Source organism: Actinomadura kijaniata NBRC 14229 (assembly GCF_001552175.1).
GTDB classification, from domain to species: domain Bacteria; phylum Actinomycetota; class Actinomycetes; order Streptosporangiales; family Streptosporangiaceae; genus Spirillospora; species Spirillospora kijaniata.
In genome coordinates this window covers 1-55692 of the sequence record NZ_BCQR01000055.1, presented here as the reverse complement: position 1 = coordinate 55692, position 55692 = coordinate 1, and the positions used below count along the sequence as shown (strand labels likewise).

The following is a 55692-nucleotide window of genomic DNA, read 5'->3' as shown; positions in this document are numbered from 1 at the left end:
CGTTCCCTTCGGCTGCTGTTACGGATACTCGCTTCTGTTAGAAGTTATAACCGTACGGGCGAGGGAGTGTCAACAGAAACCGTGATACCTTCTCACTAATTCTTGGTGGTGTAGCTCTGGAGGAAGGCGGCGGCGCATGGCGGAGACGAACGCGCGGACCCCGCGCGAGCGCTACCGCACCCAGATCCGCGCGGAGATCAAGGAACGCGCCTGGCAGCAGATCGCCACGGCGGGGGCGTCGGCGCTCTCCCTCAACGCCATCGCCAAGCAGATGGGCATGAGCGGCCCCGCGCTCTACCGCTACTACGCCGGTCGCGACGAGCTGATCACCGAGCTGGTCGCGGACGCCTACCGCGGCCTGGCCGACACCCTGCGCTCGGCGTCGGCCGCGGGCGCCGACCTGGCCGGGCTGGCGCACGCCGTACGCGCCTGGGCCCTGGCGGACCCCCAGCGGTACTTCCTCGTCTACGGCACCCCCGTGCCCGGCTACCGGGCGCCCGACGACACCACGGCCATCTCCAGCGAGATCATGGCGGTCCTGCTCGACGCCTGCGCGGCGTCGGCCCCGGACGGCCCCGCCACGCCGTTCGACGCCCACCTGCGCGACCACCGGGACTGGGCGGGCGGCCACCCCGCCCCGCCCGCGGCCCTGCGCCGGGCCCTGGCCTTCTGGACCCGGCTGCACGGCGTCCTGTCCCTGGAGCTCGCCGGTCACTTCACCGGCATGGGGTTCGACCCCGCGCTGCTGTTCGCCTCCGAACTGGACGACCTGCTCGCGCGCTGACCGGCGGCTCAGACGTACCGGCGGTTGACGCGGATCAGCGGGTCGCGGCGGCGGGCGACGTAGTCCGCCGACAGGACCTCGGCCACGTACAGGCGGTGGTCGCCCGCGTCGATGCGCCGCCGGGTCTCGCACTCCAGGGCCGCCAGCCCGCCGTCGGGGATCAGCGCCTCCGACAGCGGGCCCCGGTGGTGCGGCTCGGAGGCCAGCAGCAGGCGCGCGCCGGGACGGCCCTCGGCGGCGAAGCGGCCCGCCAGGGCGCGCTGGCCCGCGCTGAGCACCGTCGCCGCCCAGCGGTCCCGGCGGTCCAGGACCTCGGCCAGGTAGGACCCGGCCGCGACGCCCGCCAGGACCATCGGCGGTTCGAGCGACACCGACATGAACGACGTGACGGTCGTGCCCAGGTCGTCGCGGCCGTCCCGGACGGTCAGCACCACCACGCCGGTGGCGAACCCCGCGACGGCGTCGGTGAAGTCGCCGGGGGTCAGGGGCTGCGCGTTCAGCGGATCTCCCAGTTTCCGGGCAGGGCCAGCGGACCGGCGGCGGGCAGGCCGAGGCGGGCGGCCACCCCCGACAGCGAGCCCCAGCCGTCGAAGCGGGCGGTGGCGGCGGTGCGGTCCTCGCTGGACTCGGCCGGGCGCAGCCGGTCCAGCGGGGAGGAGTGCGGGAACACCCGGACCGGCGCGTCGGCGGCGAGCCCGGCCTTCTTGCGGGCCAGCTCCAGCGCCCGGTCCAGCCCGCCCAGCTCGTCCACCAGGCCGTGCCGCCGGGCGTCCGCGCCGGTCCACACCCGGCCGCGGGCGACCTCGTCGACCTGCTCGGGGGACAGGCCGCGGCCCTCGGCGACCTTGGCGGTGAAGTCGGCGTAGATCGCGTCGAGGGAGGCGTTGACGCGCTCCCACTCCGACTCGTCGAACTCCTTGGTCATGCTCAGCATCCGGGCGTGCGCGCCCTCGGAGACGTGCCCCATCGCGATGCCGAGCCGGTCCAGCAGGCCGCTGATCACGGGCTTGCCCATGACCACGCCGATCGAGCCGGTGAGCGTGCCGGGCTGCGCGATGATGGTGTCGGCGGCCATGGCGACGTAGTAGCCGCCGGACGCGGCGACGTTGCCCATCGACACGATCACGGGCTTGCCCGCGCGGCGGGCGAGGTTCACCTCGCGCCAGATCGCGTCGGAGGCGACGGCCGAGCCGCCGGGGCTGTTGACCCGGAACACGATCGCCTTGACCGAGTCGTCCCGCACGGCCGCGCGGAACGCCGCGCCGATCGTGTCCGACCCCATCGCCGGGCCCTGGCCGGGCAGCGGGCCGCCGCGCCCGGACCGGCCGAGGCGGATCGGGCCCTGGCCGTTGATGAGCGCGACCGCGTCCTGCTTCCCGGGCTGCGGCAGCTTCCTGGCCAGGCCGTGGGAGCGGCTGTAGCGGGTGACGAACTTCAGCTGCGCGGTCGGCCCGAACCGTTCGCGCAGGTCGGCGTAGACCTCGTCGCGGTAGCCGAGCCGGTCGACCAGGCCGTTCTCCAGGGCGTCGGCGGCCAGCAGCGGGCCCCGGTCCATGAGCTCGCGGACCTTCTCGACCGACAGGCCGCGCGCGGTGGCGATCCCCTCGGTGATCTGCTCGACGTAGGAGGCGACCAGCCGCCGAGAGGACTCCTCGTGCGCGGGCGTGTAGCCCTTGCGCACGAAGGTGTTCGCCATGGTCTTGTACTCGTGGCGCTGGCCGAACTGCGGCTTGACGCCGGCCTTCTCCAGCGCCCCGGCCAGGAACGGCTCCTCCAGCGCCATGCCGGTCAGCCCGACCTCGCCGGTCGGCTGCATCCAGACCTTCTCGAACGCGGTGGCCAGGTAGTACGGCACGGTCCCGCGCCCGCTCTCGCCGAACGTCTCGGTCCAGGCCACGGTGAGCTTGCCCGCCTCGCGAACGGCGGTGACCGCGTCGCGGATCTCCTGGACCAGCGCCATCCCGACCCCGCCGGTGACCTTGACGACGACGGCGCGGACCCGGCTGTCGGCGCGGGCGCGGCGCAGCCCGTCCAGCACGTCGCGCAGGTGGGTGCGGCGCATCGCCAGCATCGCCGTGAGGGGATCGGCGGGCGGGGTCTCCACGAGCCCGTCGGTGAGGTCGAGTTCCAGCACCAGGGGCGCGGTCCGCTTCTCGCGCGCCTGCTTGATGACGTTGATGACCGAACCGGGATCCACCATGCGCCCAGCCTATGTGCTCGGCGCCGGTCCGCTCAGCGGGCGAACGCCCGGTTCGGGATCGTGCTGCCGGACGCCTGCGCGACCGGGCGGCCGTCGGCGTCGGTGATGACGGCCGTGGAGAACAGGCGGGTGCCGCCGGGGTGCACGCAGGTCCCGGTGACGGTGTAGGTCCCCCCGGCCAGGACGGCGCGCAGGTAGTCGATGTTCAGGTTGAGGGTGAGCTGCGGGACGAAGTGCTCGCCGGTGCTGGCGGAGGCGAAGCAGACGGCGTTGTCCAGGATGGTGGCGATGAAGCCGCCGTGCACGGTCCCGCCGGGGTTGCAGAGGTGCTCGCCGGGCGTCCAGGAGATCACGACGCGGCCGGGCTCGGCCGTGTCGATCCGCTGGCCGATGTAGTGGGCCACGTCGGAGACCTCGGGGAAGCGGCCGTCGCCGATGGCCTGGATCAGCTCGGCCCCCGACAGCGTGTTCCACATCTCGGCGTGTTCGGGCGGGGTCTCGACGCTCAACGGCACTCCCGGTCGTTCGATCTTCGACTGAACTCTATTCGGAGACCGGTCCGTGCCGCTGTGCCGTGCGTCACCCGGACCGGCCGAGCGTGCCGGAGGTGGTGCCGCTGAGCCCGGCGGACTCGTAGCGGAGCCTGCCGTCCACCAGCCGCAGCGTCAGGCTTCCGCCGACGCAGAAGCCGGTGGTGCCGTGGGTGTTCTTCGGCGTCTCCTGGAGCCGGAGGGTGTCGCCGTCCACGGCGGTGACCTGGAGGGTGTCGGTGCAGCCCCACGCCCGGTAGACCGACTCGCCGCGGCTCTCCCCGACCCGCAGGACGACCGTGGCGTCGGTGCTGGTGCCGTTGGGGGCGCCGAGGCCCGGCGGCTGGGCGATGGTGCCGGTCCAGGTCCCGGCGAACGCGGCCGGGACCTTCGTGCCGCCCCCGGCTCCGGGGGTGGGGTCGGGGGACGCCGTGCGGGTCGTGGTGACGTTCTCCCCGGGGCGGTCGCGCTGGTCGTTCACGGCGAACCAGATCCCGGCGGTCGCCGCGACGACCGCCAGCCCGGCCCCGGCCGCGATCAGCACGCCGCGTCCCGCGCGCCGCCGCGACGGCACGGTGGGCTCGCCCCCGACCGAGGGAAGGGCCGAGGGAACGGCCGACGGGTCCACCAGGCGCACCATCAGGTCGCGGGCGGCCGGCCGCCGCGCCGGGTCCTTGTCCAGGCACTCGGCCAGCAGCCCGTGCAGGAACGGCGGCACCCCGTCCAGATCGGGATGCTCGTGGGCGATCCGGTGCATGACGTCGGACATGCGGTCGAACCGCCCGAACGGCGGCCGTCCCGTCGCCGCGTACACCATCGTCCCCGCCCACGAGAACACGTCGGACGCGGGCGTCGGCGGACGGCCCGCCAGCGACTCGGGCGCGGAGTACGACGGCGTTCCCGCCGGCCGCGTCCGGGTGCCGGCGTCCACCGCCCGCGCGATCCCGAAGTCCACCACGCGCGGCCCGTCCGGGCCGAGCAGCACGTTGGCGGGCTTGAGGTCGCGATGGACGATGCCCGCGCCGTGGATGGCGGCCAGGGCGCTGGCGGTGTTGACGGCGAGGCGTTCCAGGTCGCCGTCCCGCAGCGGGCCCTGCTCGGCCACCCGCCGCTGGAGCGACGGCCCGTCCACGAACTCGCTGACCACGTAGGGCCGCGCCGCGTCGGCGGAGGAGTCCAGCACGGCGGCGGTGCAGAACGGCGCCACCCGCCGCGCCGCCTCCATCTCGCGCGCGAACCGCGCCCGCGCCTCCGGGTCGGCCGTCTTGAGCGTCTTGACCGCCACGCGCCGCCCGGCGGGGTCCTCTGCCAGGTAGACCACGCCCTGCCCGCCCTCACCGAGCCGGCCGGTCAACCGCCAGCGGCCGACCTCGCGCGGATCGTCGGGGCTCAGCGGCGAAACGGCCACCATCAGCGCGTCCCTTCCCACGGCGACTCGCCGTTGTCGCTCCACGGTCCCCCGGCCGCACACCACGGTACCGGGATCATCAACCCGATATCGTCGCGGTATGGCAGACGGCGACGGTTGGCGGCGCTGCGCCCTCGGGCACGTGCACTGGGGCAGGCACGGCGCGGCGGGGCTGATGGTCTTCCACCGCGACCCGGGCGACGGGCGCAAGCGGGTGCTGCTGCAACAGCGCGCCTGGTGGGGCAGCGGCGGCGGGACGTGGGGCATGTTCAGCGGCGGCATGGCCACCCGGGAGGACCCGGTCGCCACCGCGCTGCGGGAGACCGCCGAGGAGTCCACGCTCGACACCTCGCGCGTCCGGCTGTACGGGACGTGGACCGAGGACCACGGCGGGTGGGCGTTCACGACCGTGTTCGGGGAGATGGACCACCGGCCGGTGGTGGAGCCCGCCTCGCGGGAGACGCGCCGCGCCGAGTGGGTGCCGGTGGAGGAGGTGGACCGGCGCAAGCTGTTCTCGCCGTTCGCCCGCAGCTGGCCGACGCTGCGCGGCGCGCTGGCCCGCCTGGTGGTGATCGTGGACGGGGCCAACGTGGTGGGCGCCCGCGCCGACCACGGCTGGTGGAAGGACCGCGCCGGGGCCAACGCCCGCCTCCGCGACGACCTGGCCGCCCTGGCCGAGGGCGTCACCGGCCTGCCCGACGGCCTGGTCCCCTACGAGGTCGCCTATCCCGAGACCGTGCTGGTGGTGGAGGGGGCGGCCCGCCGGGTCGCCGACGAGCCCCGCGACGGGGTGCGGGTCGTGGCCGCGCCCGGCAGCGGCGACGACCTGATCGCCGACCTGGCCGCCCACACCGACCTCGACACCGTCCCGCTGGTCGTGACCGCCGACCGGGAGCTGCGGGCGCGCTGCGAGTCGGCGGGCGCGGCCGTCATCGGTCCCCGCTGGCTCCTGGAGCGCCTGCCCCGGCGGTGACCCCGGAGACGGACCCGGAGACGGACCCGGTGGCGGTCTAGCCGGCGCCCTGGACGGCGACCGTGTGCCCGGCCTCGCCGAGCGCCTTGACCGCGTCCTCCAGGGAACCCTCGGGCACCAGCACCAGGTCGGCGTGGTAGGTCGAGGTCACGAACACCGAGATGCCCGCCTCGGCGAGCGGCGCCACCACCGACGCGAGCATGCCCGGCACGTCCAGCCCGTGCGCGTCCCCGTAGAACCCGGCCCACCGCTGGAACGCGCCGAACGGCGGGGCCTGGCGCACCACCGTCAGGCCCTCGGGCGCGCGCACCAGCGCCACCCACTCGTCGTCCTCGGGGAACGTGGAGTTCGGCTGGTGCTCGACCGCGAACCGGTCGGGGACGACATGCAGGCGCAGTGACGGCATCCCGTCACTCTAATCCGGCTCGGGCGCCAGCCACACCGCGCCCAGCGGCGGGATCCGCATGCACACCGAGGCGGGCATCGCGTGGTGCGGCTCCTCGATCGCCTCGACGACCCCCATGTTGCCGACGCCGCTGCCGCCGTACTCGAACGCGTCGGTGTTGACGACCTCCCGCCAGCGGCCCGCGTGCGGCAGCCCGACCCGGTAGTCCTCGTGCGGGGAGCCGGAGAAGTTCACCACCGCCACCATCGTCGGGCGCTCCGCGCCCTCACCGGCCGGCCGGCCGTAGCGGACGTAGGACAGGGTGTTGCCGCCGGCGTCGTTGCCGTCGATCCACTGGAAGCCCTCGGGCTCGTTGTCCATCGACCACAGGGCGGGCTCGGCGCGGTAGACGGCGTTGAGGTCGCGGACCAGGCGCTGCACGCCGATGTGGAACGCGCCCTCGGTGGCGCTCTCCAGCAGCCACCAGTCCAGCGGGCGTTCCTCGGCCCACTCGGCGCCCTGCCCGAACTCCCCGCCCATGAACAGCAGCTGCTTGCCCGGATGCGACCACATGTAGGCCAGCATGCAGCGCAGCCCCGCGAACTTCTGCCAGTCGTCGCCGGGCATCTTGCCCAGCAGCGACCCCTTGAGGTGGACGACCTCGTCGTGCGACAGCGGCAGCACGTAGTTCTCGGAGAACGCGTACACCAGCGAGAAGGTGATCTCGTTGTGGTGGTAGTTCCGGAACACCGGCTCACGCGCCAGGTAGTGCAGCGTGTCGTGCATCCAGCCCATGTTCCACTTGAACCCGAAGCCGAGGCCGCCCAGGTGCGTCGGGCGGGTCACGCCGGGCCAGGCCGTGGACTCCTCGGCGATCGTCATGACGCCGGGGTCGCGCTTGTAGACGGTCGCGTTCATCTCCTGGAGGAACGAGATCGCCTCCAGGTTCTCGCGGCCGCCGTAGATGTTGGGCGTCCACTGGCCCTCCTCGCGGGAGTAGTCCAGGTACAGCATCGAGGCGACGGCGTCCACGCGCAGCCCGTCGATGTGGAACTCCTCCAGCCAGTAGCAGGCGTTGGCGACCAGGAAGTTGCGGACCTCGGCGCGGCCGAAGTTGAACACCAGCGTCCCCCAGTCGGGGTGCTCGCCGAGCCTGGGGTCCTCGTGCTCGTACAGCGCGGTCCCGTCGAACCGGGCCAGCGCCCACTCGTCCTTGGGGAAGTGCGCCGGGACCCAGTCGACGATCACGCCGATGCCCTCCTGGTGCAGCCGGTCGACCAGCAGCCGGAAGTCGTCGGGGGAGCCGAACCGGGAGGTCGGCGCGTAGTAGGAGGTCACCTGGTAGCCCCACGACGGCCCGTAGGGGTGCTCGGCGACCGGCAGGAACTCCACATGCGTGAAGCCCATGTCCTTCACGTACGCGGGCAGCTCCTCGGCCAGCTCCCGGTAGCTGAGGCCCTTGCGCCACGACCCGAGGTGCACCTCGTAGACGCTCATCGGCTCGTGGATCCACTGCCGCGCCTTGCGGCGCTCCATCCACTCGTCGTCGGCCCACTCGTAGGAGGAGGTGAACACCTTCGACGCCGTCGCCGGGGGGACCTCGGTGGCCTGCGCCATCGGGTCGGCCTTGGCCCGCCAGTGCCCGTCCGCGCCGAGGATCTCGTACTTGTAGCAGGTCCCGTCGCCCACGCCGGGCACGAACAGCTCCCACACCCCCGTCGAGCCCAGCGCCCGCATCGGGTGCGCGCGCCCGTCCCAGTGGTTGAAGTCGCCGACGACCCGCACCCCGCGCGCCGTCGGGGCCCACACCGCGAAGCTCGTCCCGGTGACCGGCCCGAACGCCGACGCGTAGGTCCGCACCCGCGCGCCCAGGGCCTTCCACAGCTCCTCGTGCCGGCCCTCGCCGATCAGGTGCATGTCGAGCTCGCCGAGCGTCGGCAGGTGCCGGTAGGGGTCGTCCTGGACCTGCTCGACCCCGTCGCCGTAGGTCACCGCCAGCCGGTAGTCGGGAACGGCCAGCGGCGCGTCGTCCTGTCCGGAACCGGACAGCGAGGCCTCCGCCGGCAGTGTCCCGGCGAACACGCCCTCGTGGACGTGCCGGAGCCGCTTGCGGTCGCCGCTGGGAAGGACCACCTCCACCCGCTGCGCCATGGGGCGCAGCGCCCGGATGGTCACGCCGTTGCGGCCCGGATGCGCGCCGAGCACCGCGTGCGGGTCGTGGTGCGCACCGCCGACGAGCTGTTCGATCTCCGCGCGGGTCACTCGTGCCATGGGCTCACGGTCTCCTCGTCCCGGAAGGCTTGGACGCCTTTACCGTGCCCGGAGATCGGCGTTCCTCACATGTCAGACCCGGACTCGTTCCCGTTCCAAGGGACGATCTTCAGAAGATCATGAGCGTGGCGGCACTCTCCGGCAGCGTCTCCGCGCCCGCCGGGAGCGCGCCGAGGCCGAACGCGCGGCGTCGGCCGCGTCGCCCGCGTTCGGGCGGGCCGGTGTCCTCCCCGCGGGAGCGCCACCGCCCGTACCGGCGCATCGCCCGGTCGGCCATGCCGTACAGGGTCGGGTTGTTCAGGACCGCGTCGCGGGCGCGGGCGACCGGCTCGTGCCGCGCCCAGTGGGCCGCGCCCGCCGCCGACCGGGTCCGCACCACGCCCTCGGCGACCGGGAACGCGTGGTTCTGCAACTCCTGCTTGTACCGCCAGCCCACCGACGGCCCCATGTCGATCTCCCGCACGCCGATCGCGGCGGCCTGCTCGGCCATGTGCAGGTGCAGGATCAGGCCGGGGGAGTACTTGGAGAACTCCGGGTCGTACACCGGGAACCAGGTCACCAGGGTGTGGTCGCTGCGCAGCCCGAAGTGGCCCGCGACCGGCCGCCCGCCCGCGTACAGCATCGACAGCGTCCCGGCGAAGCGGTCGGTGTGGGTGCGGTGCAGCCGGTCGACCAGCTCCACCACCCACGGCCGCGCGAACCGGTCGGCCCGGCCCATCGCCCGGTACTGGCCCGACTTCCACCGCCGCACCAGGGCCAGGGACTCCTCGTCGCGCACGTCGAACGCGAACGTCACCTCGCCCTCCTCCCGGCCGAGCTTCCGCTCCTTGTACCGGGTCTGCTTGACGACCTTGGAGCCCTTCTCCTTCAGCGACCCGCAGTAGCCGTCGAACCCGCCCTCCAGGCTGATCACCGCCGAGTCCAGCCGTTTGGTCACATACGGTTCGAACCACGGCTGCCCCGGCAGCACCGTGCCGAACTCCCAGGCCGCCAGCCCGCACGCGCGCAGCAGCGCCCGCGCGTCCAGCTCCAGGCCCGGAACGTGGACCAGCCCCTGCCCGAGCGACAGCCAGCCGCCGACCGCGGCGGCCGTGCGGCGGCCGTGCAGCTCGTAGGGGAAGAAACCGACCAGGTCGGGGCCGTCGTGCAGCACCGCCACCCGCGCCCCGTCGATCACCTCGTCGACCGCCCGGGCGTATCCGGCCGACATGAACGGGTTCGCCAGGCGCGGCAGGTCGTCCTGCATCTTGCGCCAGGCGGTCAGCTCGGTCTCGCCGAGGTCGCGCGGACGGACAACGGACACTCGCATCTCAGGATCTCCAAGCGCGGGGACGGTCGGCGGTCGGATCAACGGTCGGATCAACGGTCGGATCAACGGTCGTAGGTGAACGGCAGGCGGGTGATGCCGTTGTCGAAGCTGGACAGCAGGTACTCCGGCTCGCCCGTGGCACGCAGCCCCGGCAACCGCGTGAACAGCTCCCAGAACATGATCTTCAGTTCCATGCGGGCGAGGTTCGCGCCCAGGCACAGGTGCGGTCCGGGTCCGCCGAACGCCACGTGCGGGTTGGGCGAGCGCGAGATGTCGAGGGAGTCGGGGTCGTCGAACACGTCGGGGTCGCGGTTGGCCGCCAGGTAGAACAGCACCACCTTGTCCCCGGCGCGGAACGGGTGCCCGTTCAGCTCGTGGTCCTGCTTCAGCGTGCGCCGGAACTGGATGATCGGCGACACGTAGCGGACCAGCTCCTCGATCGCCGGGCCGATCCGGGCGTCGTAGTCGTCCATCAGCAGGTCCCGCTGCTCGGGATGGTCGGTGAACAGCCTCAGGCCGTGCGACAGGGTGTTGCGGGTGGTCTCGTTGCCCGCCACCAGCAGCAGGTCGAAGAACGACCCCAGCTCCGGGATCGACAGGCGCTCCCCGTCGGGATTGGCGTTGACCAGCGCCGACACCAGGTCGTCGCGGGGCTCGGCGCGGCGGGCGCGGCCCAGCCGGGCGACCAGGCGGTGCAGGTCCACGATCGCCTTGAGGTTGCCGTACAGCAGCCGCAGCGTGCGCGGGCTGGCCAGGGACCCGCGCACCCCCGAGTACTCGGTCATCGCGTCGACCCGCGACAGCACGTAGGGCCGCACCCGCTCGGGGATGCCCATCATCGCGCAGATCACCGCGAGCTGGAACGGGGCGGCGACCTGCGACACGAAGTCGCGCGGCCCCTGCTTCTCGACGTCGTCGACGATGCGGGCGGCGATGGCGCGGACCTCGTCCTCGATGGTCGCGAGCATCTTCGGGGTGAACGCCCGGAACACGATCCGCCGCAGCCGCGCGTGCTCGGGATCGTCCATGTTCACCATCGGGGTGCCGAACACCTTCGCCAGCCACGGCGGCGGCTCCGGCGACGTCGCGGCCGGTTCGCTGGAGAAGACCTTGGCGTTGCGGCTGGCCTCCACGACGTCGGCGTGCCGCACCAGCGCGTGGAAACCCTTGCCGGACCGGACGAACGGCACGCGGGGCTCGGCGAAGTACACCGGCGCGCCGCGCTCGCGCAGCCGCGCGAAGTCGGCGAGCCGCTGCTCCGGCGGCCGGTCCCAGAACGCGATGTCCACCACGTCGATGCCGGCGGGCGGAGCGGAGCCCAGGGCCATGCGTTCTCCTTCGTCTGTGGAGCGTCTGTGAGCGTCTGTGGAGCTTCTGGGGCTCGCGGGATGTCCGCGGGCCACTCGGTCAGGTGGTCAGCGGGCGGCCCAGCGGACCTCGTAGGGGCCCAGGTCGATCGGCTTGCCCTCGATCTGGGTCCGCTTGCCCTGCGGGGTCGTGTTGACCATGACCATCTGCTTGTCCTGTGCCAGTACCCGCACCGCCGGGTCGGCGGCCTTCACGTTCAGCAGCTTCGTGCCGGGCGGGAACCAGCGGGTGAAGTTCTGCAGGTTCGTCAGGTTCGGGGTGGGGGCTCCGCCCGCCTGCGGGCCCGACCACAGGCAGCCCGGGCAGTCGGCGCCGGTGGTGGTCTGCGGGCTCCAGTAGAACGCGCTGGCCGCGCCTCCCCGGATGAACTCCATCATCGCGGCGACCTGCACCGCGCCGCGGCGCTCGTCGGTCCAGTCGGACGGGACCGGCTCCACGTACCACTCGGCCCACCACACCGGCAGCTCCTCGTCGCCCAGCGCGCGCAGCCAACGGGTGACGTCGGAGAACTTCGTCAGCACCTCGAACTCGTTGGGCTGCACGTTGCGCTGCACCGGCAGCGCGTGGCCGTCGACCGCGATGAAGTCGGCGCCCTCCTTGTGCTCGTACCAGTACTTGAGGGCGTCCAGGTTCCGCTGGTCCATCGAGCCCCAGGAGCCGCGCAGCTCCGACGGCGGGCCGACGCCGGGCGCGTTGCTGTTCATGACCATGTAGGGGCCGCCGACCTTGATGTCGGAGTCCACCTTCTTCAGTTCCTTGTAGACCTCGTTGTAGAGCTTGGTGTAGCCCTCGTGGTCCCAGCGGTTGGCCTGCGGGTTCCAGAAGCCCTTGAACTCGTTCCAGACGGTGTAGTGCTTGACGTCCGGGTACCGCCTGGCGACCTCGGCGGCGAGCCGGGCGTAGTCGTCGAAGAACCTGGGCTGGATCGCCACCTCCAGCCGCGACCAGTCGGTGCCGCCCGCCGCGCCGCCCTTCATCCAGTCGGGGCCGCAGCACAGCGTCACGACCGGGGTGCCGCGGGTCTGCCGGATGGTCTCCATCCGCCGGTCCAGCGACGCCCAGTCGTACTGGCCGGGCCGCGGCTGGGGGTTGCCGACGCCCCACCCCATGATCGGGGTGACCTGCGGCATCGGCTGGCCGGACAGGGCGTCCAGGACCTTCTGCGGGCCGCGTTCGCGGTCCACGCTCTCCTGGGTGTGGGTGAACCCCCACGACGGCCAGCCCTTCGGCGCGCCCGGGGCCACCTCGCCGGCCGGGGCGGCGAGCGACCGCACGGTGCCGTCCGGCCTCCCGCCGGCCAGCCAGACGAAGATCGCGGCGGTCAGCATCCCCGTCAGGGCGGCCACCAGCGCGATGAGGAACAGCCGCCGGCGGGGACGGCCGTGCCGACCCTGACGGTTGCGGAACAGCGCCACGCGTGTGGGCTGGGTACGCTGACGGACTTCCAAGACGGGCCTCCAGAAGGGGCGGCCGTGATCTTCGCCGATGGGACGGCCGGATATCGTCGCCGGTGGAACCGGTGTATTGGTTAGAACGCCGGGAGGTGGTGGCTGGTTCGGCCGGGTGGTCGGCGGAACCGTCATAACTGCCTTACCTGTGATCTCCCTTGGCGACAACCTTCCAGCACAGGAGACGGCCTCACGCGGCGTGGCCGGAAAGGGTCAGCGCGGAGTCACTTTTCCCTTTCACTGAGGTGACATCCGCCTCACCTATCCGGTTTGACTCTTATGTCACTCCGGCGCCACAAGTCACTGACGTGTTGGTGCGTTTTGTGGTTGTTTTCCGGTGGCTGGATGTAGGTGGGAAATCGGTGGGGAAGCGGTGGGAATCGCGCGGAGCGCGGTGCCGGCGGGGTGGTCCGCCCGGTCCGCTGAGCCCGGTCCGCCCCCGTACGCGGACCGGGCCGCACGGCGCGTCCGCGTCGGTGCGCTCAGCCGTTCCCGGCGTCCCGCCCGGCCTGCTCGCGCAGCAGCTCGCGCAGACCCGGCTCGTCGTCGGCCGCGACCGTCATCGCGTAACCCGCCTGCAACTGGGCGTCGGTGAGATCGCCGCTGCGCGTGGCGTACCAGCGGCCGGCGTCGCTGCGCCACACCAGCCAACCCGGGAACTCGCTCTCGATGGCCGCCTTCAGATCCTCGAAGTCGCCCATCAAGGTCATCCTTTCGCCAAGCGGGCCTATTCGTATACACAAGTCTTACTCGGTTAAAGATGGTGTCAAGCTGTCCGTAAGCGGACCGTCTCCCGGGGGACACCCCCGGGAGACGGGAGTGACGGCCCGGGCGGAAGGGGGTGGTGCCGGTGCCGGAACGGCCGGCCTACCTGCGCATTGCCGACACCCTGCGGGAAGGGATCCGCAGCGGCGTCTATCCGCCGGGCACCCGGCTGCCGACCATGGCCGAACTGTGCACCGCGCACGGCGTCTCCGAGATCGTGATCCGGCAGGCCGTGGCGCTGCTGCGCGGCGAGGGCCTGGTCGAGACCCGGCGGGGCGGCGGAACGGTCGTCAAGGTCGTCCCGCCCGCCCGGCGGATCGCGATGGACCGGTACCGGACATTCGCCCGGCCCGCCGCGCAACCGGACACCGGAACCGGCATCGGGGCCGGCGCCGGAACCGGGACGGGTGTTCGGCCCGAGGTGCGTCCGGCCACCACGTTCACCCACGACCAGCGGATCCCCTGGTCCGAGTACCGGCTCGACAAGGAGTTCAGCCGCACCCGCGCCGGGCCGGAACTGGCCGGGCTCTTCGAGCTGCCGACCGGGACCGAACTGCTGCGCCGTCGGTTCGTGTTCTACTCGCGCGGCGAGCCCCAGCAGATCTCCGTCAACTACCTGCCGTGGGACCTGGTGGGCGACACCCCCGTCGCCGACCCCTCCCGCGAACCCTGGCCGGGCGGCACCCTCGCCCAGATCGCCTGGCTCGGCCACCCCGCCACCCGGATCGAGGAGGCCGTCAGCTCCCGCATGCCCACCCCCGAGGAGGCCGAGACCCTGCGCATGTCGGGCGGCGTCCCGGTGTTCGCCATCACCCGCCGCATGATCTCCGGCAGCCGGGTGATGGAGGTGTGCCGGGACATCGTGATCCCGGCGGATCGGGTGATCTTGGATTATGCGATCGACCTGTGAGCCGGCAGGGTTCGGGCTGCGCGGGAGGGGCGGCGAAAGCGGCTGTGGTGAGGGTTGGGGGCTTTGGCGAGCTGGGGTTATTGGGGACGTATAGGCCCCTGATATTGCTGGTGGTCTGCGTGGGGGCTGGGCGAAAGCGGGTGTCGGGGGTTCTGGTGGGTTGGGGTTGTTGGGTACGTGGAGACCCCCGATATTGCTAGTGGTCCGCGCGGGCCTGCGGCGAAAGCGGCTGTGTTGGCCTTGGGGGGACCGTCCCCCCAAACCCCCACATCGGGCCCGCGCACGCCGAAAGACTTCGCTGGCGCTCCGCTTTCGGCGTGCTGCGAACCCTGGCAAGGGGGCCTGCCCCCTTGGACCCCCGGCAGGGGCGCCGCCCCCACACCCCCGGCAGGGGCTCCGCCCCTACGACCCCGGCAGGGCTCCGCCCCGCACCCCTGGCAGGGCTCCGCCCCGCACCCCTGGCAGGGCTCCGCCCTACACCCCTGGCAGGGGCTTCGCCCCCACGCCCCGGCGTGTGCCTCCGCCCTTTACAACCCCGGCGGGTGCCTCCGCCCCCTACAACCCCGGCAGGGCTCTGCCCCACGCCCCGGCAGGGCTTCGCTCCCGCACCCCCTCGTGGGGCTTCGCCCCCATGCCTCGGCAGGGCTCCGCTCCGCACCCCGGTAGAGGGCTCCGTCCCCTGCAGCCCCTCGTGGGGCTTTGCTCCTGCGTCCTTCCGTCTTGTGGTCGGCTTTCGGGGACGCTTGGGGGTGGTCTCTCGCTCTGGCGTTCGCGCCTGGCCGTGTGGATGGGAACTCTTTTGTCCCTTGTGGCCGAGTAGGGGGTGAAACGTCGGAGACGGGAGGGGCTCGCGTGAAGAAAGCAGCCATGTTGGTGGCGGTGGTGATGGCCGTTGGAGCGTTCGGGGTGCCGTCCGTGGATGCTGGGGCCGTCGTCGCGCCGAAGGGTGGAGGGCATGGGTTTCTCAAGGGCGCGGTGGCGGTTGACGGGCCGGCGCACCGTCATCGGTACCGGTCGCTGGGCAAGGTCCGGCGTGTCGCCTCGGGGCATCGCGTCACCTTCAACGTGCTGGACCGGCGCGGTCGCGCCCCCGCCACCGCTGATGCCCCGGAGGTGTACGTCACCTCGCTGGACGGGCGTGAGTGGCTCACCGCTCCGCTGAACAACGGCACCGTGACCGGTGAACTTCCCGCGGGTGATTACGTCGTGCAGGTCTACGTGGTCACCCCGGACGACGGCGGCGTGCGTTCCACCACGCTGGTGTACCTGTCGCGCTACTCCGTGCGGCGGGACGGCGTGCTGGTCCTCGACGCCCGCGCGGCGCGGCCCGTGTCGGCGGAGGTGGCCGATCGGCCCGACGCCCGGGTGCTGACCGGCTCGGCCGCCATCGTCCAGCGGATCGGCGCCGAAACGATCAACATGGCCTCGATGGACCTCCCGAACGCCCACCTCACGCCGGTCGACGACGCGCCGGGGCTGGCCTTGCAGCTGCACGCGAAGCTGACGCGCGACGGCGCCGAGAGCGGAAGCCCCTACCTGTTCGACCTCGCCCGGCAGTTCGATGGGGTGCCAAGCGATCCGGTGCTGCGTGCGCACACGCGGGATCTCGCCGCCGTGCGGACCCGGCACACCGCCCCCGGCCCCAATTCGTGCGCGGGCGGCCACAGCGGTGTGGACTGGGGGACCGGCGTGGTCTTCCTGCCTTACGCGCCTGTGGGGAACCTGCCGGTCACCCGGACCGAGTACTTCACCCCCGGACTGAACTGGCGGTTCTCCGAGGGGGTGACGACCACCGGATGCGACTGGGAGAACCAGCCGCCGGAGGTCACCCAGCGGGCCCGGACCTTCCCCCGCCCCGGGGCGTACACCGCCACGTGGAACAACGCCCCCTTCGGCCCTGCTCCGGGCCTCTTCCGCTGGAACCCCGAGGGTGACGCGGGCAGCGAACCCGACATCCAGGTGCCGATGCTGGCGTCCTGGGGCACCCACGCCTACCTGGCGCGCTACGTGCCGTACCTGACCGGCGGGACGACCCTGTACGACGAGCGGGGCGAGGTCGTGGCGGCCACCAACCACCCCGGCGACGGCAACGTCCTCACCACGCCGCGCACCGGCAGGCACCGCCTCGTCGTGGACGCACGGCACCGCGCGCCCTGGACGGAGCTGTCCTCGTCGCAGCGGGTGACCTGGTCCTTCGACGCGCCGGGCACGGCGATGACGGCCTTCCCGCTGCCGGTGGTCCGCTACGACACCACCCTGGACGACCACAACCGCGCCCGCGCGGGCACGGTCCAGCCCGTCGCGCTCGCCGTCGAGCAGATGACCCCGGACGGTCGGGGAACCGCTCCGGCGAAGGTCGAGGCGCTCACGTTGAGCGTGTCCACCGACGACGGCGCGACGTGGAAGGACGTCGGGCTACGCCGCGACGGCGACCGCTGGCTGGCGCGGATCCCCTCGCCCGCCTCGGGCCACGTGTCGTTCCGCTCCGCGGCCCGGACCGTCGAGGGCACGAGCGTCGACCAGACCCTCGTTCACGCCTACGGCGTGCGCTGACGCGCTCCTCACTCCTTGAAGAGCCAGTCGTCGTCCTCCGCCTCCTCCTTGTGGGGGAGGCGGAGGTCCTGGCGGGTCACGTTCGCTCCGGCGGGGACCGGGCGGGGCGGGAGGGCCGCCGGTGGGGGCTGCCTCCTGCGGTGGACGCGGCCCGACAGGGCCAGCAGGGCGCTCAGCGCGCCCAGGGCGATGAGGCCGCCGTGCAGGGACCAGGTGCCGAGGATCAGCATCGTCTGGGCCGTTCCGGCGATCAGGACGATGGCGGCGGCGATCGAGACCACCAGGCGGCCCACCGGGTCCAGGCCGCGCAGCAGGGACCAGAACGCCGTTCCGGGGACGACGAGCAGCAGCAGGGCCAGCAGGAGTTTCATTTGATGACGATGAACCTCTCCACGATGACCGCCACGACGCTGAGCAGCAGGGGCGTGGCCAGCACGGTGAGCGGGCGCAGGCGGCGCAGGTCGTTGGGGGGCAGGCGCAGGCGGCGCAGTTCGCGGGCCAGCAGGACCCCCAGCAGGACCGGCAGGTAGACCATGCCCGCCGGGGTCCAGGGGGAGGAGCGCAGGCCGAGGCCGGTGGGGCCGGGGACGGGGGCGGGGGCGGGCTGCTGGACCAGGCCGTACACGGCGGCGTCGCGGTCGCCGAAGACCTTCTTGATCTTCGGGGCGGGCTGGCTCGCCGCGGCGTCCAGGGCCGCGCGCATCCTCGTGGCGTAGTCGCGGGCCAGGCTGGTGTTGAGGACCTGGGCGTCCTCGTTGCTGCGGGTGGTGATGAAGAACGCTCCCGCGCCGCCCGCCGCCTGCTGCTGCATCGCCGTCACGATCGGGGTGACGTCGCCGGGATTGGCGCGGTTGGCGAGCACCGGCGTGTACTGGAAGCGTTCCCAGTCCCGGAAGCCCCACGGCATGGTGTTGGGGTTGCCGCCGGTCGCGGCGGCGTCCTCGCCGGTCAGCCACACGACGCCGATCGGGCCCCGGTGGACGTCCAGCATCGTCTCGAACGCCCTGATGTCGCTCTCGCGGACCTGCTCGAACTTCTCGTTCCCGTACCGGACGGTCAGGAAGCCGCCGGTCAGGGCCAGGGCGAACAGCGACGCCGCCGCCACGGCCGGCACGTGCCGCCAGGGGCCGGTGCGGAGCCTGCCGAAGCGGATGCGGATCTTGGGGTCGCGGACGGCGGGCGCGTCGAACGGGGCCGGGAAGAACAGGTACGCCACCAGCAGGCACGCGGCGGGCAGCATGAAGAAGTAGATCCGCAGCGCGATCTCGCCGCCGTAGTTCTGGAGGCCGAGGGAGCTGAACGGCACCAGCATCAGCACCAGCGCCACCCGGTCGTCGATGCCCCGGGCGCGGCGGCGCAGCAGCCCCGCGACCGCCAGCGTCACGATCACCAGGGTGATCAGGATGCGCAGCTGCTGGATGTCGGCGATCTGCGGGCTGCTGTTGCTGATCCGCCCGCTGGTGCTCTGGGTCAGGTTGCCCAGCAGGTCGCCGATGCTGTCGATCAGTTCCTTCTTGCGGGAGACCCAGTAGCCCACCGTCATGAAGCTGATCCAGCCCGCGTAGACGATGCCCGCGATGAACGGCAGCCCGCGCAGGCTGCACCGCCGCGCCACCACCAGGCCCGCGCACGAGGCCGTCATCAGGAACGGCGTGAGCTGGTGCGCCGCCGTGCCGACCAGGATCAGGCCGAACAGCAGGAACAGCAGGATCGACTGCTGGCGCACCGCCACCTGCGGCGCGGGCAGCTCGCCGGGGTCCTTGACCGAGAACAGCCAGTTGTAGACCCGCCAGAAGCCGCCGGTGCGCTCGCGGGTCTCCCCGGAACGGCGCCGGCCGGGGCGTTGCAGCCGCTCGTCGTGGTGGCGGAACCAGTTGACCAGGATCGCCACGAAGAACAGGTACAGCAGGTACGCGAACGCCTGCGGCGACAGGTAGTCCTGCCCCACCCAGTTGGCCGCCAGGAACAGGAACGCCGCCAGCCACTTGGCCCGCCAGGTCGCCCGCAGCACCCGCAGGATCAGCACGTAGGGGACCAGGTACAGCAGGTTGATGACCGGCGGGGCCCAGCGCAGCAGCGGTTCCAGGTCGTTCTGGCCGACGGCCTTGGCGAGGAACGCCATGAACGCGAAGAACCCCGGCGTGGAGAACCGGGCGTCCAGCGTCCAGGACACGTCGCCGTTGCGCATCACGTACTCGATCAGCCCGGCCGTCTGCCAGGACGTCGGGAACCGCGCGATCGGCTCCAGCGCGAGCGTGACGCCGTGCAGCGAGCACAGCAGGATCAGGATCTGGAGGCTGAGCAGCAGCACGCGGGGCCGGGGCAGCGCCAGCGTCCACATGAACGCCAGCACCAGCGCCGCCGCGCCGATCAGCGTCGCCACCGGCAGGACGCTGATCAGGCCGTGCCCGGACATCGCGTCCATGTCCACGTTCCGCAGCGGCACCCAGAACAGCAGGGTGCCCAGCGTCATCAGGCCGATGATGCCGAACAGCACCGGCCGCCCCACGCGGGGGGCGGGAGGGGTGGACTCGGAGCGCCCCTCGGGGTGCCCGGCCGCACGAACCGTCACGTTCAAGAGATATCCCGCTCCCGGCTCGTCGTGGAAGGGCTGATGACGCGGCGCAGGCCCGGCAGGATCGCCAGCGCGACCGCGACGTTCACGACCACGACCGCCACGCCGATGGTGTACAGGTGCCGCTCGTCGATCAGCAGGAGGACCAGGCCGAGCATGCCCACCAGCCGGACCCCCTGGAGCAGGGCGATCAGCCGGGTGCGGTTGTGGACCCGCAGCGCGCCGATATAGAGCTCGATGACCGCCTTCGGGATGACGGCGAGGGCCAGGACCTGGAACAGCGGCGCGCCGCTGACGTAGTCGTGGCCGTAGATCCGCAGCGCGTACGGCGCGGCCACGATCGCCAGGAGGATGGCCGGGACCAGCAGGAACGCGGTGCGGCGCAGCGCCGCGCGGGTGGAGGCGGCCAGCGACTCCCGGTCGAAGGAGCCCTGGACGGTGAGCGAGTACGACAGGGTGATCGCCGCCAGGTCCAGCATCATGCCCGCGACCCAGGCGACCTGGAAGTAGCCGGTCGTCGTGGGGGACAGGTGCGCGGCGACGACGATCGGCACGAGGCTGAGCGTCGCGAACTGGAGCGCGCCGCCCAGGTAGCCGGTGCCGAAGTAGGCGGCCATCTGGCGGGGCGTGGAGCGGTGGCCCCGGCCCTCGTTGACGCGGCGGTGCTCGGGGATCAGCCGGCCGAAGATGACCGCGTTGGCCGGGACCAGCAGCACCATCACCGGCAGGTACCAGGCCAGGATGACGCCGTTGTGCGGGAACGCCGACGCCAGCGCCATCAGCAGCCCGAGCCGGACCAGTGACCAGACCGTGTTGACGGCCGGGACCCATCCGGCGTGGCGCAGCCCGGTGAAGACGGCCTCCATGGCGTTCCACAGGTTCCACGCGACCGCCATCGCCAGGAAGGCCAGGCCCGCGCCGAGCCCGTGCAGATGGTCGAAGTTGTCCCAGTGCCGCCCCCAGACCTGGACCGTCACCAGGAACGCGGTCCCGACCCCGGCGGCGGCGACCGCGCCGACGGCGTAGCACAGCAGTACCAGCCGGCGGGTGTTGCGGGCCGTCTCCGGAAGGAACCGGATCAGCAGGAAGTTGAGCATGGTGACGCCGCCGACGAACATGATCGCCTGGTTGACGGAGGACATGCGGCCGAAGTCGGCGGGGTCGCGGTAGAACAGCGGGCCCAGGCCCCAGAACGCCGCGCCCAGCAGCGTCGTCACGCCGCCGTTGAGCATGAGCGCGTAGGCGCTGCGGAACATCGGGTTGGACAGCTCGCCGCGCAGCCACTCGCGCAGGCGGGCGCTCGTCCCGGCCCGCGGCTCGGGGCGGGACGTGGCCAGGGGGCTCCGGTCAGACACGGCCCGTCGCTTTCCTGACTCCGTAGCGGGCCCGCCGCAGCACGGCGTAGCCCTTGGTGAGCGCACGGTCCCTGAGGAAGATCAGGGAGATGTTCCTCCCGTCGACGATCGTGGCGAACGTGGCGAGCGAGGTGGACATGCGGACGGTCAGCCGGGGGACCGCCAGCACGTCGTCGCGCGCGGCGCTCCCGTCGCCGAGGCGGCGGGGGTCGGCGAGGCGGTTGGCGACCGCACACGCCGTCTCATACCCCGCGGCGCGTACCGCACGCCTCACGCGCGCGCTCGAATACCCGAAGGGGTAGGCCATCGTGGTGATCGGGACGCCGGCGCGGTCCTCCAGCAGTCCCCGGTTGCGGGTCAGCTCGTCGCGGAGCGCGGCGTCGCCGAGCTGGTCGAGCTGCGGGTGGCTGTGGCTGTGCCCGCCGATCTCCACGCCGTGCGCGGCGGCCTCGCGGACCTGCGACCACGCCATCATCGTGTCCAGCGGGCGTCCCGCCGCGTCCGGCCCGGCGTCGGCGAGCCAGCCGGTGGTCACGAACACCGTGGCGGGGAACCCGTGCCGCTCCAGGACCGGCAGCGCGTGCCCGTGGAAGTCGGCGTACCCGTCGTCGAAGGTGATCACGATCGGCCGGGGGTGCCGGTGGGCCTCGCGCAGCGCCCCGAACGGGATCGGCGTGAACCCCTCCTCGGCCAGCAGCGCCATCTGGTCGGCGAACGCGCCGGGCGTCACCGCGAGGGCCGCGGTCTGCTTCGGCGGCCGCTCGCGTACCGAGTGGTACATCAGGATGGGAACGCTCACGGGTTCGTCCAGTGGCTCGTTGGTCTATGGGTTGGAACGCCGCCGGCGAGGCAAAGGTTCGGAAGCTTTACCCTCGTGACCGGCACCGGCCGCCCGCTGGACGCGCGGGCGCACCGGCGGGCCGGAGGGCCCGCCGGTGCGCCCGCACCCGGCCCGGTGCGCGTCAGGTCGTCTCCTCGCGGCCGCGGACGTCCTCGGGGCCGGCGCGGGCGACGAGGCGGCGGGAGCGGCGAGTCCGCCGCCGCGCCGCGTACTGTCCCATCGCGTAGCCCCAGGCCGTCCACGCCAGCCCGACGGTGATCGCTCCGGCCCGGCCGAGCCCGGCGCGGTCGCCCTTGACCGCGTCGGACACCCCGGCCAGGACGCCGCGCGGCAGCGTCCTGAGGGCGTGGGCGCGCTCGCTGGCCAGGCCGTCCTGGCTGCCGACGCTCTGGGTGACCAGCGCCTTCGACAGTCCTTCGGCGTAGCAGCGTTCGCGGAAGTAGGCGAAGCGGGCGCGTTCGGAGGGCACCCGGTGCCAGATGACCGCCTGGTCGTCGTAGATCAGCTCCGATCCGGGGCTGCGCTGCCGCAGCCGGATGCAGAACTCGGTCTCCTCGCAGCCCAGGGGCCGTTTGTGGAAGCTTCGCCCGATGCCGGAGCTGAAGCCTCCGGCGATCGGGAACATGTCGCGGCGGAACGAGGCGTTGCCGCCCATCACGTTGCGGACCGGCCCCGGCGTCAGCCCCCGGTAGGTGCAGCCGACCGTCCAGTCGAACTCCTCGGGGAACCAGCGCGGCCGGGTGCCGGTCGTGGCCGGGACCGGGTCGTCCACCAGCGCGCCGGAGGGCGTGGAGCCGGGCCACAGCGGCAGCGTCAGCCCGCCGACCCCGGCGACCCTCGGGTCGTCGTAGTGCTTGGCGAACGCCTCCAGCCAGCCCGGCGCGGCGACCGCGTCGTCGTCGAGGAAGGCCACCACGTCGCCGCGCGCGACCGCGACGCCGGTGTTCTTGCCGCCCGACAGGCCCCGGTCCTCGCGGTTCTCCACGACGGTGACGTCGGGCAGGGAGGCCTTCAGCCGGGCGTGCAGGGCCGGGTTGTGGTCGACCACGACGATGATCTCGAACGGGGCGTGCCGCTGGGCGCGCACCGACGCGACGGCGGCGTGCACGTCGTCCCAGCGCTTCTCGGTGTAGGCGCAGATCACGACGGAGATCGGCAGGGTGGTGCTCACGACGCCCGCCTCCTCAGCCGTGCGTAGGTCTTCAGGACGCGGTCCGCCTTCCGGTAGAGCGCCGGGTTGTCCAGCACCGCGCCGCGCGCCCGGTTGACCGGGGTGGTGCGGGCCCAGTGGAGCGCGGCGGCGGGCGTGGGCCGGGCGATCCGGCCCTCGGCGATGGGGATCTCGCGGCCCTTGAAGCCCTCCTTGAACTCCTTGCCGCCGCGGCCCATCGCGATCTCGGTGACGCCGTTGTCGGCGCAGCCCCGGGCGAGCAGCAGATGGCCGATCATGCCGGGGGAGTACTTGCCGAACCGGGTGTCGTAGGCGGGGAACCAGCCCGCCATGACCGGGCCGTTGCGCAGCCCGAAGTGGGCGGAGACCGGTTCGTCGCCCGCCCACAGCACGCTGAGCACCCCGAACCCGGTCTCGTGGAGGTGCCGCACCAGCCGTACGATCCACGGCCGGGCGAACCGGTCGGTCCGCCCGGTGCGGTTGTACTGCTCGGACTTCCAGTCCATGAGCCGCTTCAGGTCGGCGGTCTCGCGCGACTCGAACTCGTAGCGCAGCTCGCCGACGTCGCGGCCGAGCTTGCGCTCCTTGTAGCGGATGGTCTTGTGGGTCTTGGGCGCGGCCTTCCGCAGGTGCGCCTCGAACGCCTCGAACCCCTCGCCGAGCTCCATGACGGGTTCGACGCGGCGCACCGTGTGGAACGGCCTGAACACGACCTGGGACGCCAGCAGGTGGTCGAAGTCCCACACGCCGATCCGGCACGCCCGCAGCAGCGCGCGGGCGTCCAGGTCGAGGTCGGGCGGGGCGACGATCCCCTGCAGGTCGGTCAGGCCGAACCCCACGGGGTGGCCGGTGCCGAGCGGGCCGCGCTGGAAGGGGAAGAACGCGGCCACGTCCGGCCCGTCCTCGACGACGGCGACGCGCACGTCGTCGCGGAACAGCCCGACGCCGAGGGTGAACTCCGGCGCCAGGAACGGGTTCATCAGGTCGGGCCCGGTGAGCTGGAGGTCGCGCCACCGCTTGACCTCGGTCTCGCCGAGGTCGAGCGGGCGCACAACGGTGATCTTCACTCGGTCCCTGTCCTGCTGAACGCGGCCGCCTCCCAGTCCAGGTGGACCGGCTCGGCGGGGTGCGGGCGGACGGCGGGGCCCGCGGCGGGCTCGGTCACCGGCTCCAGCGGGCCCCGGAAGCGCAGGCGGATCATGGTGCGCAGCACGCGCCAGCCGTCCCGCCAGGTGTTGAGGTTGGACTCGCCGTGCCGCCGCTCGGTCTCGTGGCTGGGGACCTCGGCGATGCGCAGACCGGCCCGGACGGCGTTGACGCACATCTCGGTCTCGATCTCGAAGCCGGTGGACTCCAGCCGGAGCCGGTCCACCGCGTCGCGGCGCATGGCCACGTAGCCGTAGCACAGGTCCGACCAGTTCTGCCGGTACAGGCGGTTGGCCAGCCAGGTCAGCGCCGAGTTGCCGACGCGGCGCAGGCCGGTCAGGTCGTCGGAGCCGCCGCCGCAGCCGTAGCGGGTGCCCTTGACGAAGTCGTAGCCGCGGCACAGCAGCGCGAGGAACGAGTCGAACTCGGCCGGGTCCATGCTGCCGTCGGCGTCCAGCATGATGATCATCTCGCCGGTCGCCGCGGCCATCCCCGTCCGCATGGCGCTGCCCTTCCCCGTGGGCGGCTCGACGATCACCTTGGCGTCCGGACGGACGGTCAGCACGTACTCCACCGTGCCGTCGCTGGACTCGCCGTCGACGATCACGATCTCGTCCACCGCGGTCAGCCGCGGCAGGAGCCATCGCAGGTTCTCGACCTCGTTGAGGGTGGGGATCACGGCGGTCACGGTCGGCCAGCGCCGCGCGTGCCCCGAGAGGTTCCGGAGGTTGGTGGGGAGCGGGAGGGAGGCCGCCCCCACCGCTCCGGTGACGTGCACGGAGGAGTCATCAGGTCGCATGGGAGTTCCCCGTAAGTGGTTGACGTCTTGACCCTTTAGATGTCGGGTCCGCCCATCATGTTTGGGCCGATCGGACGTTCACTCCCGTAAGTTGCGCAGGATCGCCTACGTACCTGGTACGGCTCCGACTGGTAAGGGGGCGGTCGCGGTTCGCTCGGCCGGTCATAGAGGGGGAAAGCGGATAAACGTGACAGCGCCCATTGACCGGATGTGGCCACGTCAGCGGGGTGGTGCGGCGTTTTCGCCCCCTGGTTCCGGGCGGCCGCGAAAAAAGATCACCTGCATTTGATCATAACCGGGCGGTGGCGATTTTTTGACTGATTCATGGCTTTTGTCGCTATAGAGATCAACGCGCCGTCAGATGAGCCAGCGAATGCAGGGGAACGGTCAGCCAGGAGGGCCGGTTGCGGGCCTCATAACGGATCTCGTACACCGCCTTGTCGAACTCCAGCGCCCGCGTCAGCACCCGGTGCGCGGCCGGGTCCGGACCGCCCGCCGCCGCGTAGCCCCGGCAGAACGCCTCCCGGTTGCGCTCGGCCCACGCCAGCGCCCGCCGCTCCTGCTCCAGCGCCACCGCCGGGGGCGCGTGCCCCTCGTCGGCGTGCAGGAACCGCGCCGCGTACTCGAACGACCGCAGCATCCCCGCCACGTCCCGCAGCGGGTGCCCCAGCGCCCGGCGCTCCTCGGGGGTGCGCGCGGGCTCGCCCTCGAAGTCCAGCAGCGTCCACCCGTGGCCGGTGCGCATGGCCTGCCCGAGGTGCAGGTCGCCGTGGACGCGTTGCAGGGTCAGCGGCTCGGTGCGCTCGGCCAGCGCGTCGAAGGTCGCGCCGATCGCCCCGGCGTGCGGGGCCAGCTCCGGGACGTCCGCCGCGACCTCGTCGAGCTGGCGGCGCATGGCCTGCGCCATCTCCCGGACGTGCTCGGCGCCGACCTCGGTGACGCCGAACGCGCGGGCCAGGTCGCGGTGGACCGCCGCGGTCGCCGCGCCGAGGCGCTCGGCCTCGGCCGCGAAGTCGCCGCCCGCCCAGCCCGGGTCGGCCGCCGTGTAGCTCCCGTTGGGACGCCTGGCGGGGGCCCCGGGGTAGGGCTCCGCGCCGCGCGTCATCGGCATCGCGAACCAGTCGCGCACGCTGGTGGTCGCCAGCCGCCACCCGTCGCCGCCGCCGCGCAGGAACTCCGACAGCAGCGCCAGCGTGACCGGCTCCCCGCCGTCGGCGGTCGCCAGCTCGATCCATCCGTGCACGGCCGGGACGTGCGGGCAGCCCAGCTCCGACAGCGCCAGGTTGATCTCCAGGTCGGGGCTGGGGCCGGGCGACAGTCGCCGGAACAGCTTGCAGATGTGGGTCTCGCCGTACACCAGGGAGGTGTTGCTCTGCTCGGCCGACATCGGCGTCCCCGGGGCCGAGAGGTCGATCGCCGTGTCGGGGACGCGGCGGAACCGCAGCGGCCCCACCGCCGCCTCCTCGGCGACCCCGGCCAGCAGCGCCCGGTTCAGCTCCGGATCGTGGACGGCGTCGTAGACGTGCGTCGCGTCGTGCCCCTCTCCGACCCGGCCGATCTCGGCGTGCGCGAGGCGGTCGGGCAGGACCCGCCGGGTGCCCAGCAGGACCTGGTAGTGGTCCACGATGTCGCCCTGCCGGACGTCCAGCACCAGGTGCCGGAGCCCCGGATCGCCCGGCAGCAGTTCGGTGGCGGTGCCGAGCGACACCTCGGTCACCGGCCGGTCCTTGCCGGCGAACCAGCGCTGGCGGGGCAGCCAGTCGTGCAGCAGGGCGGCCATCGTGGACTCGGCGGGCACGGTCAGATCACCTCGTCACCGGCGTCGGCGGGGGCGGGCGGCAGCAGGAACCAGTAGAAGCCGTGGCCGGGCAGGGTCAGCAGGTAGGGCAGCTCGCCGATCGCCGGGAACTGCACCCCGCCCATGCACTCGATCGGGGTGGAGCCGCGGAACCGGCGCAGGTCCAGCTCCACCGGCTGCGGGAACCGGGACAGGTTGTTGACGCACAGGACGGTGTCCATGCCGCCCCACTGGTTGGCCTCCCCGTCGGGGATCTCCCGCACGAACGCCAGCACGCTGGGGTTGGACGCCGACAGCTCGACGTACTCGCCGACGCCGAACACCGGGTGCCGCTGCCGGATCTCGATCATCTTGCGGGTCCAGTTGAGCAGCGAGCCGGGGTTGTCGCGCTGGGCCTCGACGTTGACGGCCTGGTAGCCGTAGATCGGGTCCATGATGAGCGGCAGGTAGAGCCGGGCGGGGTCGCAGCGCGAGAACCCCGCGTTGCGGTCGGGCGTCCACTGCATGGGGGTGCGGACCGCGTCGCGGTCGCCGAGCCAGATGTTGTCGCCCATCCCGATCTCGTCGCCGTAGTACAGGACGGGCGAGCCGGGCAGCGACAGCAGCAGCGCGGTGAACAGCTCCAGCTGGTTGCGGTCGTTGTCCAGCAGGGGGGCGAGCCGCCGCCGGATCCCGATGTTGGCCTTCATCCGGGGATCCTTGGCGTACTCGGCGTACATGTAGTCGCGCTCCTCGTCGGTGACCATCTCCAACGTGAGCTCGTCGTGGTTGCGCAGGAAGATGCCCCACTGGCAGTTCTCGGGGATCTTCGGCGTCTGCGCCATGATCTCGGAGATGGGGTAGCGCTGCTCGCGCCGCACCGCCATGAAGATCCGCGGCATGACGGGGAAGTGGAACGCCATGTGGCACTCGTCGCCGCCCACGCCCGGATCGCCGAAGTACTCCACCACGTCGGCGGGCCACTGGTTGGCCTCGGCCAGCAGCACCCGGTCGGGGTAGAGGCGGTCCACCTCGGCGCGGACGCGCTTGAGGTAGGCGTGCGTCTCGGGCAGGTTCTCGCAGTTGGTGCCCTCGCGCTCGTACAGGTAGGGCACCGCGTCCAGCCGGAACCCGTCGATGCCGAGGTCCAGCCAGAACCGCAGCACCTCCAGCATCGCGTCCTGCACGGCAGGGTTGTCGTAGTTCAGGTCGGGCTGGTGGGAGAAGAAGCGGTGCCAGTAGTACTGCCCGCGCACCGGGTCGAACGTCCAGTTCGACGTCTCGGTGTCCACGAAGATGATGCGGGCGTCGGCGTACTTCTCGTCGGTGTCGGACCACACGTAGAAGTCGCCGAACGGGCCGTCGGGGTCGGTCCGCGACGCCTGGAACCACGGGTGCTGGTCGCTGGTGTGGTTCATGACCAGGTCGGCGACCACGCGGATGCCGCGGGCGTGCGCCTGGTCGATCAGCTCCACGAAGTCGCCGAGCTCGCCGAACTCCGGAAGGATCTTGGTGTAGTCGCTGATGTCGTAGCCGCCGTCCTTCAGCGGCGAGTGGTAGATCGGCAGCAGCCACAGGCAGTCCACGCCGAGCCACTGGAGGTGGTCCAGCCGCTCGATGAGGCCGCGCAGGTCGCCGTACCCGTCGTTGTTGGAGTCGGCGAACCCGCGCACCGACACCTCGTAGAACACGGCGGTCTTGAACCAGTGCGGATCGCGGGGGGTCTCGGGGTCGAACGCGTCGGGGACCGGCTCGTACGACGGCGGGGCCGCGTCGGGGGGCAACTCGGTGATCGGCTCCTCCTCGGGCACCGCGCCCGGTGGGGGCAGCGGGGTGGTCGTGGAAGCGGAGGGGGCGGACACCGAGGGCGCGCCGCCCGCCGCCGGGCGCATCGCGTGCGACTCGCGGGACTCGGTCACCGAACGGGGCTCCCCGCTGCGGGTCTCGGCCCGGCGCTCCTCGGTCCGGCGGTCCTCGGCGCGCCGTTCCTCCGCGCTGCGGCCCTCGTGGGGCGGCAGGTCGTGGGTCGGGATCTCGCTGTCGCTGTCGTGGTCGGTGGGGCCGGTGGGGCCGGTGGGGTCGGCGGGCGTGGGCTGGTCGGAGGTGCTCAACTCGTCCTTCCCCGAAGCGTGAAGATGTGGGCCGGCTGTTCGTGGGGGTCCAGACGCACGTAGTTGGCCTGCCACCAGGTGTAGGTCGCCCCCGACAGCTCGTCGGTGACCTCGAACCCGTGGGCGGCGGCGTCGGCGTCCAGCCCCAGTGCGGTCAGGTCCAGGTGGACGGTCGCCTCGCGGGCCTGGTGAGGGTTGAGGTTCACCACCGCGATCACGACGTCGTCGCCCAGCGCCTTGCTGAAACAGATCAGTTCGGACTGGTCCACATGATGGAATCTCAGGTTGCGCAGCCTGTGCAGCGCCGGGTGCCCCCGCCGCAGCTCGTTGAGGCGGCCGATCAGCGGGGCGATGGAGCGTCCCTCGCGTTCGGCCTGCTCCCAGTCGCGGGGTTTGTACTGGTACTTCTCGGAGTCGCGGTACTCCTCGCTGCCGGGACGGACGGGGACGTTCTCGATCAGTTCGTAGCCGGAGTACACGCCCCAGGTGGGGGACAGCAGCGCGGCCAGCACCGCGCGGATCTCGAACGCGGGGCGTCCGCCGTGCACCAGGTACTCGTTGAGGATGTCGGGGGTGTTGACGAAGACGTTGGGCCGCATGTAGGCGGCCGCCTCGCCGGACAGCTCGGTGAAGTACTCCTCCAGCTCGTGCCGGGAGTTCTTCCAGGTGAAGTAGGTGTAGGACTGGTGGAAGCCGATCCTGGCGAGGGTGTGCATCATCGCCGGCCGGGTGAACGCCTCGGCCAGGAACAGCACGTCGGGATCGGTCTCGGCGACCTCGGCCAGCAGGCGTTCCCAGAACGGCACCGGTTTGGTGTGCGGGTTGTCCACCCGGAAGATCCGCACGCCGTGGTCCATCCAGTGCCGCAGCACCCGCAGGATCTCGGCGTAGATGCCCTCGGGGTCGTTGTCGAAGTTGAGGGGGTAGATGTCCTGGTACTTCTTGGGCGGGTTCTCGGCGTAGGCGATGGTGCCGTCGGCGCGGGTGGTGAACCACTCGGGGTGCTCGCCGACCCACGGGTGGTCGGGGGAGCACTGGAGCGCGAAGTCGAGCGCGACCTCCATGCCGAGGTCGCGGGCGTAGGCGACGAACGCGTCGAAGTCCTCGATCGTGCCGAGGTCGGGGTGGACGGCGTCGTGCCCGCCCTCCGCCGAGCCGATCGCCCACGGCGAGCCCGGGTCGTAGGGGCCGGCCTCCAGGGTGTTGTTGGGCCCCTTGCGGAAGGTGCGGCCGATCGGGTGGATCGGCGGCAGGTACACCACGTCGAAGCCCATGTCGGCGATGGCGGGCAGCCGCTTCATCGCGGTGCGGAACGTTCCCGACAGCGGTCCGCGCCGCCCCATCGGGTCGAACTGCGCGCCCTCGGAGCGGGGGAAGAACTCGTACCAGGAGCCGAACAGCGCGCGTTCCCGGTGGACGACCAGCGGGAACCACTCGGTGGCGGTCAGCAGGTCGCGCAGCGGGTAGCGGTCCTCCAGGTCGCGCACGTCGGGCGTGGCGGCGGCCTCCATGCGCGCGGCGGGCGACAGGGTCCGGTCCCGCAGCGTGTGCGCCAGCCGGACGAACACCTGCCGGTCGTGGGAGGGCAGGGCCTCGGCGGCGCGTTCGAACAGCAGCGCGCCCTCGGTGAGCATCAGCTCGACGTCCTGCCCGCGCGGCACCTTGATCTCGGCGTCGTGCCGCCAGTGGGCCAGGGAGTCGCCCCACGCCTCGACCCGGTAGTGCCAGGTGCCGGGCGCGGTGACGGTGACGTCCGCGCCGTAGCGGTCGAGGCCTTGGGCGATCTCGGTCATCCGGACCGGCGACTGGACCTCGCCGTGGGGGTCGCGCAGCACCACGGCCGCGCCGAGCCGCTCGTGCCCTTCACGGAAGACGGTGGCGTTGACCTGGAAGGTCTCGCCCACGACGGCCTTGGCGGGCCACTTTCCGCACTCGACCAGCGGGGCCACCTGGAGGATGGGGATACGGCCAAGTCTTGTCATTCCCGACCTTCTGGATATTTCGGGCTTGCGGGGCGTATCAGACTTGCGGGACGTGGTGGGCTGGGCGCGCATGCGGCTTCCCTACCCGTTCGTGATTGAGAAAACCGTCCTCGCGGCGATCGAGTGCCTACTCTGCGGTAAGAAGAAGTTACTTTGCGTTACATGTCTGCTACCTCGGGTGGGAAGTGCGGATCGAGGTGGTGATTTTCGCGTGGTACCCGGTGCGATGAACGGATCGAGCGCCTAGCGTGGCGCTGCGTGAAGGCAATCAGGCGATTCACCGTACGTACCGTCCTTCCGGAACCTCTTCTTCCGCTGGAAGAGCTGATCCTGAATCTCCGCTGGTCATGGCACCACGAGACACTCGACCTGTTCCGGTCGGTGGACCCCGCGCTGTGGGAGACCGTCCGGCACGACCCGGTCCGGCTGCTGGGGGAGGTCGGACCGGCGCGGCTGCAACGCCTCGCCGCCGACCGGCGCTTCCTGCGCCAGCTGAACGACACGGCCGAGGACCTGCGTGAGTATCTGACCGCCGACCGCTGGTACCAGACCCTCGACGACGCCCCGAAGGCCATCGCCTACTTCTCGCCCGAGTACGGCATCACCGCGGCGCTGCCGCAGTACTCCGGCGGCCTGGGCATCCTCGCGGGCGACCATCTCAAGACCGCCAGCGACCTGGGCGTGCCCATCATCGGGGTGGGCCTGCTGTACCGGCACGGGTACTTCTCCCAGTCGCTGTCGCCGGACGGCTGGCAGCTGGAGCGTTACCCGCCGATCGATCCCAACGGCCTGCCGCTGACCCTGCTGCGCGAGACCGACGGCACCCCGGTGCGGGTCCGGATCGGGCTGCCGCAGGGCCACGACCTGCACGCCCACGTGTGGCTGGCGCGGGTGGGCCGCGTCCCGCAGCTCCTGCTGGACTCCGACGTCGAGGAGAACGACCAGGCCGGCCGCGACATCACCGACCGGCTCTACGGGGGCGGCGGCGACCACCGGCTGCTCCAGGAGATGCTGCTGGGCATCGGCGGCGTGCGGGCGATCCGGGCCTACTGCCGCATCACCGGGCACCCCGCGCCGGAGGTCTTCCACACCAACGAGGGCCACGCCGGGTACCTCGGCCTGGAACGCATCCGCGAGCTGGTCTCCGAGCACGGCCTCAGCTTCGACGAGGCCCTGGAGGCCACCCGCGCCGGGACGGTGTTCACCACGCACACGCCCGTCCCGGCGGGCATCGACCGGTTCCCGCGCGAGCTGGTCCGCAAGTACTTCGGCGGCGCCAACGAGGAGCCCGAGGTCCCCGCCGAACGCATCCTGGAGCTGGGGGCCGAGACCTATCCCGAGGGCGACCCGGCCGTGTTCAACATGGCCGTCATGGGGATGCGGCTGGCGCAGCGCGTCAACGGCGTGTCCACGCTGCACGGCCAGGTCAGCCGGGAGATGTTCGGCGGCCTGTGGGGCGGGTTCGACACCGCCGAGGTGCCGGTCGGGTCGGTCACCAACGGCGTCCACGCCGGGACGTGGGTGGCCCGCGAGATCCTCGACCTGGCGGCCCGCGAGGTCCCGTCGTTGCTGCACGGCGAGGGCTGGGAGGGCGTCCGGCGCGTCCCCGGGCAGGAGATCTGGCGGATCCGCCGCCTGCTGCGCGCCCGGCTGGTCGAGGAGGCCCGGCGGCGGCTGCGCGAGTCGTGGAAGCACCGGGGCGCGAGCGAGGCGGAGATCTCCTGGATCGACGACGCGCTCGACCCCGACGTGCTGACCATCGGGTTCGCGCGGCGGGTGCCGTCCTACAAGCGGCTGACGCTGATGATGCACGACCCCGAGCGGCTGCGCGCGCTGCTGCTGGACCCCGAGCGGCCCGTGCAGATCGTCATCGCGGGCAAGGCGCACCCGGCCGACGAGGGCGGCAAGCGGCTGATCCAGGACATCGTCCGGTTCGCCGACTCCGAGGACGTGCGGCACCGCATCGTGTTCCTGCCCGACTACGACATGGCGCTCGGCCAGGCCTTGGTGCAGGGCTGCGACGTGTGGCTGAACAACCCGCTGCGCCCGCTGGAGGCGTGCGGCACCTCCGGCATGAAGGCCGCCCTCAACGGCGGCCTGAACCTGTCGATCCGCGACGGCTGGTGGGACGAGTGGTACGACGGCCAGAACGGCTGGGCGATCCCGTCCGCCGACGGCCTGGCCGGGCCCGACCGCCGCGACGCGCTGGAGTCGGCCGCGCTGTACGAGCTGGTCGCCGACCACGTGTCGGTGATGTTCTACGACCGCGACGCCTCGGGTTTGCCGCGCCGCTGGCTGGAGATGGTCAAGCACACCATCGCCACGCTCGGGCCGAAGGTGCTGGCCAGCCGGATGCTGCGGGACTACGTGCAGCGGTACTACGTCCCGGCGGCGCGGTCGGGCCGGGCGATGGCCGCCGACGACCACGCGGGGGCGCGCTCGCTGGCGGCGTGGAAGCAGCGGATCGTCAAGGCGTGGCCGACGGTGGCCGTCGAGCACGTGGAGTCCACCGGCGAGGCCAGCCCGCACGTGGGGACGAGCCTGCCGGTCCGCGTGGTGGTGGACCTCGGCGGCCTGGACCCGTCGGACGTGGCGGTGGAGGTGGCCTACGGCCGGGTCGACGACACCGACGCGCTGATCGACCCCTCCTACCTGGAGCTGTCCGGCGGCGAGCCGGTGGAGGAGGGGCGGCTGCGGTACGTGGGCGAGGTGCCGCTGGCGCGCAGCGGCGCGTTCGGCTACAGCGTCCGCGTCGTGCCGCGCCACGCGATGCTGGCCGGTCCCGCCGAGATGGGGCTGGTCACGCTGCCGCCCGCACCGCACGGGATGACCAACGGCAACCTGCGCTGACCGACCGGACACGCGCCGTGGCCCGGCGGGCGGCCTCACCGGCCGCCCGCCGGGCCACGGCGGAACGGGTCAGTCCTCGTCGTCGGGGAGCGGGTCGGGCATCCGCCAGGCGGCGATCAGCATCGGCAGCGCCGCGACCGTGGCGAGCAGGGCGATGGCGAACACCGCGAACACGGCGCTGGGGAGGGTCGCGACGTTCCCCTCGTCGGGCACCGCCGTGCTCACCAGGATCGACGCGGCGACCAGGAGCGCCAGCGTGGCGCGGTGGGCCAGGGCCTGGGCCCGCAGCCGCTCGGTGATCTGACGCTCGTCCAGCAGGCGGTCGGGCGCCCCGGCCACGCCCCGGGTGACCTTCATCAGCGGGTTGGCGATCAGCGTGAAGCCCAGCGCGGCGGCGAGGCACAGCGCGAACGTGGCCCACATGGCGGTGTCGCTGGGCGCGAGGTACCAGCAGACCACGACCGCCGCCCACGGCAGGGCCAGCAGCCCGGCGGCCAGGCCGACCAGCCGGCGGCGGCCCGCCCGGCTCGCCCAGCGTGGGGCCACCTCCTGGTCGATCGTGGCCCGGATGATCTCGTCGCGGCGCTGCTGCCGCTCGGCGGCGCGGCGCCTGGACTCCTCGCGCAGCGCTTCGGCCTTCTGCTTGCGGGAGGTGGGCTCCATGGTCGTGCCTTTCATGAACGGGCCTTTCAGGTCGTGCTGCCGAGGCGGGGGAACGGCGTGAGCGAGAAGACCACCTCGACCGGCACCTCGAAGTAGGCGGCGATGCGCAGCGCCAGGTGGAGGCTGGGGCTGTACTCGCCCCGCTCCAGGTAGCCGATGGTCTGGTAGTGGACGCCGAGGGCGGTGGCCAGGTCGCGGCGGGACACGCCGCGTTCGGCGCGCAGCACCGCGATGCGGTTGTGGACGTGCTCCTTGTCGGTGGGCATCCCATCCCCTCGTAGTCCCGGTTCTACGAACCGGCGCATCTCTGTTGTGATTGATAGTAGGTCTACTACATCTGATCGCACAAGTAGGAGGATCGGTGCGGCTGGCAGGATGAGGGCGTGCCCCTCTGGTCCGTCCTGTCCCGAACCATGCGCGGCGGCCGCGCCGACGCCGCGCTGGCGCTGGGCCTGTTCGCCCTGTCGGCGACCTATGTCCTGCTCTTCCTGGAGGGACGGAGCTGGCAGAGCGCGTACGAGCGCGTCCCGGGCTCCGGATGGACCCTGACCGTGATCGCCTGCGGCGCGCTGTACTGGCGGCGGCGCCGCCCGGTCACCGTCGCGGTGGTCGTGGGCCTGGCGTGCGCGGCGTACTACCCGATGACCGAGCCGGACGGGCCGATCCTGCTGGCGTTCATCGTCGCGCTCTACACCGTCGCCGCCGAGGGCAGGACGGCGGCCGCCGCCCTGTTCGGCGCGGCGGCGCTGGGCGTGATGGCCTACGGCGAGGTCACCAGCGGCATCAACCACCTGCGGAACTCGGGCCTGTACCTGATGGCGGGATGGTTCGTGGCGGTGGTCGCGGTCGGCGGCGTCGCCCACAACCGCCGCGCCTACCTGCGCGAGTACGAGCGCCGACTCGCCGAGGCGGTGCGCACCCGCGAGGAGGAGGCCCGCCGCCGCGCCACCGAGGAGCGGCTGCGCATCGCCCGCGACCTGCACGACGTGCTCGGCCACAACATCTCGCTGATCAACGTGCAGGCCGCCGCCGCGCTGCACGGCCTGCGCCGCGACCCGTCGAGGGCCGAGTCCGCGCTGACGGCCATCAAGGCGACCAGCAAGGACACCCTGCGGGAGCTGCGCGCCACCCTGGGAGTGCTGCGCCAGGTCGACGAGGACGCCCCGGCGGCGGGCCTGGCCCGGCTGGCCGAGCTGACCTCCGGCGCGTCGGCCGCCGGGCTGACCGTGCGCGCCGTCACCGAGGGCGCGGCGCGCCCGGTGCCCGCCGAGGTGGACCTGGCGGCCTACCGGATCGTGCAGGAGTCGCTGACGAACGTGACCCGCCACTCGGCCGCGACCGAGGCGACGGTCCGGGTCCGGTACGCCGGCGACGCGGTCCGCGTGGAGATCGACGACCCGGGCCCGCCCCGCGACGGCGCGTCGCCCGGCTCGGGCAACGGCGTCCGGGGCATGCGGGAACGCGCCGAGGCGCTGGGCGGCGAGCTGTCCGCCGGTCCGGGGCCCGGCGGCGGGTTCCGGGTCAGCGCCCGGCTGCCGCTGAGCTGAACAGCCGCTTCACGAACGCGGTCGTGTCGGGCAGGGACGCGGCCATCGTCCCGCTGTGGTCGGCCCCCGGGTAGGCCCGGAACGTCACCGGCTGGCGGCGGGCCTTCAGGTCGCCGGCCAGCTTGAGGGTCAGCGGGATCGGCACGGTGGTGTCGTTGACGCCCTGCGCGACGAAGAACGGCCGCCGGTACCCGGTCAGCGGCACCTCGGTCACGCTCCTGAGCTGCCCGAAGAAGGCGGCGTCGAACAGCGGCCGCCGCAGCATGCTCCCGATCGAGACGCCCCGGGTGCGGGTGACCATGTCGGCGTAGCAGAGCCGTTCGGCGTCGGCGACGACCCGCCGGCCGAGCGGCGTGAGGTACCGGCCGACGTCGAACGCGGGCCGGGCCGCCCGCAGGCCCGCCAGGATGTAGGCGGTGTAGGCGGTCAGGTCGGCCAGGGGCAGGTCGGGGATGTGGGGCCCGGCCAGGGAGACGATCCCTTCGAGGTTGGACGGCGGCCCGGTGGCGACCGCGCCCCGGAAGTCCAGGTCGGGGGCGTACCGGGGGGCGACCACGGCGGTGAACAGCGCCGCGTGCCCGCCCTGCGACTGCCCGACCGCGACCCACCGGGCGGCGAGCGAGCGGTCCACGCCGCGCGCGGCCCGCACCATGTCGACGGCGGAGTGGGCGGCGCTCCGGCCGTCCAGGTACGGGTGGACGCCGGGCGTGCCGAGCCCCGCGTAGTCGGTCGAGACGATCGCGTACCCCTCGGACATCCACCGGGTCAGGTAGGTGACGTCCCGCTGTGACCGCCCGGCCGTGGAGGGGGCGCAGGCGTCGCCGAGCCCCACCGTCCCGTGCGTCCACGACACCACGGGCCACCCGCCTTCGGGCGGCGTCCCCCGGGGGACGAACACGGCCCCGCTGCTGAGCGCGGGTCTCCCGGTGGGCCCGGTGGTGCGGTAGACGACGCGGTGCGCGCTCCCGGTGCCCGGCAGCCACAGCCCCGCCGGGAGGGGCGTCACCGACACCACGCTCCCGGCGCTCCGGGCGGGGGCGGCCCGGGCGGGGGAGACCGGCGCGGAGAGGACCACGAGGGCGGAGCCGAGGGCGACCGTTCGACGCAAGACGACCTCCAAGATCGCCGAAACCCTAACCCCGCCCCCGCGCCCCGGCCAGCCCCCTGGCCGGAACGGGCCTCGCCTCCCCCGGGTCCTCTCCGCTCGCGGGCCACTACCGCCGGGGCACCCGGAAGCGCCGCGCCCTCCATGGAGGAACATGGGGGACATGAGGGTCTTTGTGTCGGTGGACATGGAAGGGGTCTCGGGGCTCACCGATCCCGAGGAGATGCGCGCGCCGGGACGCGGCTACGAGCGCGGCTGCGAGCTGATGACCGCCGACGCGAACGCCGCCGTGCGCGCGGCGTTCGACGCCGGGGCCGCAGAGGTCGTGGTCGCCGACTCCCACGGCCGGGGCCGGAACCTGCGCGCCGACCTCATCGACGAGCGCTGCACGCTCGTGCGCGGCACCCACCAGCCGATGCACATGGGGGAGGGCCTGGACGCCTCCTTCGACGTGGCCCTGTACGTCGGCTACCACGCCCGCGCGGGCGTGCCGCTCGGCGTGCTCAACCACACGTGGATGGGCCGGGAGATCCACGACGTGCGGCTGAACGGCGCGGCGGCCGGGGAGATCCGCCTGATGGCGGCCTACGCCGGGACGCTGGGCGTCCCGGTCGGGCTGGTCACCGGCGACGCGGCGGCGTGCGCCGAGGCGCGCGAGGCGCTCGGCGCGGTGCCCGCCGTGGCGGTGAAGGAGGGCCGCGACCGCTACGCGGCGGCGCTGGTCCCGCCGCCCCGCGCCCAGCGGATGATCTACGAGGAGGCGCTGCGGTCCCTCCGGGACCCCTCCGGCTGGCGGCGTCTGGACGTGGACCCGCCCTACACCCTGGAGGTGGAGTGGAGTTCGACGGCGATCGCCCGGTCTTGCGCGGTGATCCCCGGGGTGACGGCCACGGGGCCGCGTTCCACGGCGTTCACCTCCGACGACTACACCGACATCGTCGGGTTGCTCGGCGTGCTGGCGTTGATCGCTGGGGATGTGGGCTGCACCGGACGGCACTACGGATGACTCAGGCCGCCCGGCACAGGAGCGTCCCCACCGCCAGGCGCTCCGCGCCCCGGCCGGTCAGCACCGGTTCGGCGGTGACCACCGGGGTGAGCTCGTCGACCGGGCGGCCGTACACGCGGATCTCCCGCACGGTGAGCGACACCGGGTGATCGCCGTCCGCGTCGCGGGCGACCGTGAACGCCTCCCCGGCCCGGAACGTCTCCCGGCAGCGTCCCCGTACGACGCCGGGCGTCCCGGTCAGGACGAGGACGTGGAAGCACTCGACCATTCGCCCTCCTCCAGCCAGTCCAGGCGGCGTGTCCGGCGGGCCGTCCGGAGGTGGACGACCCGGACGCCGGGGTGCCGGGCGATGCGCTCGGCCGTCTTGGCGCGCTTGCGGTCGTACTGCGACCAGGCCCAGCGGACCGGATGGTCGGGGTCGGCCCAGTCGCGCCAGCGCTCGCGGTTGCCGTTCCACAGCTCGCGGCGGAACAGCGCCCGGCCGAACGACCGCCGCAGCACCCGGAACATCACCGTGCGCCGTGGCAGGTCCAGCCAGATCACGGTGTCGGCGCGCTCCCACAGCAGGTCGCCGAGCTTGCCGTGGTACTGGTCCTCGCAGATCCAGCGGTCCGTCGCCGCGAACGCCCGCACCTCGTCCACGAACTCCGGGCGCGGCGTCCAGCCGGGCCCGTGGTGCATCGCGTCCAGCTCGTGGCGGGGCAGGTCCAGGTGTTCGGCCAGGCGGTCGGCGAGGGTGCTCTTGCCCGCGCCGGAGATCCCGGCGACCAGTACCCGGCGCATCAGCGGAAGGCGTCGGCGTGGGCCGTGGCCCACTGCCGGAAGTCGCGGGGCGGGCGGCCGGTGACCTCCTGGACGTCCGGGCGGACGCGGGACTCGTCGAGGGTGCCGTCGCGGTGGAAGCGGAAGATGGCCTCGACGTAATCGGCGGGCATGGTCCGCTCCATCTCGACGCGCGACCGCTCGTCCGTCAGCCCCACGCAGCGCAGGTCACGGCCGAGCACCTCGGCCAGGACGGCGACCTGGTCGCAGGGCCGCAGCGGCTGCGGGCCGGTCAGTTCGTAGACGTGGCCCCGGTGGGCGCGGTCGAGAAGCGCCCGCGCGGCGACGGCCGCGACGTCCCGGGGGTCGACGCAGGCCGCCGGCGCGTCCGGGAACGGCACGCGCACCGTGTCGCCCGCGCGGAGCTGCGGCGCCCAGCGCAGCGCGTTCGACATGAACGCGCGCGGGCGCAGGAACGTCCAGGCCAGCCCCGAGTCGCGCACGGCCCGCTCCGACAGCGTCATGGAGCGGGAGATCGGGTTGCTCATGTCCGCCAGCGCGGCCGACCCTCCCGACACCAGCACCACCCGCCGCACGCCCGCGTCCCGGGCCCCGGCCAGCAGCCCGGCCATGTCCGCGCGGCCCGGCAGGAGGAACACGCCCTCGACGCCCTCGAACGCCCCGGCCAGGGTGCCGGGGTCGTCGAGGTCGCCGAGCACGGGCCGGGCGCCGCCGGGCACCGGCGCGTCCGGCCCGCGGACCAGCGCGCGCACCGGCGCGCCCGTCGCGAGCAGCGCGCGGACCAGCTCCGCGCCCACGTTGCCGGTCGCACCGGTGACCAGGAACATCGTTCCTCCTACAGTTCGCGGACGGGCCCGCCGTCGGGGTGCCGGTCGGCGCCGCTACCGGGGGCGAGGCGGAGGGACCGCGGACGGGGACGGTCTCCGCGGCGGAACCGGCATCCTATTGATCATTTTGCCGGACTCCGCGCCCGGTCCGGGCGGGCGGCATGCGCGTCACCCCCACTGGCCGGGCCGGTAGTCGCCGGCGGGCTGCCGGATGATGACGTTCATGCGGTTCCAGGTGTTGATGAGGGCGATCAGGGACACCAGGGCGGCGAGCTGGTCCTCGTCGTGGTGCTCGGCGGCGTCGGCCCAGGCCTCGTCGGTGACGCCGCCGGCGTCGGCGATGCGGGTGCCCTGCTCGGCCAGCTCCAGCGCGGCGCGCTCGGCGTCGGTGAAGACGGTGGCCTCCCGCCAGGCCGCGACCAGGTTGACGCGCACCGAGGTCTCCCCGGCGTGCGCGGCGTCCTTGGTGTGCGCGTCGGTGCAGAAACCGCAGCCGTTGATCTGGCTGGCGCGGATCGCCACCAGGTTCTGCGTCGCGGTCGGCAGGGCGGAGTCGGCGATGACCTTGCCCGCCGAGGCGAGGTGCTTCATGTACCTGGTCGCGACGGGGGTGGCGTAGTAGGGGAAACGGGCGTCCATGGCGATCTCCTTGCCGTTGTGGTGGGGACACCTCAACGACGCGGCGGCCCGGCGGAAGGTAACGGCCGATGGTTCACCCGCGCCCGGCCCCGGCGGGTCTCAGACGGTGGCGCGGTCGGCGGCGCGGTCGGCGGTCACGATCGCCTCCAGCAGGCCCGGGAACGCCTGCCCGAACTCCTCGCGGCGCAGGGCGTTCATCCGCGACGTCCCGGCGTAGTACTGCCGGATCAGCCCCGCCTCGCGCAGGACCCGGAAGTGGTGGGTGGCCGTCGACTTGCTCACCGACAGGTCGAACCCGCCGCACCTGATGTCGGCGGACGAGGCGTACAGCCGCGTCACGATGCCGCGCCGCACCGGGTCGACCAGGGCCTCCAGCACCTGCTGGAGCGTGACGGTCCTCGGGTCCGGGTGGTGCGGTGCGCGTTCGGCGTCGGTGCTCATGCCGTCCATGGTACGACAGCCATCGAAGTTTGACAGTGATCGAACTTAAGTGCTTGAGTGGGGCCCCACTCCCCGAGAAAGGACGAGGCGATGGCCAGGACGGTGCTGTTCCACGAGCTCGGCGGCCCCGAGGTGATGCGGCTGGAGGACGTCCCGGTCGGCGAGCCGGGGCCGGGCGAGGTGCGGATCCGGGTGGAGGCGATCGGCGTGAACCGCGCCGAGGCGCTGTTCCGCGCCGGGGTCTACATCGAGCCGGTGCGCAAGTTCCCCGCGCGGCTGGGCATCGAGGCCGCCGGGGTGGTCGAGGCGGTCGGCGACGGCGTGACCGCCGTGCGCCCGGACCAGCCGGTCAGCGTCGTGCAGACGTTCTCGCCGAACGACTACGGCGTCTACGCCGAACGCGCCATCGTCCCCGCCTCGGCCGTGCTGCCCCGCCCCGAGGGGCTCGGCGCGGTCGAGGGCGCGGCCGTGTGGACGCCCTACGTGACCGCCTACGGCGCGCTGGTCGAGGTCGGCGGCCTGCGGCCCGCCGACACCGTCGTGCTGAACGCCGCCTCCAGCAGTGTCGGGCTGGCCGCCATCCGCGTCGCCGACCGCATCGGGGCCACGCCCATCGCCCTCACCCGCACCGCCGCCAAGCGGGACGCGCTGCTGGCGGCGGGCGCCGCCGAGGTGATCGTCACCGAGTCCGAGGACGTGGCCGACCGCGTCCTGTCCGCCACCGGCGGTCGCGGCGCGGAGCTGGTCTTCGACGCCGTCGCCGGGCCCGGCGTGCGGGAGCTGGCCCGCGTCGTCGCCGACGAGGGCACGCTGCTGGAGTACGGCCTGCTGAGCGGCGAGCCGACGCCCTACCCGGCGTTCGACCTCGGCATGCCCGCGCTCAACATGCGCACCTACACCATGCTGGAGACCACGACCCGGCCCGACCGGCTGCGGCGCGCGGCGGCGTTCGTGGCCTCCGGGCTGCGGTCGGGCGCGTTCCGGGCCGCGGTGGACCGCACCTTCGACCTCACCGAGATCGTGGAGGCGCACCGGCACCTGGAGTCCGGCACCCAGATCGGCAAGATCGTCGTCACCGTGTGACCGGCGCGCTCACTCCGGCTCGGGCGCGGCCGAGGCCAGCGCCTCGTAGGCGGGCAGCAGGGCGTCGGCCAGGTCGCGCCGCCGCACCCTGACCGGCGGCGGCGCGGCGACCTGGAGCACGAACCCGGGCGGGACCGGGGGAGCGGGACGCCGCTCGCGCAGCCGGGCCAGCCCGGACGGCCGCGCCCAGAACCCCTCGGCCGTCAGCGGCTCGTCCGGCGTGTCCTCCTCGGCGGCGGCCGGGGCGCGCCGCAGCGCCGTCAGCAGGTCCTCGCGGGTGCGGCCGTTCCAGGCCAGCACCAGGAACGGGTCCTCGTCGAACGCCCGCGCCAGCGCGTACAGCACCGCCGCGCCGTGGTCGCACGGCGTCCCCCAGTCGTCGCAGCCGCACATCATGTGCGGCGCGGCGGGGAACAGCGACGTCCCGGCCTCGGCGAACACGTCGGCGACCTCCGGCGGCAGCTCCCCCGCCAGCAGCCGCGCCCGCAGCACCGGATGCGCCGCCAGCGCAGCCTCGACGCGCCGCCAGTCCGCCGGGTCGATCGCGTCGACGCCGAGCGCGACGTCGAACGCCTCCCCGCCCAGCCCCGCCACCCGCGCCGTCACCTCGTGCGGCGCGACCTTCAGCCGGTCCACCCGCTCGGCCTCGGCGAACACCCGTCCCCGCGCCATCCGCACCGGGTCGGCGAACGCCTCCACCGCCGCCAGGAACCGCCGCGACCAGCTCATCAGTCCGCCACCGCCTCGGGCGCGAGCCACAGCACGTCGCGCAGCTCGGCCACCGACAGCTCGGTCAGCCAGTCCTCGCCGGTGCCCACGATCGAGTCGGCGAGGGCCTTCTTGCGTTCGATCATCTCGTCGATGCGCTCCTCCATGGTGCCGACGCAGATGAACTTGCGGACCTGCACGTTCCTGGTCTGCCCGATCCGGAACGCCCGGTCGGTCGCCTGGTCCTCCACGGCCGGGTTCCACCAGCGGTCCAGATGCACCACGTGGTTGGCGGCGGTCAGCGTCAGGCCCGTCCCGGCCGCCTTGAGCGACAGCAGGAACACCGACGGCTCGGGGTCGTTCTGGAAGTGCTGCACCAGGTCGTCGCGCGCCTGCTTGGAGGTGCCGCCGTGCAGCCACAGCACCGGCCGCTCCAGCCGGGACGCCAGGTACGGCTGGAGCATCGACCCGAACTCCGCGTACTGCGTGAACACCAGGGCCTTCTCGCCCTGCTCCACGACCTGCCCGCAGATCTCCTCCAGCCGCTCCAGCTTGCCCGACCGCCCCGCCAGCCGCGACCCGTCCTTGAGCAGCTGCGCCGGATGGTTGCAGACCTGCTTGAGCTTGGCCATCGTCGCCAGGACCAGCCCGCGCCGCTGCCGCTCGTCGGCCTCGGCGATCTGCGCGAGCATGTCGTCCACGGTCGCCCGGTACAGCGACGCCTGCTCGGGCGTCAGGTTGCAGTAGGTCTTGATCTCCTGCTTCTCCGGCAGGTCCGAGATGATCGACCTGTCGGTCTTCAGCCGCCGCAGGATGAACGGCTGCGTCGCCCGCTTGAGGGCCAGCGCCGCCCGCTCGTCCCCGTCCTTCTCGATCGGCACCGCGAACCGCTCCCGGAACGCCGCGCGCGGCCCCAGCAGCCCCGGATTGGCGAACTCCATGATCGACCACAGTTCGGTGAGGTGGTTCTCGACGGGCGTGCCGGTGAGCGCGATCCGGGTGCGCGCCGGGATGGACCGCACGGCGCGGGCCTGGCGCGTCCCGGCGTTCTTGAGCGCCTGCGCCTCGTCGCACACCACCCGCTCCCACTCGACGCGGCCGAGCGCGGCGGCGTCCCGCGCGGCGGTCCCGTAGGTGGTGAGCACGAGGTCGGCGCGCCCCACGGCCGCGACGAGGTCCTCGTCCCGGTGCCGCCCGGTCCCGTGGTGCACGTAGACCCGCAGCTTGGGCGTGAACCTGGCGGCCTCCCGCTGCCAGTTCCCGACCAGCGACATCGGCCCGATCAGCAGCGTCGGCTTGGGTGCCTTGCCGCCTTCGCGCTCATATGCCAGCAATGACAGGGTTTGTAGGGTTTTCCCCAGGCCCATGTCGTCGGCGAGCAGGCCGCCCAGCCCGAGGTCGCTCATGAAGCGCAGCCAGGCCAGGCCGCGTTCCTGGTAGGGCCGGAGCGTCGCCTCCACGCCCTCGGGGGTGGTCATCGGGGTGAGGCGGCGGTCGGCCTGGCCGGACAGCAGGTCGCCGAACGCGCCGTCGGCGTCCACGTCCAGCAGCGGCAGCGTGTCGTCGCCCGCGTTGACGATCGCGCGGATCGCCTCGGCGGCGGTCATCGTGCCCGCGCGGGGCTGCCGCAGGAACTCCAGCGCGGCTTCGAGCTGCTCCTCGTCCAGCTCGACCCACTGGCCGCGCAGCCGCACCAGCGGGGTCTTGAGGCGGGCCAGCTCCGCCAGCTCGTCCTCGTCGATCGACTCGTCGCCGATCGCCAGGTCCCACTTGAACCTCATCAGCCCCGACAGGTCGAACCCCGACCCGGCCGCCGCGCCGCCGCCCTCGTCGGGGTCGTCGCGGGTGGTCAGCCTCATGCCGAGCCGCGCCCTGCCCGCCCAGGTCGGCAGCAGCACCCCGAACCCCGCCGCCGCCAGCATCGGGGCCGACTCCCGCAGGAACCGGAACGCCCCGGCGGTGTCGAGGACCAGCTCGTGCGGGGTGTCGCCGTTGAGCGCCCGCGCCATCTCGGGGAACAGCCGCAGCGCCCGGCCGAGGCCCTCCAGCAGGGTCTCGCGCGCGTTCGGGATCGACGTCGCCTCGCCCGCCCACACCAGCGCGGCGGGAACGTACAGGCTCGGGTCGTCCACGCCCTGCAACGCGAACTCCACGCGCCAGGACTCGCTCTTCTCCCCGCCCTGCCCGTAGTCCAGCTCGTCCGCGCCCGGCTCGGCCAGCCGGAAGCACACCCGCAGCGGCCCGGAGGGGCGGCGGACGGCGGCGGCCCAGGCGTCCAGCTCGGCGATCAGCTCGTCGGGGTCGTCGCGGGGCTCGCGGGCGACGACCGGGTTCGGGCCGGTCAGGGCCTCGACCCAGCGTTCGGCGAGCGGCAGCCGGTCGGGGACCCTCCCGGCGCGCGGCGGCAGCAGCGGATGCGGCACGATCCCGCGCACGGCCGTGTCCACCAGACCCGACAGCGCCTCGCGCAGCACCTCGGCGGCGGGGCGGCCCCCGTCGGCGGCCCGGCACGCCGACGGCATCGCCCGCACCAGGTCCCCGAACCGGTCCCCGTCGTCGAACACCGGCCGCCACCGCGCCACCAGGTCCCCGTCCTCGCGCAGCAGCGCCGGGAGCACCTGGCCGCGCTCGACGAGGTGCACCGCCTCCTCGGCGAGCAGGCACAGGTAACGCAGGTCGGTCCCGCAGACCACGTCCCCGCTGTGCTCGGCCGCCTGCAACAGCGCCATCGCCGGGAACGGCTCCAGCACCAGCGCCGGAACCCGCCACTCCCGCAGGCGCGGCGGCTCGTCGTGCGGCGTGGAGTCCAGCTCCGGCGACGGCACCGGCAGCCCGCCCACGGTCGGCAGCGCCATCGCCAGCTCGACCCGGAACGCGCCCCTGACCATCGGCTCGTAGGAGGTCCCGGTGAAGTCGCGCGTCGCGAACGGGTGCACGTCCGGGTCCGGCTCGCGGCTCCCGGTCCGTTCGGCCCACAGGCACAGTGCGCCGCCGTGCCAGGCGGCGTGCGCGACGAGCATGAGCGAGATCCCCCGAGCGTCCGACTGCGGCCGGGGAACGAACCTACCAGCGCCCCCCGACAGCGAGGGCGGGTCTCAGGCCACGTCCAAGGCGTAGCGGACGCGGTCGAGACGGCCCGCCGCCAGATCCTCGTCGGAGATCAGGAACTCGATCGCGGTGGCCTCGCCCCACGCCGTGCCCTCCTCGGCCGCGACCTGGAGCAGCGGGCGGCCGTGGCCGGGCGCCGCCCCGCTCCCGGACCAGCCGAGCAGCAGGTGCGGGGGCTCGGGCAGGACCTCGCGCAGGGCCATGCACATGTACATGACGTCGAGGTGGTGTTCGCCCCACGCCCGCCCGAGCGCGGGCTCCTCGTAGCCGGGGACCGACGGCACGGGCCGGGCGCGGAGGGGCAGCGGCGGGATCACCAGCGTGCCGTCGGGCGCAGAGCGTTCGGGGTCGTCGCCCGACACGTGCAGCACCCGGCACCCGGCGCTGGCCGGATAGTCGTCGGCGGGCACGGTCTCGCCCTCGCGGTACCCGAAGTCGTCGTCGTAGAAGAACAGCAGGACCCCGTCGCGCGGCAACGGCCAGTCCCCGTCGTACAGCGGGGCGAGCGCCGCGCAGTCCAGCCGGACCAGCGGCGTCAGCGCCCTGCCCCGGTACACGGGCCACTCGACGTCGGCGGGGAGCGGCGGCAGGCCGCCGTACACCGACGTCCCCTCACCGACCTCCAGCGCGACGGCGGGCCGCACCAGCGACAGCACCGCCTCGGCCAGTTCGGGGTTGCCCCGCGCGTACGCGGCCTCCCGGAGAAGATCATGCATATCGCGACAGACTGCCACAGAGGCTCATGAGCCGTCGGCCGCGTCGTCGAGCACCGCCAGGTTGCGTTCGGCCTGCGCGCTGACCAGCGCGATCGTGCCCGGCAGCAGGCCGTGCGTGCGCATGGCCTCCTCGTACGCCCCCTTCACCAGCGCCATCGCCAACCGAAGGACGGCCTCGTCGGCCGGCCGAACGTCCATCAGCGGTGGCCGCCCCTCATGCTCAGCAGCTTGTCCCGCAGCTCGTGGGGCGTGCGGGCGTGAACGACGGTGGTCCACTTGTTCACGCACCACACCGCGTGCCACGACCCTCGCGGGTCGCACACGATCCCGTGGTGAGGGAACTGCCGCCGCAACGCAGCCAGCCAGTCGGCGGGCGAGGGGCGCGGAGGGACGTTCACGGCCGTCCCCAGACACGGCGGCCCTTGCGGACGTCCAGCGCCCACGCCAGCGTCTCGGCCTTCTCCTGGAGCGTGTCCCCGACGACCACGCCGTAGTACTTCGTGAAGATCACGACTTCGCCGTCGTCGTACATTCTGGCTTTCACGGTGCGACTGATCTTCGGGTAACGCCTGTTGACCAGTTCCAGTTCGGCATCGCCGTCACTGCTGGTCGACAACGTCATGGCCAGATCACCGGCCCACGGCCGGAGATGAGCGGCGAGTTCTTCCAGGCGGTCGCGCTCGGTGCGTGCCGCGATTGCTTTCGACATCGTTCGAGTCCTCGGGAATCGGTCCCTGTTTTGCGTCCTGCGCCATAGAATCCCCGCCAACGCCAGCTCGCGGGAGATGTACGCGCATCTTTACAACCCTGGAGGGTGATCAAATGGGCGTCGCGGAGATGCTGAACCCGGAAGATTCACTGTGGCACTTCATGGCGGTCTACCTGCGAAAAGAGCGCCACCGGCGCAAGCTGTCCCTGGCGGACGTCGCTAAGATCATCGAAGCGGATAAATCCAGGGTTTCGAACTACGAGGCCGGACGCCTGAAGATCACGCGTCTGCATGCAGAGGCCATCGATCAGGCGTGGGGCACCATGCTTGCGACACTTCGGAAATTTGCGGTCAAACTTGGGCTTGACGCGGACTGGGCGAAACAGCTCTGGGAGTTCGAGGACGGGGCCCTCGTCATCAAGGTGTATGTGAACGGGGTGGTGCCGGTTCCCTTTCAGACGGAAGGCTATGGGGCTGTCATCCTCGAACTGTCAAGGACGGTCATCGACATTCCCGATGCCGTTCGGCGTCGGATGGGGCGGCGCAAACAACTCCTGGAGCAGGTGCCGCAGATGACCCTGTGGGCTCTGATCGACGAACGGGCCCTCACTCCACCTGGCTATCCGGAACAGGTGGTGCGAGAACAGCTTGAAGATCTGCTCGTCCAGGCGAGCCGCCCCGGCATCAGCGTTCGCGTGATTCCTGACGTCAGTAGTGTGCACGTGGGAGGAGACGGTTCTTTCGAGCTGATCACTACCGCGCAGGGTGAGAACGTCGCCTATGTATGGGCCCAACTAGGGGGCAGACTGGTGCATGACGCCCCAGACGTAAGGGAACTATCGCTACGGTATGACCGGATCGGAGCTAAGGCCCTGACCGAAGAAGCGACCCGGGAACTCATTGCACAGAAGTTGGAGCGTCTGACGTGACGATCAACTGGCGCAAGAGCAGCCACTCTGGCGGCGGCGGTGGCACCAGCGGCGACTGCGTTGAGCTGGCGGGCTTGGGCTCGGCGGTTGGTGTGAGGGACAGCAGGGACCCTCACGGGCCCAGGCTGGAGTTGAAGGGCGAGGGGTTCGCGGCCCTCGTTGAGAAGATCAAGAAGAGCGTCTGACATGACGATCAATTGGCGCAAGAGCAGCCACTCCGGAGCCGGTGGCGGCACGGGCGGCGACTGCGTTGAGCTGGCGGACTTGGGGTTGGTGGTTGGTGTGCGGGACAGCACAGACCCCCACGGGCCCAGGCTGGAGTTGGACGGCGACGGGTTCGCGGCCCTCATCGGGAAGATCAAGCGGAACGAGCCTGCTGAGCCCTGACGACCTGTGGGGGCGTGGCGTCGTCACCGTCGCCACGCCCCCGCGTCGCCGCAGAGCACACGGAAGGGGATGACCGTGACTGTCCATTGGCGCAAGAGCAGCCACTCGGGCGCGGGCGGCGGTTCCGTCGGCGACTGCGTTGAGCTGGCGGGCCTGGGCTCGGCGGTTGGGGTGCGTGACAGCACGGACCCCCATGGGCCCAGGCTGGAGTTGGACGGCGAGGGGTTCGCGGCTCTCGTCGGGAAGATCAAGCGGGACGAGCCTGCTGAGCTCTGACGGCTTGTGGGGCGGGTGGCGTCGTTATCGTTCCCACGACCCCTGCGCCGCGCCGCCGTAGAGTTCGGAGTTCCGACAGTGCTTTTCGACGTCACCCGTGGCGAGCTCGCCGACATCTTCGGCGAGGACCGGATCGCGGTCCTCCCCGCCACCGCCTTCCCGCCCTCCGCCGCGGACACCGAGGGTGCCCGCCTCCTGGAGACCGTCGGCGTCCCCACCGGGACGCTCCTGTTGCGTGAGCCCGACGAGGACTCCGGTCGGCTGCCCCTCGTCCAGGACGTCGTCCACGCGGAGGACTTCGCGGACGCCCCGGAGGGCGCGGGCGGATGGCCCGTCATCGGCTGGCTGCTCAACGCCCACCTCGCGCTCGACCCCCGTTCCGGCAAGGTGCACGCCTTCGACTCCGACGAGGAGAGCGCGCGGGAACTCCACGCGGACGTCTCCTCCCTCGTTCAGGTCGCCTTCCGGTTCCAATCCCTGCTGGAGGGGTTCACCTTCGGCGGCGACGGGCGCGACGAGGCAGCCGACTTCGAACGCCTGGAGCGCGAGGTCGAGCGGATCCGCCGGGAGACGAGCAGCGTCGACCCGCTCCCCTTCCGGGACGAGGAGACCGTCTGGTGGGTGGTCGGCGACGAGATCGCGGCGGGTCGGCGCTTCAAGGGCGACAGCCCGGGAGCCCGCTCGCTCTACGGTTGATCGTTGACCGGTGCCGTCCACGAAAGCCGCGGGAGCACAGATGAAGTGGGCGTCCAACGCCAGGCGACGGATCGGCGTCCGGCTCCGTCCCGAACGCCGCAGGGAACTCCTGGCCTTCGCCGCCGTGCTCGCCCTGGCGGCGGTCGTCCTCGTCCCGTTCGCCGGGCCGGACCGCGCCCCGGCCTCGGACGGGCGAAGCGGCCCCCAGCGGCCTCCGCTCCGGACGGCGGGCTTCGACGATCTCTTCACATCCGGCAGGGCCGTCACCTCGGCGGGCAGGCCGGGCGTCATCGAGACCCGTCAGGCCGGAAGGCTCGACGTGCCGAGCGGGAGGCTGGTCGCCTGCGACCCGTTCGTCCAGGGCGACGACCCCGGCTACGAGAAACCCTTCACCGTCACCGTGGCACCGGGGCGCTACCCCGTGTGGGTCTCACTGGTCCGGCACCGGGACGCCGCGGGCAGGACCCACTCCATGGTCGCGGCCGTCAAGGTCGCCATCCGCGCGGCCCCGGCGGTCCGGTGGGAACTCGCCCTCCAGCCCGGCTGGGACCCTGGCAAGCTCAAGCCGAACCACTACTACGGCTTCGGCGTGGACACCGGGACGGGCGCGTTCCTCGACGCCTCCGCGGGGCGGGCGCTGAGCAACCTGGCCAAGCCCGACGGTCTTCTGACTAAACGCCTGGACGACGCCCACGTCATCGACGTCCGCGACCCGGCGACGCGAACGAACGTCGTCGCGTACCACTCGGGCCGGGGCGACGGCGAGTACCCGACGTGGATCGGGCGCGCGGCCGACGGCTCCCCGACCGCCTTCGTCACCGACCTGCACGTGATCGACCACCGCGGCTGAGGGCTTCCCGCCGTTCGCCGGGCGCGCCGGGCCTCAGGAGGACGTCGCGGCGTGATCGGACTCGCCGCGCAGGACACAGAACTCGTTGCCCTCGGGGTCGGCGAGGACGGCCCAGCCCGTCCCGTCGGGCTCCCGGCGATCAGCGACCAGGGTGGCTCCGAGGGCCAGCAGCCGTTCGACCTCCTCCTCGCGCGAGGTCGCCGGACGCAGGCACAGGTGGATCCGGTTCTTGACCGTCTTCGGCTCCGGCACCTGGTTGAAGTACAGCAGCGGTCCCTCCGGGAGCATCACCCGAACCTCCCGGTCGCCCGGCCCGTCCTGCGGGTGCAGCGGAGAACCGGTCACCTCGCTCCAGAACCGAGCCAGCCCGTAGGCATCCGAACAGTCGATCGCCACGTTCTGCACCACCGAGACCATGCGGATCACCCTGCCCGAGGATCGCGCGACCCGCCACCGGACCACGTCCACGCGCTATGCGAAACGCTGGACCGGGAAGCCCCGGTCCAGCGTTCGGCCCAGCTCAGCGGTGAGGGCGTCGGCCTCAGAAGCTGGCGCTCTGGGTGCAGTAGTGGTCGTCGTCGCCCCGGATGTCGAAGATGAACTTCACCCCGAAACCTCCGGAACCGCGCCGGTAGCCGCCGGTCAGGCCCCTTTCGCGGTTGTCGGCGATCAGGGTGTCCGGGCTGTCGTAGGTCTTGGCGGGCGCGATGCCGCTGTCGCGGAAGTTGGCGTTGTTCTTGTTGGTCGCGGCACCGCGCGCCAGCTTCATCTGGTAGGTGACCTTGGTGATCGTCCGGAGCGACCCCTGGTAGTACAGCCGCAGGGTGCCCACGTCGCCCTCCCTGCTGGTGCAGGAGAGCTTCCGGACCGACGCGGCCTGGGCGGGGGCGGCCAGGCCGACGGTGGCGGTGACCGCCGTGCCGAGGGCGAGAGTGGTCATCAACGCACGCATGGTGATCTCCCCGATTGAGAACGTGGGGGACCGCATCCGCCGTCCGTACCTGTGGATGGCCGATGCGTTACGTCCCCGAGATGGCGTGTTGATCATTGATAGCAGGCGGCCGCGTCCGGAAGCTCGGATTGGTGGCCCGGAGAGGGCTTTGTGGTGGTCGAAACCCCGCATTCGACCTAGATTCCGGGGAGTTCTCGCAGGTCAGCAGATTGAAGTTTCAAGATCATCTTGGTTTTCAGATGATGAAAACTTGGATCATGGAGACGGGAACTTTCCGGCCCATCCGGGGGGCCATGTGCCGAGCGGGGTGCGCTCACGCCGCCCTGACCTGGCCCAACGTGGACGGCGCTCCCCGGTGAAGGCGGAGTCGTGGCCTGCTCGGGCCGTCGTTCGCGTCGGGGAGCGCGGGGGTGCTCGGTGTGTGCGTGACGGCGTGAGTCTCGACGGGGTCGGGCGGAAGTGGATCCGGGTCCGTCTGCGGCGGGTGCGCGGCCCCGCTGATCACTCCGGCTGGTGGGAGGTCAATTTTTCAGGCTTTTGATTCCCTGGAATTGCGGGCCCAGCTGGTCCTCCAGGGTTTATTCGATCGTTATTCATTGTGATCACTTAAAGCGGCGAAGTGCGACGCGAATACCATCCGAAGCGGACATGGGTCGCGCCATATCGGATCATGTCGCGGCCGACACGGCTCCGCCGAAGCGAGGTCCCCGTGACACGTACCCGCCGTCTGAACCTGCTGGCCGCCACGGTCGCCCTGACGCTGGTGCCCGGCCCCGTGGCCGCCGCCTCGGCCGCGTCGAGCGGTCCGGCCGCCAAAATCGCCCCGACCACGGCCGCCGAACCCTTCTGCTACGGAGAACCCTCCGATCCGAAGGCCGACATCAGCGATCTCAAAGCACGCTTCCGGCCCTCGAACTGGATGCCGACCCTGCAGGAGATGTACCGGCGGCGCTGGCCCAGCGGGGAGAAACTGGCCATCGCCCAGGCGGGCGACAGGTACTGGGAGCAGTTCGTGGACACCCGGAGCTTCGAGGCCTTCGCCGAGTCGATGATGGTGGCGATCCACGAGGAGACCCACATGTGGGACCTGGACCCGTCCCGGACCACGTGGGACGTGCGCACCGCGGCCTGGATCAACGCCTCGCGGCAGGCGACGAACGTGCCGCTGCACGGCGGCTTCCCCCGCCGCGAGATCCTCCCGCTGATCAACGACAGGTTGAGCGAGGACATGGACCGCATCTACCTGCGGGACCGCCAGCAGGGCGGTTACCGGTTGCAGGGCGTGCTGGCGGAGCTGAACGCCGGGCTGACGGGGCTGCCCGCGGTCACCGTGGTGCAGGAGTACATCAAGGGCGTCGGGGCGAGCAACGCCCGGGACATCGCGGCCACCAACCTCCGTTACCTGCTGCTCTACCTGCGCGTGGCCAAGGACCGGTACCCCGCCTACTGGAACAAGATCAAGAACGAGTCCGGGCTGCGCGAGCTCGTCCTGATCCAGTTCCTGCGCACGGCCTACTGGCTGGACAGGTCCGCGCCCTACACCGGCAAGCTCGGCAGCCCCGACGCCGACCGGATCACCGAGAAGAACTACGCTCCGGCGAACATCGCCATCATCGAGGAGTTCACCGGCGCGACCGTACGCCGCGACACGGACCGGCACTGCACCGCCTGACCCCGCCCACGCCCGCGCAGTGGCCGGCGGGGCGCGCGCTCATCTTCCCGGCGCGGTCGGGCCGGCCTCGACGACGTCGACCTCGCCGCCGGTGCCCATGGCGAACGCGACCCCGCCGGTCAGCCCGAAGACGAACGCCGCCGCCGCGCCCACCAGCGCCGCGCGCCGCCCGGCGCGGCGTTCCCGCCGGGACGGCGTCGCGGCGGGAACGGGCACCCCGGCCGCGATCCGCCTGCGCGCGGCGACCCACGCGTCCACGTCGTCGCCGTCGAGCCCGCACGCCCTGACGAACGCGACCAGCAGCTCCTCGCGGGGCAGGCTCTCGCGGCCGAGCATGGTGGAGGCGGTGGAGTAGGGGAGCGACTCACCGGCCTCGGCCGCGCGGCGCTCCAGCCGCCGGTAGCTCAGTCCCGACCACGCCTTGAGCCGGCGCAGCTCCGCCACGAAGGCGGCCCCGTCGTCGGCCTTGCCGGGCGATGGTGTGGTCACGGTCTCACCCCGAGGATCGTTCCCGCCGTTGATCGCTTCACTGTGCCCCACGCTGAGCTGCCCGTACAGCGATTCGCACGAGTTCGCACACCCCGACCCATTGATCGCGGCCCGAAGCGGCGGCGAGCCTTCGGCCTGTCCCGTCCACCACCTGCCCGGAGGTCCCGTGAACCCGTCCCGCTCCGCGGTCCTGGCGCTGGCGGTCCCGCTGGCGCTCGCCGGATGCGCCGTGGCCCGCCACGACCCCCCGGCCGCGCTCAGCGCGGCGCCCGACCCGGTCGACCGCTCGGTCGCCGACCACCTCGGCCGCACCCTGCCGCGCGGAACGGGCGGCACCGTGGCCGCGGCGCGCGGCGCGCGGCTCGCGCACTGCCAGGGCTTCGGCCTGGCCGACCACGCGGCCGGCACCCCGGCGGGCTGCGACACCGTGTACGACGTCATGTCGCTCACCAAGCAGTTCACTGCCGCGGCGATCCTGAAGCTGGAGATGATGGGCAGGCTGCGGGTCGGCGACCCGATCGGCAGGTTCGTCGGCCCGGTGCCCGAGGACAAGCGCGCCATCACCCTGCACCATCTGCTGACGCACACGGCGGGGCTGCCCGAGGTGCTGGGCGGCGACTACGCCGTCCTGTCCCGCGACGCGATGCTCAAGGGCGCGATGAAGGCGAGGCTGCGCTCCGCCCCCGGCACGGAGCACTTCTACTCCAACCTGGGCTACAGCGTGCTCGCCGCCGTCGTCGAGAAGGCCTCCGGACTCGGCTACGAGCAGTTCTTGGCGAAGCACCTGTTCGCCCCGGCGGGGATGAAGAGCACCGGCTACGTGCTTCCCCGGTGGCGGCCCCACCAGGTCGCCGTGGAGTACGACGACAGGGGGAACGGCAAGGGCCGCCCGTACGACCACCCGTGGGCGGCGGACGGCCCGTACTGGAACCTGCGCGGCAACGGCGGTCTCCTGTCCACGCCGCGCGACATGTTCCGGTGGCACCGCGCGCTGACCGGCACCGGGGTCCTGTCCGAGAGCGCCAAGCGCAAGCTGTTCAAGCCGCACGTCCCCGACGGTGACGGGGCCGCCTACGGGTACGGCTGGACGATCGTCGACAACGGAACCGAGCGGATCGCCTGGCACAACGGCGGCAACGGGTGGTCCATGGCCGTGTTCGCCCGGTCCCTGCGCGACGGCACGATGGTCTACTGGTCCACCAACCAGGTCCGCCGCAAGGGAGCCTGGAACCTCGCCGACCTTGAGGGCCCCCTGACGCTGGAGGTCGCCGCCCGCGTCCGCGGGTCGACCGCGAACCACGGAACGCCATAGCCGTCGGTCGCCGCCGTCCGGGCACGCCTTAGGCTCGTGGCGTCGTTCCGCGGAGATCACATCTGGAGGGTGTTGTGGGCGAGTTCGTGCGGGTCGAGGTCGAGGACGGCGTCGCGACGATCCGGCTGGACCGGCCGAAGATGAACGCGCTGAACGCGCAGGTGCAGCGCGAGCTGATCGACGCCGCCCGGCGGGTCACCGAGGACGACGCCGTCGGCGCGGTCGTGCTGTACGGCGGGGAGAGGGTGTTCGCGGCGGGCGCGGACATCAAGGAGATGGCCCCCATGTCCTACGCGGAGATGTCCGGCGGCCCCTCCGAGCTGTTGCAGGAGTTCACCCGGGCGCTGGCCGCGATCCCCAAGCCCGTCATCGCCGCGATCACCGGGTACGCGCTGGGCGGCGGCCTGGAGGTCGCGCTGACCGCCGACTTCCGCGTGGTCGGCGAGGGCGCGAAGGTCGGGCAGCCGGAGATCCAGCTCGGCATCATCCCCGGCGCGGGCGGCACCCAGCGGCTCACCCGGCTGGTCGGCCCGGCCCGCGCCAAGGACCTGGTCTTCTCCGGGCGGCACGTGGCGGCCGACGAGGCCCTGGCGATCGGCCTGGCCGACCGGGTCGTGCCCGACGCCGACGTCTACGCCGAGGCCGTGCGGTGGGCGCGGACGTTCGTGGGCGGACCGGCCGTCGCGATCCGCGCCGCCAAGCAGGCCATCGACGCGGGCCTGGAGGTGGACCTGGCGACGGGCCTGGAGATCGAGCGCGTCCAGTTCGCCGCGCTGTTCGGCACCGAGGACCAGAAGAACGGCATGCGCTCGTTCATCGAGGAGGGGCCGGGCAAGGCCACGTTCACGGGCCGCTGACCGGCCACCACACCGGCGGGACGCGCAGGGCCACCACGGCCGCCAGCAGGGCCGCCGCCAGCAGCGGGACGACCACCCGGCGCAGCGGCGGCCCGCTCGTCCCGTAGCGGCCGCGCAGGACCAGCGCCCCGGCCGCCAGCAGCCCGAACGGCAGCGCCGCGTCCCCGGCCGCCGGGGTGACCAGCAGCGCCGCCAGCAGCACCGAGTACCCGGCCCCGGCCGCCGCCGCCAGCACCACCAGCCGCACCAGCAGCTCCAGCGGGACGGCGGACACGGCCGCGACCCGCGCGCCGAACCGCCCGGCCCGCGACAGCCGCGCCCGCATCCGCCGCCACGCGTCCCGCGCGTACGCGGCCAGGAAGTACCCGGCGCAGGCCACCGCCGTGGGCAGCGGCAGCAGCGCGCACAGCGCGGGCAGCGCCACCA

General features: G+C 72.5%; 55 protein-coding genes. 17 read left to right on the top strand and 38 right to left on the bottom strand.

Going from position 1 to position 55692, the window contains the following annotated elements:
* The first annotated feature begins 136 nt into the window (after window positions 1-136).
* Window positions 137-784, top strand: a complete 648-nt coding sequence (locus tag AKI01S_RS18750; protein ID WP_067819086.1) for a TetR/AcrR family transcriptional regulator — start codon at window positions 137-139, stop codon at window positions 782-784.
* Between the two features lie 8 nt (window positions 785-792).
* On the opposite strand, the gene AKI01S_RS18745 is transcribed toward AKI01S_RS18750, so the two are convergent.
* The 4 genes from AKI01S_RS18745 to AKI01S_RS18730 form a co-directional block, all read right to left on the bottom strand.
* On the bottom strand, window positions 793-1269 hold the full coding sequence (locus AKI01S_RS18745) for a flavin reductase family protein (protein WP_067819150.1): 477 nt from the start codon (window positions 1267-1269) through the stop codon (window positions 793-795).
* An 11-nt stretch (window positions 1270-1280) separates the two neighbouring features.
* Window positions 1281-2984 carry a signal peptide peptidase SppA gene (sppA, locus tag AKI01S_RS18740; protein ID WP_067819083.1) on the bottom strand — a complete coding sequence of 568 codons (1704 nt, stop codon included), beginning with the start codon at window positions 2982-2984 and terminating at the stop codon, window positions 1281-1283.
* A gap of 32 nt (window positions 2985-3016) precedes the next feature.
* Window positions 3017-3499 carry a PaaI family thioesterase gene (locus AKI01S_RS18735; RefSeq protein ID WP_245681688.1) on the bottom strand — a complete coding sequence of 161 codons (483 nt, stop codon included), beginning with the start codon at window positions 3497-3499 and terminating at the stop codon, window positions 3017-3019.
* Window positions 3500-3563: 64 nt separating this feature from the next.
* A complete protein-coding gene (locus AKI01S_RS18730; RefSeq protein WP_067819078.1) occupies window positions 3564-4925 on the bottom strand; it encodes a serine/threonine-protein kinase in 1362 nt (453 codons plus the stop codon).
* Between the two features lie 97 nt (window positions 4926-5022).
* Between AKI01S_RS18730 and AKI01S_RS18725 the strand changes: the two genes are divergently transcribed.
* Window positions 5023-5895 (top strand): NUDIX domain-containing protein, encoded by an 873-nt coding sequence (locus AKI01S_RS18725; protein ID WP_067819075.1) that lies wholly within the window; start codon window positions 5023-5025, stop codon window positions 5893-5895.
* A gap of 37 nt (window positions 5896-5932) precedes the next feature.
* Here the strand turns inward: AKI01S_RS18725 and AKI01S_RS18720 are convergent, their stop codons facing one another.
* The 6 genes from AKI01S_RS18720 to AKI01S_RS18695 all read right to left on the bottom strand — a co-directional run bounded on the left by AKI01S_RS18720 (window position 5933) and on the right by AKI01S_RS18695 (window position 13377).
* Window positions 5933-6301, bottom strand: coding sequence for an ACT domain-containing protein (locus AKI01S_RS18720; RefSeq protein WP_067819073.1), 369 nt, complete (start codon window positions 6299-6301; stop codon window positions 5933-5935).
* A 9-nt stretch (window positions 6302-6310) separates the two neighbouring features.
* A complete protein-coding gene (glgB, locus tag AKI01S_RS18715) occupies window positions 6311-8551 on the bottom strand; it encodes a 1,4-alpha-glucan branching protein GlgB (RefSeq protein WP_067819071.1) in 2241 nt (746 codons plus the stop codon).
* A gap of 109 nt (window positions 8552-8660) precedes the next feature.
* Entirely contained in the window at window positions 8661-9860 is a 1200-nt protein-coding gene (locus AKI01S_RS18710) for a GNAT family N-acetyltransferase (RefSeq protein ID WP_083999805.1), read from the bottom strand.
* 62 nt (window positions 9861-9922) lie between these two features.
* On the bottom strand, window positions 9923-11188 hold the full coding sequence (locus AKI01S_RS18705) for a cytochrome P450 (RefSeq protein WP_067819065.1): 1266 nt from the start codon (window positions 11186-11188) through the stop codon (window positions 9923-9925).
* An 87-nt stretch (window positions 11189-11275) separates the two neighbouring features.
* Window positions 11276-12643: a xylan 1,4-beta-xylosidase gene (locus AKI01S_RS18700; protein WP_218009722.1), complete on the bottom strand. Its 1368-nt coding sequence runs from the start codon at window positions 12641-12643 to the stop codon at window positions 11276-11278.
* A gap of 515 nt (window positions 12644-13158) precedes the next feature.
* Window positions 13159-13377, bottom strand: a complete 219-nt coding sequence (locus AKI01S_RS18695; RefSeq protein ID WP_067819062.1) for a hypothetical protein — start codon at window positions 13375-13377, stop codon at window positions 13159-13161.
* Between the two features lie 149 nt (window positions 13378-13526).
* Here AKI01S_RS18695 and AKI01S_RS18690 point away from each other — a divergent pair, with 149 nt between their 5' ends.
* Window positions 13527-14351: a GntR family transcriptional regulator gene (locus tag AKI01S_RS18690; RefSeq protein WP_067819145.1), complete on the top strand. Its 825-nt coding sequence runs from the start codon at window positions 13527-13529 to the stop codon at window positions 14349-14351.
* Window positions 14352-15326: 975 nt separating this feature from the next.
* The gene (locus tag AKI01S_RS18685; protein ID WP_067819059.1) at window positions 15327-16904 is read left to right on the top strand and encodes a hypothetical protein; all 1578 of its coding nucleotides are present in this window, start codon (window positions 15327-15329) and stop codon (window positions 16902-16904) included.
* Window positions 16905-16912: 8 nt separating this feature from the next.
* Here the strand turns inward: AKI01S_RS18685 and AKI01S_RS18680 are convergent, their stop codons facing one another.
* From AKI01S_RS18680 to AKI01S_RS18635, 10 genes are all read right to left on the bottom strand, one after another.
* The gene (locus AKI01S_RS18680; protein WP_067819056.1) at window positions 16913-17275 is read right to left on the bottom strand and encodes a hypothetical protein; all 363 of its coding nucleotides are present in this window, start codon (window positions 17273-17275) and stop codon (window positions 16913-16915) included.
* Window positions 17272-19476 (bottom strand): hypothetical protein, encoded by a 2205-nt coding sequence (locus AKI01S_RS18675; RefSeq protein WP_157419933.1) that lies wholly within the window; start codon window positions 19474-19476, stop codon window positions 17272-17274. Before AKI01S_RS18675 ends, AKI01S_RS18680 begins: the two co-directional genes overlap by 4 nt.
* Window positions 19477-19478: 2 nt before the next feature.
* Window positions 19479-20834, bottom strand: coding sequence for a lipopolysaccharide biosynthesis protein (locus AKI01S_RS18670; RefSeq protein WP_067819051.1), 1356 nt, complete (start codon window positions 20832-20834; stop codon window positions 19479-19481).
* The gene (locus AKI01S_RS18665; RefSeq protein WP_245681687.1) at window positions 20827-21633 is read right to left on the bottom strand and encodes a polysaccharide deacetylase family protein; all 807 of its coding nucleotides are present in this window, start codon (window positions 21631-21633) and stop codon (window positions 20827-20829) included. Before AKI01S_RS18665 ends, AKI01S_RS18670 begins: the two co-directional genes overlap by 8 nt.
* A 163-nt stretch (window positions 21634-21796) precedes the next feature.
* On the bottom strand, window positions 21797-22846 hold the full coding sequence (locus AKI01S_RS18660) for a glycosyltransferase family 2 protein (RefSeq protein WP_245681686.1): 1050 nt from the start codon (window positions 22844-22846) through the stop codon (window positions 21797-21799).
* On the bottom strand, window positions 22843-23913 hold the full coding sequence (locus AKI01S_RS18655; RefSeq protein WP_067819048.1) for a GNAT family N-acetyltransferase: 1071 nt from the start codon (window positions 23911-23913) through the stop codon (window positions 22843-22845). Before AKI01S_RS18655 ends, AKI01S_RS18660 begins: the two co-directional genes overlap by 4 nt.
* Complete coding sequence (locus tag AKI01S_RS18650) at window positions 23910-24791, bottom strand: glycosyltransferase family 2 protein (protein ID WP_083999803.1); 882 nt, start codon at window positions 24789-24791, stop codon at window positions 23910-23912. The genes AKI01S_RS18655 and AKI01S_RS18650 overlap by 4 nt, the downstream gene beginning before the upstream one ends.
* A gap of 346 nt (window positions 24792-25137) precedes the next feature.
* Complete coding sequence (locus AKI01S_RS18645; protein ID WP_245681685.1) at window positions 25138-26589, bottom strand: maltokinase N-terminal cap-like domain-containing protein; 1452 nt, start codon at window positions 26587-26589, stop codon at window positions 25138-25140.
* Window positions 26590-26591: 2 nt separating this feature from the next.
* On the bottom strand, window positions 26592-28679 hold the full coding sequence (gene treS, locus AKI01S_RS18640; RefSeq protein ID WP_245681684.1) for a maltose alpha-D-glucosyltransferase: 2088 nt from the start codon (window positions 28677-28679) through the stop codon (window positions 26592-26594).
* Entirely contained in the window at window positions 28676-30661 is a 1986-nt protein-coding gene (locus AKI01S_RS18635) for an alpha-1,4-glucan--maltose-1-phosphate maltosyltransferase (RefSeq protein WP_157419932.1), read from the bottom strand. The genes treS and AKI01S_RS18635 overlap by 4 nt, the downstream gene beginning before the upstream one ends.
* Window positions 30662-30919: 258 nt before the next feature.
* On the opposite strand from AKI01S_RS18635, the gene glgP reads away from it, so the two are divergent.
* On the top strand, window positions 30920-33511 hold the full coding sequence (gene glgP, locus AKI01S_RS18630) for an alpha-glucan family phosphorylase (protein WP_067819044.1): 2592 nt from the start codon (window positions 30920-30922) through the stop codon (window positions 33509-33511).
* A 69-nt stretch (window positions 33512-33580) separates the two neighbouring features.
* Here glgP and AKI01S_RS18625 read toward each other — a convergent pair whose 3' ends face one another.
* Window positions 33581-34189, bottom strand: a complete 609-nt coding sequence (locus AKI01S_RS18625; protein ID WP_157419931.1) for an MFS transporter — start codon at window positions 34187-34189, stop codon at window positions 33581-33583.
* Window positions 34190-34200: 11 nt separating this feature from the next.
* Window positions 34201-34440, bottom strand: coding sequence for a helix-turn-helix transcriptional regulator (locus AKI01S_RS18620; RefSeq protein WP_067819037.1), 240 nt, complete (start codon window positions 34438-34440; stop codon window positions 34201-34203).
* Between the two features lie 117 nt (window positions 34441-34557).
* Between AKI01S_RS18620 and AKI01S_RS18615 the strand changes: the two genes are divergently transcribed.
* Window positions 34558-35721: a sensor histidine kinase gene (locus AKI01S_RS18615; protein ID WP_245681683.1), complete on the top strand. Its 1164-nt coding sequence runs from the start codon at window positions 34558-34560 to the stop codon at window positions 35719-35721.
* Here AKI01S_RS18615 and AKI01S_RS18610 read toward each other — a convergent pair.
* Complete coding sequence (locus tag AKI01S_RS18610) at window positions 35696-36829, bottom strand: lipase family protein (protein ID WP_067819031.1); 1134 nt, start codon at window positions 36827-36829, stop codon at window positions 35696-35698. The two genes, AKI01S_RS18615 and AKI01S_RS18610, sit on opposite strands and share 26 nt — an antisense overlap.
* 160 nt (window positions 36830-36989) lie before the next feature.
* Here AKI01S_RS18610 and AKI01S_RS18605 point away from each other — a divergent pair, with 160 nt between their 5' ends.
* The gene (locus AKI01S_RS18605) at window positions 36990-37832 is read left to right on the top strand and encodes a M55 family metallopeptidase (protein ID WP_067819028.1); all 843 of its coding nucleotides are present in this window, start codon (window positions 36990-36992) and stop codon (window positions 37830-37832) included.
* A gap of 1 nt (window position 37833) precedes the next feature.
* Here the strand turns inward: AKI01S_RS18605 and AKI01S_RS18600 are convergent, their stop codons facing one another.
* The 5 genes from AKI01S_RS18600 to AKI01S_RS18580 form a co-directional block, all read right to left on the bottom strand.
* Window positions 37834-38100 carry a hypothetical protein gene (locus AKI01S_RS18600; protein ID WP_067819025.1) on the bottom strand — a complete coding sequence of 89 codons (267 nt, stop codon included), beginning with the start codon at window positions 38098-38100 and terminating at the stop codon, window positions 37834-37836.
* Window positions 38070-38615 (bottom strand): P-loop NTPase family protein, encoded by a 546-nt coding sequence (locus AKI01S_RS18595; RefSeq protein WP_067819127.1) that lies wholly within the window; start codon window positions 38613-38615, stop codon window positions 38070-38072. Before AKI01S_RS18595 ends, AKI01S_RS18600 begins: the two co-directional genes overlap by 31 nt.
* Window positions 38615-39442, bottom strand: coding sequence for an NAD(P)H-binding protein (locus AKI01S_RS18590; RefSeq protein WP_067819021.1), 828 nt, complete (start codon window positions 39440-39442; stop codon window positions 38615-38617). Before AKI01S_RS18590 ends, AKI01S_RS18595 begins: the two co-directional genes overlap by 1 nt.
* Window positions 39443-39610: 168 nt before the next feature.
* Entirely contained in the window at window positions 39611-40081 is a 471-nt protein-coding gene (locus AKI01S_RS18585) for a carboxymuconolactone decarboxylase family protein (RefSeq protein WP_067819018.1), read from the bottom strand.
* Window positions 40082-40180: 99 nt separating this feature from the next.
* Window positions 40181-40522 (bottom strand): ArsR/SmtB family transcription factor, encoded by a 342-nt coding sequence (locus tag AKI01S_RS18580; RefSeq protein WP_083999807.1) that lies wholly within the window; start codon window positions 40520-40522, stop codon window positions 40181-40183.
* A gap of 90 nt (window positions 40523-40612) precedes the next feature.
* Here AKI01S_RS18580 and AKI01S_RS18575 point away from each other — a divergent pair, with 90 nt between their 5' ends.
* Window positions 40613-41605, top strand: coding sequence for a zinc-dependent alcohol dehydrogenase family protein (locus tag AKI01S_RS18575; protein ID WP_067819012.1), 993 nt, complete (start codon window positions 40613-40615; stop codon window positions 41603-41605).
* 9 nt (window positions 41606-41614) lie between these two features.
* On the opposite strand, the gene AKI01S_RS18570 is transcribed toward AKI01S_RS18575, so the two are convergent.
* From AKI01S_RS18570 to AKI01S_RS50660, 6 genes are all read right to left on the bottom strand, one after another.
* On the bottom strand, window positions 41615-42334 hold the full coding sequence (locus AKI01S_RS18570) for an SWIM zinc finger family protein (RefSeq protein WP_067819009.1): 720 nt from the start codon (window positions 42332-42334) through the stop codon (window positions 41615-41617).
* A complete protein-coding gene (locus tag AKI01S_RS18565; protein ID WP_067819006.1) occupies window positions 42334-45333 on the bottom strand; it encodes a DEAD/DEAH box helicase in 3000 nt (999 codons plus the stop codon). Before AKI01S_RS18565 ends, AKI01S_RS18570 begins: the two co-directional genes overlap by 1 nt.
* A gap of 75 nt (window positions 45334-45408) precedes the next feature.
* Window positions 45409-46137 carry a DUF1963 domain-containing protein gene (locus tag AKI01S_RS18560; RefSeq protein WP_067819003.1) on the bottom strand — a complete coding sequence of 243 codons (729 nt, stop codon included), beginning with the start codon at window positions 46135-46137 and terminating at the stop codon, window positions 45409-45411.
* A gap of 24 nt (window positions 46138-46161) precedes the next feature.
* Complete coding sequence (locus tag AKI01S_RS50670; protein WP_157419930.1) at window positions 46162-46335, bottom strand: hypothetical protein; 174 nt, start codon at window positions 46333-46335, stop codon at window positions 46162-46164.
* The gene (locus AKI01S_RS50665) at window positions 46335-46535 is read right to left on the bottom strand and encodes a hypothetical protein (protein ID WP_157419929.1); all 201 of its coding nucleotides are present in this window, start codon (window positions 46533-46535) and stop codon (window positions 46335-46337) included. Before AKI01S_RS50665 ends, AKI01S_RS50670 begins: the two co-directional genes overlap by 1 nt.
* On the bottom strand, window positions 46532-46846 hold the full coding sequence (locus tag AKI01S_RS50660) for a hypothetical protein (RefSeq protein ID WP_157419928.1): 315 nt from the start codon (window positions 46844-46846) through the stop codon (window positions 46532-46534). Before AKI01S_RS50660 ends, AKI01S_RS50665 begins: the two co-directional genes overlap by 4 nt.
* A gap of 113 nt (window positions 46847-46959) precedes the next feature.
* Here AKI01S_RS50660 and AKI01S_RS18555 point away from each other — a divergent pair, with 113 nt between their 5' ends.
* The 6 genes from AKI01S_RS18555 to AKI01S_RS18530 all read left to right on the top strand — a co-directional run bounded on the left by AKI01S_RS18555 (window position 46960) and on the right by AKI01S_RS18530 (window position 49984).
* Window positions 46960-47775, top strand: coding sequence for a helix-turn-helix domain-containing protein (locus AKI01S_RS18555; RefSeq protein ID WP_067819000.1), 816 nt, complete (start codon window positions 46960-46962; stop codon window positions 47773-47775).
* Window positions 47772-47960, top strand: coding sequence for a DUF397 domain-containing protein (locus tag AKI01S_RS18550; protein WP_067818997.1), 189 nt, complete (start codon window positions 47772-47774; stop codon window positions 47958-47960). Before AKI01S_RS18555 ends, AKI01S_RS18550 begins: the two co-directional genes overlap by 4 nt.
* Before the next feature lies 1 nt (window position 47961).
* Entirely contained in the window at window positions 47962-48162 is a 201-nt protein-coding gene (locus tag AKI01S_RS18545; RefSeq protein ID WP_067818995.1) for a DUF397 domain-containing protein, read from the top strand.
* 75 nt (window positions 48163-48237) lie between these two features.
* Window positions 48238-48438, top strand: a complete 201-nt coding sequence (locus AKI01S_RS18540) for a DUF397 domain-containing protein (protein ID WP_439951675.1) — start codon at window positions 48238-48240, stop codon at window positions 48436-48438.
* Window positions 48439-48516: 78 nt separating this feature from the next.
* Complete coding sequence (locus AKI01S_RS18535) at window positions 48517-49134, top strand: SUKH-4 family immunity protein (RefSeq protein WP_067818989.1); 618 nt, start codon at window positions 48517-48519, stop codon at window positions 49132-49134.
* A 40-nt stretch (window positions 49135-49174) separates the two neighbouring features.
* The gene (locus AKI01S_RS18530; protein WP_083999797.1) at window positions 49175-49984 is read left to right on the top strand and encodes a DUF4241 domain-containing protein; all 810 of its coding nucleotides are present in this window, start codon (window positions 49175-49177) and stop codon (window positions 49982-49984) included.
* A gap of 33 nt (window positions 49985-50017) precedes the next feature.
* On the opposite strand, the gene AKI01S_RS18525 is transcribed toward AKI01S_RS18530, so the two are convergent.
* A complete protein-coding gene (locus tag AKI01S_RS18525) occupies window positions 50018-50401 on the bottom strand; it encodes a VOC family protein (protein ID WP_067819124.1) in 384 nt (127 codons plus the stop codon).
* A 124-nt stretch (window positions 50402-50525) separates the two neighbouring features.
* Window positions 50526-50924 (bottom strand): hypothetical protein, encoded by a 399-nt coding sequence (locus tag AKI01S_RS18520; protein ID WP_157419927.1) that lies wholly within the window; start codon window positions 50922-50924, stop codon window positions 50526-50528.
* Window positions 50925-51645: 721 nt separating this feature from the next.
* Between AKI01S_RS18520 and AKI01S_RS18515 the strand changes: the two genes are divergently transcribed.
* On the top strand, window positions 51646-52608 hold the full coding sequence (locus AKI01S_RS18515) for a hypothetical protein (RefSeq protein ID WP_218009721.1): 963 nt from the start codon (window positions 51646-51648) through the stop codon (window positions 52606-52608).
* A 39-nt stretch (window positions 52609-52647) separates the two neighbouring features.
* On the opposite strand, the gene AKI01S_RS52845 is transcribed toward AKI01S_RS18515, so the two are convergent.
* Window positions 52648-53097, bottom strand: coding sequence for a helix-turn-helix domain-containing protein (locus AKI01S_RS52845; RefSeq protein WP_067818983.1), 450 nt, complete (start codon window positions 53095-53097; stop codon window positions 52648-52650).
* Window positions 53098-53263: 166 nt separating this feature from the next.
* On the opposite strand from AKI01S_RS52845, the gene AKI01S_RS18505 reads away from it, so the two are divergent.
* Together AKI01S_RS18505 and AKI01S_RS18500 are read left to right on the top strand one after the other, a co-directional pair.
* Window positions 53264-54409 (top strand): serine hydrolase domain-containing protein, encoded by a 1146-nt coding sequence (locus tag AKI01S_RS18505; protein ID WP_218009720.1) that lies wholly within the window; start codon window positions 53264-53266, stop codon window positions 54407-54409.
* A gap of 74 nt (window positions 54410-54483) precedes the next feature.
* Complete coding sequence (locus AKI01S_RS18500; protein WP_067818980.1) at window positions 54484-55266, top strand: enoyl-CoA hydratase/isomerase family protein; 783 nt, start codon at window positions 54484-54486, stop codon at window positions 55264-55266.
* Here AKI01S_RS18500 and AKI01S_RS51750 read toward each other — a convergent pair.
* A partial coding sequence (locus AKI01S_RS51750; protein WP_439951674.1) for a hypothetical protein occupies window positions 55253-55692 on the bottom strand: 440 nt, incomplete at its 5' end. The two genes, AKI01S_RS18500 and AKI01S_RS51750, sit on opposite strands and share 14 nt — an antisense overlap.

Coding starts and splice junctions, on each gene's coding strand:
- AKI01S_RS18560 (WP_067819003.1), bottom strand. CDS start 46,137: ATGCATGATCTTCTCCGGGAGGCCGCGTACGCGCGGGGCAACCCCGAA.
- AKI01S_RS18590 (WP_067819021.1), bottom strand. CDS start 39,442: ATGTTCCTGGTCACCGGTGCGACCGGCAACGTGGGCGCGGAGCTGGTC.
- AKI01S_RS18530 (WP_083999797.1), top strand. CDS start 49,175: ATGAAGTGGGCGTCCAACGCCAGGCGACGGATCGGCGTCCGGCTCCGT.
- AKI01S_RS50660 (WP_157419928.1), bottom strand. CDS start 46,846: ATGTCGAAAGCAATCGCGGCACGCACCGAGCGCGACCGCCTGGAAGAA.
- AKI01S_RS18595 (WP_067819127.1), bottom strand. CDS start 38,615: ATGCGCCGGGTACTGGTCGCCGGGATCTCCGGCGCGGGCAAGAGCACC.
- glgB (WP_067819071.1), bottom strand. CDS start 8,551: ATGGCACGAGTGACCCGCGCGGAGATCGAACAGCTCGTCGGCGGTGCG.
- AKI01S_RS18600 (WP_067819025.1), bottom strand. CDS start 38,100: ATGGTCGAGTGCTTCCACGTCCTCGTCCTGACCGGGACGCCCGGCGTC.
- AKI01S_RS18620 (WP_067819037.1), bottom strand. CDS start 34,440: ATGCCCACCGACAAGGAGCACGTCCACAACCGCATCGCGGTGCTGCGC.
- sppA (WP_067819083.1), bottom strand. CDS start 2,984: ATGGTGGATCCCGGTTCGGTCATCAACGTCATCAAGCAGGCGCGCGAG.
- AKI01S_RS18520 (WP_157419927.1), bottom strand. CDS start 50,924: ATGACCACTCTCGCCCTCGGCACGGCGGTCACCGCCACCGTCGGCCTG.
- AKI01S_RS18555 (WP_067819000.1), top strand. CDS start 46,960: ATGGGCGTCGCGGAGATGCTGAACCCGGAAGATTCACTGTGGCACTTC.
- AKI01S_RS18680 (WP_067819056.1), bottom strand. CDS start 17,275: ATGAAACTCCTGCTGGCCCTGCTGCTGCTCGTCGTCCCCGGAACGGCG.
- AKI01S_RS18635 (WP_157419932.1), bottom strand. CDS start 30,661: ATGACAAGACTTGGCCGTATCCCCATCCTCCAGGTGGCCCCGCTGGTC.
- AKI01S_RS18565 (WP_067819006.1), bottom strand. CDS start 45,333: ATGCTCGTCGCGCACGCCGCCTGGCACGGCGGCGCACTGTGCCTGTGG.
- AKI01S_RS18750 (WP_067819086.1), top strand. CDS start 137: ATGGCGGAGACGAACGCGCGGACCCCGCGCGAGCGCTACCGCACCCAG.
- AKI01S_RS18570 (WP_067819009.1), bottom strand. CDS start 42,334: ATGAGCTGGTCGCGGCGGTTCCTGGCGGCGGTGGAGGCGTTCGCCGAC.
- AKI01S_RS18580 (WP_083999807.1), bottom strand. CDS start 40,522: ATGAGCACCGACGCCGAACGCGCACCGCACCACCCGGACCCGAGGACC.
- AKI01S_RS18720 (WP_067819073.1), bottom strand. CDS start 6,301: ATGCCGTCACTGCGCCTGCATGTCGTCCCCGACCGGTTCGCGGTCGAG.
- AKI01S_RS18575 (WP_067819012.1), top strand. CDS start 40,613: ATGGCCAGGACGGTGCTGTTCCACGAGCTCGGCGGCCCCGAGGTGATG.
- AKI01S_RS18705 (WP_067819065.1), bottom strand. CDS start 11,188: ATGGCCCTGGGCTCCGCTCCGCCCGCCGGCATCGACGTGGTGGACATC.
- AKI01S_RS18730 (WP_067819078.1), bottom strand. CDS start 4,925: ATGGTGGCCGTTTCGCCGCTGAGCCCCGACGATCCGCGCGAGGTCGGC.
- AKI01S_RS50670 (WP_157419930.1), bottom strand. CDS start 46,335: ATGGACGTTCGGCCGGCCGACGAGGCCGTCCTTCGGTTGGCGATGGCG.
- AKI01S_RS18650 (WP_083999803.1), bottom strand. CDS start 24,791: ATGCGACCTGATGACTCCTCCGTGCACGTCACCGGAGCGGTGGGGGCG.
- AKI01S_RS18625 (WP_157419931.1), bottom strand. CDS start 34,189: ATGAAAGGCACGACCATGGAGCCCACCTCCCGCAAGCAGAAGGCCGAA.
- AKI01S_RS18605 (WP_067819028.1), top strand. CDS start 36,990: ATGAGGGTCTTTGTGTCGGTGGACATGGAAGGGGTCTCGGGGCTCACC.
- AKI01S_RS18710 (WP_083999805.1), bottom strand. CDS start 9,860: ATGCGAGTGTCCGTTGTCCGTCCGCGCGACCTCGGCGAGACCGAGCTG.
- AKI01S_RS18585 (WP_067819018.1), bottom strand. CDS start 40,081: ATGGACGCCCGTTTCCCCTACTACGCCACCCCCGTCGCGACCAGGTAC.
- AKI01S_RS18545 (WP_067818995.1), top strand. CDS start 47,962: ATGACGATCAATTGGCGCAAGAGCAGCCACTCCGGAGCCGGTGGCGGC.
- AKI01S_RS18695 (WP_067819062.1), bottom strand. CDS start 13,377: ATGGGCGACTTCGAGGATCTGAAGGCGGCCATCGAGAGCGAGTTCCCG.
- AKI01S_RS18725 (WP_067819075.1), top strand. CDS start 5,023: ATGGCAGACGGCGACGGTTGGCGGCGCTGCGCCCTCGGGCACGTGCAC.
- AKI01S_RS18525 (WP_067819124.1), bottom strand. CDS start 50,401: ATGGTCTCGGTGGTGCAGAACGTGGCGATCGACTGTTCGGATGCCTAC.